Origin of the sequence: Streptomyces sp. CA-142005 (genome assembly GCF_050942335.1) — a bacterium.
Taxonomy (GTDB): domain Bacteria; phylum Actinomycetota; class Actinomycetes; order Streptomycetales; family Streptomycetaceae; genus Streptomyces.
In genome coordinates, this window is sequence record NZ_CP192078.1 from 6,952,089 (window position 1) to 7,009,759 (window position 57,671).

Below are 57,671 nucleotides of genomic sequence, written 5' to 3' on the forward strand. Positions count from 1 at the left end.
GACTACCCGGCCCTGGAACGGGCCGCCCGGCGGCACGCCACCGCCGAGCTGACACGACACGCCGTATCGGAACTCGACCGGATCGTCTCCGGCCGCCGCACCCTGCACGCGGTACGCCATCCACTGGGCTTCGTCTGCCTGCCCATCCTGCGCGACGGCGACGACGGCGTCTGCGTCCACGTCTTCGGCACACCGGAGGCGGAGCCCGACGACTCCGCGCCCCAAGTACACTGCCACAGCTGGGACTTGACCAGCACCGTGCTGTACGGCCGGCTCGACAACCGGCGGGTGCACATCGACGACGACACCGGCGACCCCACCCACCGGGTCTTCGAAGTGCTCAGCGACCCGTCCGGCGTGGACGAACTGCGGCCCACCGAGCGGCTGGTGCGCTGCCGGCCCGGCGCACGGCAGACCAGCGCGCGGGGCCAGAGCTACGCCCTCCCGGCGGGTGAATTCCACACCAGTGTGGTGCCCGACGGCCGCCCCACCGCCACCCTGGTACTGGGCCGGACCCTGCCCGGCCGGGTGGACCTCTCCCTGGGCCCGCCGTCCGCCCCGGGGCACCGCATGGTCCGCCGGACCTGCGACGCGACCCAGACCGCCCGGATCGCTCGGGCCGCCCTGAGGAGGATCCATGAGCCCGAACCCTGACCCCCGGTCCTCGCCGGTCGGTTACGACGCCGAGCGCCGTACGGCCGTGGGCGCCGCCGAGGAGGCCGGGGCGCTGCTGCGCTCCCGCTTCCCCGACGGCTTCGCCGCCCGGCCCAAGGGACGACTCGGCGACGTGGTCACGGACTTGGACGTCGCCGCCGAGCGACTGGTGGTCGGGCGGATCCGGGACCGCTTCCCGCACGACCGGATCCTCGCCGAGGAGTCCGGTGAACTGGCGGGGGACGGCGGGGGCCGCACCTGGCTGGTGGACCCGCTCGACGGCAGCAACAACGTGGTCATCGGGCTGGCCGTGTACGTCGTCGGCATCGCGCTGTGCGTCGATGACACACCGGTGCTCGGGGTCGTCCACGATCCGATGACCGGCCGTACCTGGTCCGCGCTGCGGGGTGGCGGGGCGCACGGCCCGGGCGGACCGCTCGCCGCCCCCGCCGACGGCCGCCCGCTCTCCGCCGCCGGGCCCCTGCTGGCCTGGACCCAGGGCCACGCCGTCTCCCGCGACGACCCCCTGGCCTGCTCCCTCCGGCACACCCTCGAACTCCGCTCCCGGCGCCTGCTCCAGCTCTGGGCGCCCCTGGTGGCCTGGGCGATGCTGGCCCGGGGGGACATCGACGGCTTCGTCGGATACCGCGCGGAGGCGATCGACCTCCCCGCCGGAGCGCTGCTCGCCCGCGAGGCCGGCATCGCCCTGCGGCACCTCGACGGCGCGGAGTTCGGCGGTGGCTTCGGCGGCCCCGACACCGGGCGCTCCTTCGTCGCCGGGCGCCCGGAACTCCTGCCGCACCTGCTGGACCTCGTCAGCCCTTTCTCTCCCGGCACCGAGGACACTCACACGGCGGAAACCGCCCCGACAGGTCCAACGGCGCGGCGTTCTTCGGCGGCCGGTACGTCACCCTGGGTCCCCACGTCCGGCCACCGTCCCGGGAGACCCTCAGCGTGAGGAACACCCTGACGCAGCCGTCTTCTTCGTCGTGCATTGCAGCGCCCTTTCACTATGTGTGGTGATCCCTGCACAGAGTGGTGCGGGCGCGCGGACCTTCGGAAGATGACCGAGCGTGACGACGGAGTCAGCACGAGGGGGAGTTGAAAGGTGGCCATCGAGGACAACCCGATCTCGCGGGTGCGGTACGGGGAGGAACTCAGGCGGCGGCGGGAGGCGGCGGGGCTCACGCAGGAGGAGCTGGGCCAGCGTGTCGCTATGTCCCGCACGCACATCGCCCATATCGAGGCCGGGCGCCGGCGGCCCGATGTGGAGGACGCGCGGCGGCTGGACCGGGAGCTGGGCACGGATGGGTTCTTCGAGCGGTTCCTGCCGACGCTGGACGGCAGGAAGGTGGCGGAGCACTTCGCGGAGGCGCTGGAGTTCGAGGGGCAGGCGATCGAGATCCGGGAGTACGCGCCAAAGTTGGTACCCGGCATCCTTCAGACCCCGGCGTATGCCCGGGAGGTGCTGAGTTCGGGTGCATCCCCCAAGACAGCCGAGGAACGTGACGAGCTCCTTGTCACACGGCTTGAGCGCGCTCGCATTCTGGACGACTTCCACTCACCCAAGGTGTGGATGCTGCTCGACGAGGCAGTGCTACGGCGGAAGATCGGCGGTGCGCGGGTGATGTGCGAGCAACTCCGTCACATCGCGGGTTTGGGGGAGAGCCACCGCATCCGTGTGCACGTGCTGCCCTTCTCGGTGGGATACCACGCCCTGCTGGAGGGATTCGTGTCGCTCATGTGGTTCGAGGACCTTCCGCCCATTGCATATGCGGAGGGCCTGAAGTCGGGCCGGATACTGGAACTACCGTCCGTGGTCCGCGAATGCCAGGTGGCTTACGATCACGCGCTGGGCGACGCTTTGTCGCACCGTAAGTCCCTGGCGCTCATCAGGTCGGTCGCGGAGGATTACGAACATGAAGCGCAGCGAGCAGACCTTTCCTGACACCTGGCGCAAGTCGACGTACAGCGGCGGCAGCAGCGGTGACTGCCTCGAAGTCAACGACACCGCCGCCCCCACCCACGTCCCCGTCCGCGACAGCAAGAACCCCACCGGCCCCGCCGTCGTCTTCTCGGCACCCGCCTGGTCGGCGTTCCTCGGTGCCGTGAAGACGAGCGGCTAGCGCGTCAGGGCCAGCGCCGCCACCGCCGCCCCCACCGCGCACGCGGCCAGTACCGCGCCGGTGCCCATCAACCGGGTGACGGGCACCCGTACGCCGTACGCGTGGCAGCGCTCGTACCAGAGCAGCGTGGCCAGGGACGCCCACGGCGTGATCACCGGGCCGGCGTTGGTGCCGATCAGCAGGGCGAGGAGCTGGTCGTGGTTGCCCACGGGGACGGCCGCCTCCCCGGCCAGGTACACCGGGAGGTTGTTGAGGGCGTTGGACAGGCCGCCGCCGACCGCCGCCGCGCGGAACAGGCCGAGCGGGCCGCCGTCGGTGCCGACCGCCGAGGCCAGCAGGTCGTGCAGCCCGTGCGCGTTGACCGTCTCCACCACGAGGAACATCCCGGGGACCATCACCAGCAGCCGCCAGGGGACGAGCGAGAGGCGGATCGCCGACCGGTCCCGGACCGTGAACGCGGCCACGGCGACCAGCGCCGCCGTCCCGGACGCCATCCACAGCGGTACGTCGGCCACCAGGATGGCCAGCAGAAAGCCGGCGCAGGCGAGCGCGCAGGCGCGGAACAGCACCGGGTCGGCGGGGCGGTGCACGGCGGGCGGCACATAGCGGTCGGCGGTGTCCGCCCGCACGTCCGCCGCGCGCGCCGCACCCGGCCCCGACAGCGCCATGTCCGGCATCAAGCCGGACGCGTCGACCACCGGCCCCCCACGCCTGCCCCGGCGCCAGAAGAACAGCCACAAACAAGCCATCGTCACGGCCAGCGCGGCGAGTTGCGGCGCCCACATCCGCCCCGCCAGGCCCAGCGGGGACAGCGCGACCCGGTTGCTGGCCAGCAGGTTGGTCAGGTTGGACACGGGCAGAAGGAGGCTCGCCGTGTTGGCGAGCCACACCGTCGTCATGGCCAGCGGCACCGGCGCGATGCCCACCCGCGAGGCGAGCGCCAGCATCACGGGCGTCAGCAGGACTGCCGTGGTGTCCAGATTCAGGGCGATCGTCGTGACGGAGGCGAACGCGACGCACAGCAGGAACAGCAGCGGATAGCTGCCCCGCGCGGCCCTCGCCACCCGCGCCGCCAGCACGTCGAACACCTCGGCCCTGCTGGTCAGTTCGGCCAGCACGATGACCGTGCCCAGGAAGGCCAGCAGAGGGGCGATGCGCGTCATCGCGTGGGACGCGGAATCCGTCGGCAGCAAACCCGTGGCCACGCACAGCAGTCCGGTCGCCAGCAGACCGATCGCCACCCGGTCGAGCACATGCAGACGCAGCAATAAGGCACGCACGGTTGGAAGGGTCGCACGTTTGTGCGCCGCTGTGACCAGGGCGCCGTCGAAGGCCTGGAAACGACCGGTATCAACCTCTCTTTTCACGGCATCATCAATACATGGTGGCTCGTCAGAACATCCCGGGGGACAGCACCGGGCCATTGGACTTCTTCATCAGTTACTCGCCGGCGGACGAACGCTGGGCGTCCTGGATCGCCTGGACCCTGGAGGAGGCCGGGTACCGGACGGTCCTGCAGGCCTGGGACTTCGTGCCGGGCACGAACTTCGTCGACTTCATGGACCGGGGCGTGAGCGAGTCCGCCGCCGTCATCGCCGTACTGTCCCGGAACTACGAGCGCTCGCGCTACGGGCGCATGGAGTGGCAGGCCGCGCTGCGCGCCGACCCGGACGCGCCGGAGCGGCGCCTGATCACCGTGCGGGTCGAGGACATCCCCGTGGAGGGGCTGCTGGCCACCATCACCTATGTGGACCTGGTACCGGTCGCCGACCCGGCGGCGGCCCGGGAGCTGCTGCTCGCGCGGGTCCGGCAGGCCCTGGACGGGCGGGCCCGCCCCAGCCTGCCGCCGGGTTACCCCGGTGGTGCGGGCGGCCACCCCGTGCCCGCCGCCCCGGCGGTACCGAGCCCCGGGCGGCCGCTCGGCGGTCCCGGGTGGGCGGGGCGCCGCAGACCGGCGGCGGCGCCGTCGTACCCGCGGGTGTCCGGAGCGGTCCGGGAGCGGGAGGCGGTCACCGTGCTCCAGCTGGCCGGGCCCGCCTTCGGACGGGGGCAGGACCCCACCGAGCTGCAGGCCGCGATCTGGGGCGACCTGGTCGAGCTGGCCGACGCGGGGGCGCCCTCGCCCGATCTGCTGGTCGTCACCGGGGACCTCACCGCCTCCGGCAGCCGGCGCGAGTTCGAGCAGGCCCTCGCCTTTCTCACCGGGCTGCGCGCCCTGCTCGGGCTCGAACCGCACCGGGTCGCCCTCGTCCCCGGCGGCCAGGACGTCAACCAGGCCGCCTGCCAGGCCTACTTCAGCACCTGCGAGGCCGACGAGATGCCGCCCCGGCCGCCGTACTGGCCCAAGTGGCGGCACTTCGCCCGGCTGTTCCAGGAGCTGTACCAGGGGCTCGACGTCGTCTTCGACAGCGACCAGCCGTGGACCCTCTTCCCCGTGCCCGAGCTGCACACCGTGGTCGCGGGGCTCAACTCGTCCATGGCCTACAGCCATCGGCGCGACGACCAGTACGGGCTGGTCGGGCGCGAGCAGGCCGCCTGGTTCGCGCAGGCGCTGCGCCCGCACGAGACCGAGGGGTGGCTGAGGATCGGGGCGGTGCGGCACTCGCCCGGTGCCCGCGTCGCCGCCGCCGGCGTGCGGCGCGCCGGCACGGCCGCCCTGGACGGCACCGGGCCGCTGCGCGACACCGATGTGCTGACCCGGCTGACCGCGCCCCGGCTGCATCTGCTGCTGCACGGCCCGGCCGAGCCCGGCGCGCTGCCCGACCTGGCCACCGCCTCCGGCGAGGTGCCGGTGATCGGTGCCACGCGGCCCGGCGGGCACCAGCTGGTGCGGGTCGGCCGGGAGGGGCTGGCCGTCTGGCAGGGGCCGGGGGAGCCGCGGCGGCGGGCTGTCCAGTGGCGGCGGGCCGACCGGGCCTTCGGGGCTCAGGCAGCGCCCGACGACGCCGGCGACGGCACTCCCGCGCCCGCCCCCGAGCCCGAGCCGCGCGCCGTGCAGAGCCCCGCCGAGATACTGCTCGCCAGGGTCGCCGAGGTCTGCCGCACCCGGCACGAGGGCGCCCAGATCCGCCCGGTGGAGGGGCCGCTGCCGCAACTGCTGGTCACCTGGAGCCAGTCGGGCTTCGTACGGCAGCAGCGGGTGGCCGTCCACGTCGGCACCCCGACCGCGCAGGACGTCGACCGGTTCGTGGCCCTCGTGCACGCCGCCGACGCCGAGGCGGAGGCCGAACTCGTCCACGACGGGCCGCCGCCCGCACGCGAGCTGCGGGACGCGGCCCGGCGGCGCGGCGTGCGGGTGCGCAGCTTCACCGAGTTCCAGGGACTGCTGGACCTGCGCGGCTATGTCGCCGGGCAGAGCGAGCGGCTGCGTACCGACCCGCGCTACCCCCCGGGCATGTACCTGCCGCAGCGGTACCGGGAGGTGGAGCGCCTCGACGCCGAGGACCGCGACGGGCTGGTGGACGAGATGCTGCGGCTGCTCGACTCCGACCAGGGGCGCTTCCTGCTGCTGCTCGGCGACTTCGGGCACGGCAAGACCTTCGCGCTGCGCGAGCTGGCCCGCCGGGTCCCGGCCGAACTGCCGCATCTGGTCCCGCTGTTGATCGAGCTGCACGCGCTGGACCGGGCCTATTCGTTCGAGGGTCTGGTCGCCGCGCACCTCGCCGCGCACGGCGTCGACAACATCGATCTGCGGGCCTTCAGGTACATGCTCCAGCAGGGGCGGATCGTGCTGCTCTTCGACGGCTTCGACGAACTCGTCAACCAGGTGACCTACGACCGCGCCGCCGAGCGGCTGCAGGTGCTGCTGGACTCCGCCGTGGACAGCGCCAAGATCGTGGTGTCCAGCCGTACCCAGCACTTCCGCTCCCAGGGCCAGGTGCTCACCGCGCTCGGCGAACGCGTCGGCCTGCTCCCGCACCGCCGGGTGCTGGCCGTGCAGGAGTTCAGCCCGCGGCAGATCCGCGCCTACCTGGTCAACCGCTACGACGGCGACGAACGCACCGCCGACCACCGGCTGCGGCTGCTGGACGCCATCCCCGACCTGCTCGCCCTGTGCCGCAACCCCCGGCTGCTCGGTTTCGTCGCCGACCTCGACGACGACCGGCTGCGCGCGGTCGCCGGCGCCGGGCGCGCCCTCAGCCCCGCCGGGCTGTACGAGGAGGTCCTCACCGCCTGGCTGAACTTCGAGGTCCAGCGCGGCAGCGGCAGCCCCGGCCGGGCGCCCGGACTCTCCCTGGACCAGCTGTGGGACGCGGTCACCGCGCTCGCCCTGCGGCTGTGGGAGAGCGGGCAGGACTCGCTGCGCCTCGACGAGCTGACCGATGTCGCCGAGACCCTGACCGGGCTCGCCGACGCCCGGCTGTCGGTGCCGCAGACCGCGCACGCCATCGGCTCCGGCAGCCTGCTGGTGCGCAGCGAGGACGGCGTGTTCCGGTTCATCCACGGCTCGGTGGTGGAGTGGCTGGTCGCCCGCGAGTGCGGCCACCGGCTCACCGCCGGCGACGTTAGTCTGCTCAACCGGCGCCAGCTCAGCCAGCTGGCGGTCGAGTTCCTGTGCGACCTCGCCGACCACCGGATCTGTCAGGCGTGGGCCGAGCGGGAGCTGTCCGGCTCCTCCGCGGACACCTCTCCGGACGCGGCCCGCGCCAACGCCGTGAAGATCCTCAGCCGGCTCCGCGTGCCCGCCCACACCGATCTGCGCGGCGCCGCCCTGGCCGGGGAGGACCTGTCCCACCGCGACTTCTCCGGGGTGGACCTCACCCGCGCCGACCTCACCGACGCCCGGCTGGTCGGCGCCAACCTCTCCGGTGCCGTCCTGCGCAGCGCCCGGCTGGTCGGCGCCCGGCTCGACGGTGCCGATCTGACGGGCGCCGACCTGCGCGGCGCCGACCTCGGGCGGGCCCGGCTGATCGGCACCGACCTGACCGGCGCCCGGGTGGACGGCGGCCGGTGGCGGCGGGCGGCCCTGATCGCGGCGACCACCGGCCCGCTGGACCGCAGCCCCGAGCTGGCCACCGCCGCGATCGCGCCCGGCATGGCCGTCGACTCCGGCTTCCGGCCCTCCGCGGTCGGTGTGCCGTACGGCTTCGACATGCGCACCAGCCGGCTGCCCGAACCCATCTCCTACAGCCCCGACGGCGAACTGCTCGCCGTCGGCAGCGAGGACGGCGGCGTGCTGGTCTGCGAGGCCGCCACCGGCATCCCGCTGCGCACGCTCCAGGGACACACCGGCCGGGTGTACGCGGTCAAGTTCCGCGGCCGGGTCCTGGCCACCGGCAGCTCCGACGGCACCGTGCGCCTGTGGGACCCGGTCTCCGGCCGCTGTGCGCACCGGCTGGAGATCCACCCGGACGGCGTCTGGCCGGTCACCCTCGACACCGAGGGGGCCCTGCTGGCCACCGGAGACGCCGCCGGCGTGGTCACCGTCTGGGACACCGCCTCGGGCACCGCGCTGCACCGGCTGCCCGGTCACTCCGCGCCCGTCTACACCGTGGCGTTCGCACCGGGCGACACCACCCTGGTCACCGGGGACGCCTCCGGCGCCGTACGCCTGTGGGACCTGGAGGCCGGGCGGCAGACCGGCGAACTGCCCGGGCACCGCGGCGCGGTGTACCGGGCGCGGTTCAGCCCGGACGGCGCCCTGCTGGCCACCACCGACCGCGGCGACGACCGGGACGGCGGCGCGGTACGGGTGTGGGACCTCGCGACCGGCACCCCGCGGCACGAGTTCGCCGGGCACTCCGGCCGCGTCTACACCCTGGACTTCCACCCCGGCGGCGCCCTGCTGGTCAGCGGGGACACCGAGGGGGAGGTACGGCTGTGGGACCTGGCCGGCGGGCGCTCCGCCGGGCTGCTCGGCGGCTGCCGCGGGGCCGTGTACCAGGTGCTGTTCGACCCCGACGGGACCCTGCTCGCCGCCGGGGACAGCGCCGGGGTGGTCCGGCTGTGGCGGATCGACCCGCAGGCCGACCCCGTCGCCGTACCACTGAACCGGCAGCCTGCCGAGCACCGCGGCTCGGTGTGGGTGTGCAAGTTCCGCCCGCACGGCGACACGCCCGTCCAGGCTCCCGGCGCGCTGTTGGTGACGGGCGGCAACGACGGTGTCGTACGGCTGTGGGACCCGGCCACCGGCCAGGGCCGGCGGATCCTGCGCGGGCACGGGCGGCGCGTCGGCACGCTGTCCTTCAGCTCCGACGGGTCGATGCTGGCGGCCGGCGGCAACGACGGTGTCGTCCGGGTGTGGCACTCCGCCACCGGCCGGCGGCTGCGCGAACTGACCGGCCAGAGCGACCGCCTGGTGTCGGCGGTGTTCGGCCCCGCCGGGCCCCTGCTGGCCACCGCGAGCAGCGACGGCGACCTCTACCTGTGGAACGCGGCCACCGGCGAGTACCAGCGCGAACTCGACGTCGAGACCGACCACGTGTGGGCGGAGGCGTTCAGCGCCGACGGCGAACTCCTCGCCACCGCCAACGACGACGACACGGTCCGGCTGTGGTATCGCGCCACCGGGGCGAACGTCGCCACCATCACCGAGCACTACGGCCGGGTCCGCGCCATCGCCTTCCGGTCCGACGGCTCGGTCCTGGCCACCGGTTGCGACGACCGCAAGGTGCGGATCTGGGACATGGACGGCCGTGGCGTCACCGCCGAACTCGCCGGTCACACCGACCGGGTGTACGCCGTGGCCTTCGCCCCCGACGGCTCCTGGCTCGCCAGCGCGTCCTGGGACGGTACGGCGGTGATCTGGAGGGACGGCGAGATCGACCACCGGCTCACCGGCCACACCGGCAAGCTGTGGACGGCGGCGGTGCATCCGTCGAGGCCCTTGCTGGCGACGGCGGGCGACGACCGTACGGTCCGCCTGTGGAACCCGGACACCGGCCGGGAGACGGCTGTTCTGACCGGCCACACCGGCCGGATCCTCGCCGTGGCGTTCAGCCCCGACGGCTCCCTGCTGGCCAGTGGAGGCGAGGACGGCACGGTACGGCTGTGGAACGTGCCCGCCGACGGCCCGGCCACCCTGAGGGTCACCCTGGTCGGCATGCCCGGCGGCTGGGCGGCGCTGTCCCCGTCCGGTGGCTACAAGTACGAGGGAGACGTCACAGGCGAGTTCTGGCACGCGGTCGGCATGTGCCGCTTCGAGCCGGGCGAGCTGGACGGGCATCTGCCGGGGGTGTGGCAGGTGCCGCTGGACGAACCGCTGGGGTGACGCGGGCAAGGGCGGCAAGGAGGCTGAGAAGGGGGGTGCTTTTGAACGCGTTCAAAAGTGGGCGTACGCTCATGCCATGAGCGACAGAGCCGCCCTGCTCAAGGGCATTCGCGTCTGGCTGGTCTTCTTCGTGGTGTGCCTCGTCCTCAGCGGGGCCACCGCCTTCCCCCTGGTGCACGAGCTGCGCTGGACCGAGAGCGCGTTGCGCGCGCTGTCCGTGCCGGAGCAGCTGCCCGGGCTGACGGCCTGGATCTCCCGGGTGCGGGACGGGCTCGACACCGCCGACAGCGACTACCCGTTCCTGCTCTACCGCACCGACTGGCTGGCCTTCGCCCACCTCGTCATCGCGGTCGCCTTCTACGGGCCGTACCGCGACCCCGTCCGCAACATCTGGGTCGTCGAGTTCGCGATGATCGCCTGCGCCGGCATCATCCCGCTCGCCCTGGTCTGCGGACCGATCCGGGGCATCCCCTTCTGGTGGAGCCTGATCGACATGTCCTTCGGGGTGTTCGGGGTCGTCCCGCTGTACGTCGTACGCCGGAAGATCAAGCGGCTGGAAGCGCTCACGGCCGCTTGAGCGGGTGAGTGGTGCGGGATCGGCCCCACGGGCGAGGCGGGCGGATCGCCGTCGGGCGAAAAACCCACCCCCACGCACAAGCGCGCCAACAAGCACCGCCTCACCCGCCGGGGCCTGTTCACCCTCGGCGGCGGACTCGCGGCGGCCGGAGCCCTCGGCGGTGGGATCGCCGCGTTCTCCGGCGCCGGGGCCGACGCGGCCCAGACCACGCCGGCGCGCCAGCAGGCGTTCGCCCGCCCCGGCCTGCTGCACAACGCGGGCGACCTGCACCGCGCCAAGGTCCGGGTCGCCGCGGGCCGGGAGCCCTGGCCGGCCGGCTGGCAGCGGCTCACCGCCAACCCGCACTCCCAGAGCGGCCAGCAGGCCCGCCCGCAGGCCACCGTCGTACGCGGCGCGGGTTCCGACACCCCGCCCGGGGCACTGCCGCGCCGGCCCGAGACCGGGATCACCAGCACCGGCGGCGCCCACGCCGTCATGAACCACCGCGGGGAGAGCGTGACCCTGCGCGGCACGGGCTATGTGCTGGTCCGCCGGCAGATCTCGCCCCAGTACCGGTCCGGCAGCCTGGTCATGCCCGCCTGGACCGGACTGAAGGGCCGGCTCTTCCACGTGGCCTCGGGCGGCGGCCGCCGCATGGACGACCCTCTCGGCGCCGACCCCGACGTCACCGGCATGGGCGGTCCGGCCGTCGGTCACGACGTCCTGCCGCCCGGCACCCAGCAGATGTGGCAGAACGAGTACTTCTGCCTGGACGGCAGTGTCACCCTCACCCAGAACGAACGCGGCGCCGACTACGGCCTCAGCGTGTTCCCGACCACGTGGGACGCGGTCGAGAAGGACGTCACGACCGGCCCCGCCCAGGGTGCCCGGCGCTACGGACTGGTCCGCGACACCGGCGACGACTCCGCACCCGTGCCGCAGTACCTCACCCGCGCCACCCCGGCCGACACGGCGACGGTGCCTCAGCGGTCCCGGGTGTAGCGCTCCTGGGCGGCCATGACCTCGTCCCCGTGCTCGAACGCCCAGGCACCGAAGGCGTCGATCGGGCCGAGCAACGTCCGTCCCAGCGGCGTCAGTCCGTATTCGACGCGGGGCGGCGAGCCGCCGTGGGCCCGCCGCTCCACCAAGCCGTTGAACTCCAGCCGGCGCAGCGTCTCGGTCAGCACCTTCTGGCTGATCCCGCCGATGCGCTCGCGCAGCGCGCCCGGCCGGCCGGGGCCGTCCCTGAGGGCCCACAGAATCACCGAGTTCCAAGTGTTGCCGAGCAGATCGAAGGCGAGCCGGGCCCGGCAGTCGGCGAGAAAGGCGTGGTCGTCGGTCACACACCGAATGGTGCCCGAGCGGCTTCCTACTGTCATGCGCGTATTCGACGTGCCGGAAGAAGGAGGCAGTTGTGCGGATAGGGATTCTCGGTACGGGGTCGATGGCGGACGCGCTGGGCGGGCAGTGGGAGCGGGCCGGGCACGACGTGGTCGCGGGCAGCCGGTCGCGCGGCGACGTCCGGGCGGCGGTGGCGCACGGCCGTGACGCGGTGCTGCTCGCGGTGCCGTACGCGGCGGCGGTGGACCTGGTCGCCGGTCTCGAAGTCGCCCTGCGCGGGCGGGCGTTGATCGACTGCACCAATCCGGTGGGCGGCCCGGACTTCGGACTGCTCACGGCCGGCGGCCCGGCGGCGGCCGAGCGCATCGCCGCCGCCGCGCCCGGCGCCCGCGTGGTCAAGGCGTTCAATCTGTGCCACGAGAGCGTCTGGCGGCTGACCCCGCCGGTGTTCGGGGGCCGCCCGCTCGCCGTACCGCTGTGCGGAAATGACGAGGACGCGCTCACGGTCGTACGACGGCTGGTGCGGGACCTCGGCTGTGAGCCGCTGAACGCCGGGGGACTGGACCGGGCGGGGCTGCTGGAGGCGACGGCGGCGCTGCTGATCGGGCTGTGGGTGGGGCAGGGGGCGGACGCCCAGGCCATCGCGCCCCCGCTGGAGTTCTCCGGTGCCTAACGGCCGGCGGTGCCGCCGATTCCGCCGCCGTTGCGCAGGGCGTGCAGGACGTCGACCCGGTTCGTGGTGATCGAGTCGACGCCCAGGTCCAGCAGGCGGCTCATCGAGCGGCGGGTGTCCGGGGTCCAGACGGACAGCAGGTAACCGTCGTGGTGGACGCGGGCCGCCAGCTCCCGGCTCACCAGGGAGAAGCGGTAGTTGAGCCAGCGCGGGCGGACCACGTCCAGCAGCGCGGGCCGGGGCGGGGCGAGGCTCGTCCAGGTCAGCGCGATCTCGGCGGCCGGGTCGGCGGCGCGGACGGCGAGCATCGCCTCGGCGCCCGCGCAGTAGTAGACGCGCTCCTGGGCCCCGCTCTGCCGGACCACGTCCATGACCCGGTCCACCATCCGCCGCCCGACCCGCCCGCACAGGTCCACCATCACCCGGCTGTCGCCGGTCGCGGCCAGCGTCTCCGCCAAAGTCGGCACACCGCCCGCCGTGAGCCCGCGCACCTCCTCGGCGGACAGCGCGGCGAGCGGCCGGCCGAGTTCCCACAGCCGCTCCAGCGTGTCGTCGTGGAGCAGCACGGGGACGCCGTCGCGGGTGAGCCGTACGTCGATCTCGACCGCGTCCGCGCCCCGGTCGAGCGCGGAACGCAGCGAGTCGATGGTGTTCTCACGGACACGGTAGGGGTCGCCGCGATGGGCCACGGCGGTCACGGTCTGCATGGCCCCCATTGTGGGGTGCCCCCGATGTGGGGTGTGTCAGGAGGCGAGCCAGGCGCCGGTGTAGGTGTCGATCTCCGCCGCGATCCGGGCCTTGCCGCCGGCGTCCAGGAACGACGCCTCCACGGCGTTCTTCGCGAGGTCGGCCAGGCCCCGCTCGTCCAGGTCGAGCAGCCGGGCGGCCACCGCGTACTCGTTGTTGAGGTCGGTGCCGAACATCGGCGGGTCGTCGGAGTTGATCGTGACCAGCACCCCGGCCCGGGTGAATGCCTTGATCGGGTGCTCGTCCAGGGTGCGGACCGCGCGGGTGGCGATGTTCGAGGTCGGGCAGACCTCCAGCGGGATGCGGTGCTCGGCGAGGTGGGCGAGCAGCTCGGGGTCCTGCGCGGAGCTGGTGCCGTGCCCGATGCGCTCGGCGCGCAGATGGGTCAGCGCGTCCCACACCGTCTCCGGGCCGGTCGTCTCGCCGGCGTGCGGGACCGAGTGCAGACCGGCGGCGATGGCCTGGTCGAAGTACGGCTTGAACTGCGGCCGGGGCACGCCGATCTCGGGCCCGCCGAGCCCGAACGACACCAGTCCCTCCGGCCGGATCCGGTCGTCGGTGGCCAGCCGTGCCGTCTCCTCGGCGGACTCCAGCCCGGCCTCGCCGGGGATGTCGAAGCACCAGCGCAGCATGGTCCCGAACTCGGCCTCGGCGGCCTTGCGGGCGTCCTCGATCGCCGCCATGAAGCCCAGTTCGTCGATGCCGCGCCGGGTGGAGGAGAAGGGGGTGATGGTCAGCTCGGCGTAGCGCACCTGCTGCCGGGCCAGGTCGCGGGCGACCTCGTAGGTCAGCAGCCGGACGTCCTCCGGGGTGCGGATGAGGTCGACGACCGACAGGTACACGTCGATGAAGTGCGCGAAGTCGGTGAAGGTGAAGTAGTCGGCGAGGGCCTCGGGGTCGGTGGGGACCTTCGAGTCGGGGTGGCGGGCGGCCAGTTCCGAGACGATGCGCGGGGAGGCGGAGCCGACGTGGTGGACGTGCAGTTCGGCCTTGGGCAGTCCGGCGATGAAGGTCCGTAGATCGCGGTCGGCGGTGCCGGCGGCGGGTACGGAACTGTCGGTCATGGGGTCCTCCCCGGGAAGGGCGCCCGCGTGGCGTGGCCGGTGGGGCCGGGTCGCCGGTGCGGGCGCGGTGATCGGCTGATCGGTTGCGCGGGATCATCGTAGGCCCCGGCCCCACGCCGTCACGGCCTGCCCGTAGCATGGCGGGACGTCCAGCAGAGGGGGCCTTCACCATGTCCGACGAGGTGCCACAGTCCACGCCACAGCGGCACCAGCCTGCGGGCGAGGCACCGTCGGCGCCCTGGGTGTCCCTGGACAAGCGGACACCGGAGGACCAGGCCCCCTGGCAGGCTCCGGGGCAGGGCGCGATACCCGGGTCGCGTCCGGATTCCGCACCCGGTGACGGGTCCGTCCCCTACCAGCAGACGCTGACCTCGCTGCCCTCCTCGCCCGACGAGCCCGCCGCTGCCGCGCCGCAGGCCTGGGCCCCGCCGGCCGCCGCTGCCGCGCCCCCGGCGGCGAACCCGTTCGCGCCTCCGGCGGCCACGCCGCCCGCGAACCCGTACGCCCCGCCGGTCACCCACGCGAACCCCTACGCGGCGCCGGCCGCCGCCTACGCCCCGCCCGCCGCGCAGCACGCGGGACCCGAGCCCGTGCCCCCGCCGCCCATCGCCCCCGACGGCCCCGGCCAGGTGCCGTACGGCTACCCGGGCATGCCCGCGGCGTACGGCCACCCCGGCCAGTCCCAGCCGCCGTACCCCGGCCCCTACGGCTGGCCCGGCATGCAGCCGCTGCCGAGCAACGGCATGGGCACGGCCTCTCTCGTGCTGGGCATCCTGTCGGCGGTCGGCTTCCTGCTGTGGCCGATCGCCCTGGTGCTGGGCACCCTCGCGCTGATCTTCGGCGCACTGGGCCGCGGCAAGGCCAAGCGCGGCGAGGCCACCAACCCCGGTGTGGCCCTGGCCGGTCTCGTCTGCGGCGGGTCCGGCATCGTCCTGGCCCTGGGCTTCATCGCCTTCCTGATCGCGTTCAGCAGCTGACGGGCCGGTCGGGGCGCGATCGACCCCCGCCGCACCGGCGGCCGGGACCGCGCCGCACCCTCGACGGCGTCACTCCGCTCTCAACCGGTCCCGCGCCTCCATCAGCGCGAAGCCCAGGAGGTTGAGGCCCTTCCACCGCTCGGGATCCGAAGCCGCCTCGTCATCCGCGGCCAGCCCGATCCCCCACACCCGGTCCACGGGACTCGCCTCCACCAGCACCCGGTCACCCGTGTTCAGCAGGAACTCCCGGAGCGCAGCGTCGGCCGCGAACTTGTGCACGCTCCCCTCGACCACGATCCGGAAGCGCTCCCGCTCCCATGTCGCCTCGTCGAACCCCCGGACCAGCCGACCGGCCTTCTTCGCCTGGGAGGGATGGCCGGAGGCCAGCACCCCGCGCTCCGCCTCCGCGTCCCCGAACAGCCGCGCCTTGCCGGCCATCATCCAGTGCTCGGCCGTCGCGTAGGCGACCCCGTCGACCGTGAACGGTGAGGGCCACCACTGGCTCAGACAGCTCGCGCCGATCCTGCCGTCCGGCCTCGGCCGGTGCCCCCAGAAGTGGAGGTACTTGATCCGGGACCCCGCCCGAACCTCCCTGATCAGGGCTTCCACCCCGTCGATCTTCCCCATGCAGGCGAGTCTGGCACGCACCACTGACAGTTCGTCCGCCCTTTTCGGGCCCTACTCGACACCTGGTCGACAGATTCCGTCGCGTAACCAAAAGGCAACAACGGAATCACTTGTTGGAGTCCTATAGCTCTGTCAGGATCGGCACTCAAATCGAGCTGGAGCTACGCCACCCACCCCCCGGGACGGGGCGAACGGCGGAGGAGAGCGACATGCACAACCCGGGCACCGCCACCCCGGAACGATTCCCCGCGCAGGAGCGGTTCGCCGAGGGCGCGCAGTTCATCGGCGGCCGACCGGCCAAGGGCACCTCGGGCCGTACCCACGCCGTGGTCGACCCCGCCACCGGCGCGGAGGTGTACACCTACGAGCTGGCCGGCGCCGACGACGTCGACGCGGCCGTCGCCGCCGCGCGGGAGGCCTTCCCGGGCTGGGCCTCGGCCACCCCGGGCGAGCGCTCCGACGCCCTGCACCGGTTCGCCGCCGTGCTCGCCGACCGCGCGGAGGACTTCGCCCGCGCCGAGTCCCTGCAGTGCGGCAAGCCGCTGAAGCTCACCCGCGAGTTCGACGTGCCGGGGACCATCGACAACACCGCCTTCTTCGCGGGCGCCGCCCGGCACCTGCAGGGGCAGTCCGCCGGTGAGTACTCCGGGGACCACACGTCGTACGTCCGGCGCGAGCCGATCGGTGTCGTCGGATCGATCGCGCCCTGGAACTACCCCCTCCAGATGGCCGCCTGGAAGATCCTGCCGGCGATCGCCGCGGGCAACACCATCGTGCTGAAGCCCGCCGAGCTGACCCCGCTCACCTCGCTGCTGTTCGCCCGGGCCGCCACGGACGCCGGCATTCCCGACGGTGTGATCAACATCGTGACCGGGACCGGGAGGGAGGCGGGGGAGCACCTGGTCGGGCACCCGGACGTCGCCATGACCTCCTTCACCGGGTCCACCGCCGTCGGCAAGCGCGTCGCCGAGGTGGCCACCGCCACGGTCAAGCGGCTGCATCTGGAGCTCGGCGGCAAGGCGCCGTTCGTCGTCTTCGACGACGCCGATCTGGAGGCCGCCGTCCACGGGGCCGTCGCCGGTGCGCTCATCAACACCGGCCAGGACTGCACGGCCGCCACGCGCGCGTACGTGCAACGGCCGCTGTACGAGGCCTTCGTGGAGCGGACCGCCGCCCTGATGGAGAGCGTGCGGCTCGGGGACCCGTTCGCTCCCGGCACCGACCTCGGGCCGCTCATCTCGCACGTCCAGCGGGACCGGGTGGCCGGCTTCGTGGACCGCGCGCGTGCCTACGCGCGCGTGGTGACCGGCGGCGAGGCCCCGAAGGGCGACCTGGAGCGGGGCGCCTACTACCGGCCGACCCTGATCGCCGACGCCGCCCAGGACAGCGAGATCGTCCAGTCCGAGATCTTCGGCCCGGTCCTGGTCGTCCTGCCCTTCGACGGTGACGACGAGGGCATCCGGCTGGCCAACGACACCCCGTACGGCCTCGCCGCCTCCGCGTGGAGCACGAACGTGTACCGCGCGAACCGCGCCACCCGCGAGATCAAGGCGGGCTGCGTGTGGATCAACGACCACATCCCGATCATCAGCGAGATGCCGCACGGCGGATACAAGGCGTCCGGCTTCGGCAAGGACATGTCGGCGTATTCCTTCGAGGAATACACGCAGGTCAAGCACGTAATGTTCGACAACACGGCGGTCGCAAGGAAGGACTGGCACCGCACGATCTTCGGGGACCGGTAGCAACCGGACATCAGCAGGAGCCGGCTTGCCGCCGGGTGTGACGTTCCGGCCCTCGACCAGGCCGACCACCCATCCCTCCCGAAAGGGCACCACGCGCATGGAGCAGTACGAGCCCGACCGCTTCACACCGGTCGAACTGGCCGCCATACGGCGCAGCTTCCGCAGCGGCCGGGCCGCGATGACCCGCCGGTCGCTGTTGCGCGCCTCCGCGGGCGGCGCGCTCACGGTCGGCGGACTCGGGGCGCTGAGCGCCTGCGGCATCCCCGCGGCGACCAAGACGCAAGGAGGCGTGTCCGCCGACGACCACTCGGCCAAGGAGAAGGTCGTCAACTTCTCCAACTGGCCCGAGTACATCGACGTGGACGACAAGACGAAGCGGCACCCCACGCTCGACGCGTTCGCCAAGCGGACCGGCATCCGGGTGAAGTACACCGAGGACATCAACGACAACGACGAGTTCTTCGGCAAGATCCAGCCGCAGCTCGCCGCCGGCCAGGACACCGGCCGTGACCTCGTCGTGCTCACCGACTGGCTGGCCGCCCGCATGATCCGCCTCGGGTACGTCCAGAAACTGGACCCGTCCAACCTGCCGCACGCCTTCGCCAACCTGTCGGACCAGTTCCGCGCCCCCGACTGGGACCCCGGCCGGGCGTACTCCTACCCCTGGCAGGGCATCTCGACCGTCATCGCCTACAACAAGAAGGTGCTCGACGGCGTCGAGGTGAAGTCGGTCTCCGACCTGCTCGACAACCCCAAGCTCAAGGGGCGCGTCGGCTTCCTGACCGAGATGCGCGACAGCATCGGCATGACCATGCTCGACATGGGCAAGGACCCGGCGAAGTTCACCGACGACGACTTCGACGCGGTGGTCGCCCGGCTGCAGAAGGCCGTCGACAAGGGCCAGATCCGCCGCTTCACCGGCAACGACTACACGTCCGACCTCTCCAAGGGCGACTTCGCCGCGTGCATCGCCTGGGCCGGTGACATCGTCCAGCTCCAGGCGGACAGCCCGGACGTCGGCTACATCATCCCCGACAGCGGCTACATGACGTCGACCGACAACATGCTGATCCCCAACAGGGCGCGTCACAAGACGAACACCGAGCGGCTCATCGACTTCTTCTACGAGCTCGAGCCGGCCGCCGAACTCGCGGCCTACATCAACTACGTGAGCCCGGTGGCGGGAGTGAAGCCGTACCTCGCCAAGATCGACAAGGACGCGGCGAACAACCCGCTGATCCTCCCCGACAAGGCCATGCAGGCCCGGTCCCACGCCTTCCGCTCGCTGACGCAGAAGGAAGAGACGGCCTACCAGCAGAAGTTCTCGAAGCTCACAGGGGCGTGACGACGATGACCACAGACAACAGCGGCGACGTCCGCCTCTCCGGCATCTCCAAGACCTACGGCGCCTTCACCGCCGTACACCCGCTGGACCTGACCGTGCCGCAGGGCTCCTTCTTCGCCCTGCTCGGCGCCTCCGGCTGCGGCAAGACCACCACCCTGCGCATGATCGCCGGCCTGGAGGAACCCTCCTCCGGCACCGTGCACCTCGGCGACCAGGAAGTGACCCATCTGCCGCCGTACAAACGGCCGGTGAACACGGTCTTCCAGTCCTACGCCCTCTTCCCGCACCTCGACATCTTCGAGAACGTCGCCTTCGGCCTGCGCCGACGCGGCGTCAAGAGCGTGAAGAAGCAGGTCGAGGAGATGCTGGAGCTGGTCCAGCTCGGCGAGCAGGCGCGCAAGAAGCCGCACCAGCTCTCGGGTGGCCAGCAGCAGCGCGTGGCCGTCGCCCGCGCCCTCATCAACCACCCCAAGGTGCTGCTGCTCGACGAGCCGCTCGGCGCCCTCGACCTCAAGCTGCGCCGCCAGATGCAGCTGGAGCTCAAGCGCATCCAGACCGAGGTCGGCATCACCTTCGTGCACGTCACGCACGACCAGGAGGAGGCCATGACCATGGCCGACACGGTCGCCGTGATGAACGCGGGCCGCGTCGAGCAACTCGGCTCGCCCACCGACCTGTACGAGAACCCGAACACCACCTTCGTCGCGAACTTCCTCGGCACCTCCAACCTCATCGAGGCCGAGGTCGACACCAAGAACGGCGACGACATCGTGCTCAAGGCGGGCGGCGGCAAGCTGGTGCTGCCCAAGGCGCGGTGTTCGGCCCCGGCGACGGCCGGCGGCAAGGTGCTGGTCGGCATCCGCCCCGAGAAGATCTCCCTCACGCACGCCGACGACGCGGGCGAGATACCGGAGGGCCGCAACCGGCTCACCGGCAAGATCGCGGACGCCAGTTTCATCGGCGTCTCCACCCAGTACGTGATCGACAGCCCGGTCTGCGACGAGCTCTCGGTGTACGTCCAGAACGTCGAGCGCGACGGCCGGCTCGTGCCCGGCGCCGACGTCGTCCTGCACTGGAGCCCGGCGCACACCTTCGGCCTGGACGCGGCCCAGGACATCGACGCGGGCACCGAGGAAGAGGCGGCCGCCTGATGACGACGCTGACCGAAGCCGAGGCGCCCCCGCCCCTCGCGCCCGTGACCGAGGAGAAGAAGCCCCCGCGCAAGCGCGGCCGCCTCACGCCGTACTGGCTGCTGCTGCCCGGCCTGCTGTGGCTGGTGGTCTTCTTCGCGCTGCCGATGATCTACCAGGCCTCCACCTCCGTGCAGACGGGCTCGCTGGAGGAGGGCTACAAGGTCACCTGGCACTTCGCGACCTACTGGCACGCGCTGAGCGAGTACTGGCCGCAGTTCCTGCGGTCCGTCCTCTACGCGGCCGCCGCCACGGTCCTGTGCCTGCTGCTCGGCTACCCGCTGGCCTATCTGATCGCCTTCCGCGCGGGCCGCTGGCGCAACCTGATCATGATCCTGGTGATCGCGCCGTTCTTCACCAGCTTCCTGATCCGCACCCTGGCCTGGAAGACGATCCTGGCCGACAACGGCCCGGTCGTGCACACCCTGAACTCGCTGCACGTCCTGGACCTCACCAACTGGATCGGCTGGACGGCCGGCGACCGCGTCCTCGCCACACCGCTGGCGGTGGTGTGCGGACTGACGTACAACTTCCTTCCGTTCATGATCCTGCCGCTGTACACCTCGCTGGAGCGGATCGACGGACGGCTGCACGAGGCGGCCGGCGACCTGTACGCCAAGCCCTGGACCACCTTCCGCAAGGTCACCTTCCCGCTGTCGATGCCCGGCGTGGTCTCGGGCACGCTGCTGACCTTCATCCCGGCGGCCGGCGACTACGTCAACGCCGAACTCCTCGGCTCCACCGACACCCGCATGATCGGCAACGTCATCCAGACGCAGTTCCTGCGGATCCTGGACTACCCGACGGCCGCGGCCCTCTCCTTCATCCTCATGGCCGCCATCCTGGCCATGGTCACGATCTACATCCGCCGGTCCGGGACGGAGGATCTGGTCTAAATGCCCGTCGTCAACTGGCTCAAGCGCCATCTCGTCGTCATCGCGGGAACCCTGACGCTCGCGTACCTGCTGCTGCCCAACGTCATCGTGACGGTGTTCTCCTTCAACAAGCCGAAGGGACGCTTCAACTACGAGTGGCAGGAGTTCTCCCTGGACGCCTGGAAGCAGCCGTGCGGCGTCGCCGACATGTGCGGCTCGCTGTCCATCAGCCTCCAGATCGCCGTCTGGGCGACCGTCGGCGCCACCCTGCTCGGCACGATGATCGCCTTCGCGCTGGTCCGCTACCGCTTCCGCGCCCGCGGCGCCGTCAACTCGCTGATCTTCCTGCCGATGGCGATGCCCGAGGTCGTCATGGCCGCCTCGCTGCTCACCCTGTTCCTCAACATGGGCGCTCAGCTGGGATTCTGGACGATTCTCATCGCCCACATCATGTTCTGCCTCAGCTTCGTCGTCACCGCGGTCAAGGCGCGGGTGATGTCGATGGACCCGCGCCTGGAGGAGGCCGCCCGGGACCTGTACGCCGGTCCCGTGCAGACCTTCCTGCGGGTCACCCTGCCGATCGCGGCACCGGGCATCGCCGCGGGTGCGCTGCTGTCGTTCGCGCTGTCCTTCGACGACTTCATCATCACGAACTTCAACGCCGGCTCGACCGTCACCTTCCCGATGTTCGTGTGGGGTTCGGCCCAGCGCGGCACCCCCGTCCAGATCAACGTCATCGGTACGGCCATGTTCCTCGTCGCCGTCCTCATCACGCTGTTCTCGATGGTCATCGGCAACAGCCGTAACAAGCAAAAGGCATAGGCCTTTTCAGGAATTCCCCTGTCGGAAAAGCCCCCGTCGGGAATGTCTTCTGTAGGGAGTTGAAATCATGGCCCCAAGCGCCATGAGCCGTGGCAAAGACAACTGGATCGCCTCTCTCTCCGAAGCCCAGCCGGTCCCGTACTGGCTGGAGGACCCCGGCAAGCCACCCGCCGAGCCCGCCCTCACCGGCACCGACACCTGCGACCTGCTGGTCGTCGGCGGCGGCTACAGCGGGCTGTGGACCGCGCTCAACGCCAAGGAGCGCGACCAGCGGCGCGACGTGGTCCTGCTGGAAGGCCGCGAGGCGGGCTGGGCCGCCTCCGGCCGCAACGGCGGCTTCTGCGCCGCCTCCCTCACCCACGGCCTGCCCAACGGCCTCACCCGCTGGCCCGGTGAGATCCACAAACTGGAGGAGCTGGGCCGGCGCAACCTCGACGAGATCGAGGCCGCGCTCGCCCGGCACGGCATCGACTGCGACTTCGAGCGCACCGGCGAGATCGACGTCGCCACCGAGACCTACCAGGCCCGGGAACTGAAGGACTGGCACCGGGAGCTTGCGGAGAAGGGGCTCGCGGACGGCATCGAGTTCCTGGACGCCGACGCCGTGCGCGAGCAGGTGAACTCGCCCACCTTCGAGGCCGGCCTGTGGGACCGCCGGGGCGTGGCCATGCTGCACCCGGCGAAGCTGGCCTGGGGCCTGAAGAAGGCCTGCCTGAAGCTCGGGGTGCGGGTGTACGAGCACACCCCCGCCCTGACCCTGAAGGCGTACGGCGCCGGCATGGCCGTAGGCACGCCGTACGGCGCGGTCCGCACCCGCAGGGTCGCGCTCGGCACCAACATCTTCCCCAGCCTGCTGCGCCGCGTGCGCTCCTACACCGTGCCCGTCTACGACTACGCGCTGATGACCGAGCCGCTGAACGCCGACCAGCTGGCGTCGATCGGCTGGAAGAACCGGCAGGGCCTCGGTGACAGCGCCAACCAGTTCCACTACTTCCGGCTGTCCGCCGACAACCGGATCCTGTGGGGCGGCTACGACGCGGTCCACCACTACGGCGGCCGGGTGCGCGCCGAGTACGACGACCGGCCGGAGACGTACGCCAAGCTCGCGGGCCACTTCTTCACCTGCTTCCCGCAGCTGGAGGGCGTCCGCTTCACCCACGCCTGGGGCGGTGCGATCGACACCTGCTCGCGCTTCTCGGCGTTCTTCGGCACGGCGCACCAGGGGAAGGTCGCGTACGCGGCCGGGTACACCGGCCTGGGCGTGGGCGCGACCCGCTTCGGCGCGGACGTGATGCTCGACCTGCTGGACGGGGAGCGCACCGAGCGGACCGAGCTGGAGATGGTCCGCAAGAAGCCGCTGCCGTTCCCGCCCGAGCCGTTCGCCTGGACCGGGATCGCCCTCACCAAGTGGTCCCTGGCGCGCGCGGACGCGCACGGCGGCCGCCGCAACCTGTGGCTGCGGACCATGGACCGGCTGGGGCTGGGCTTCGACAGCTAGCGCTTCCACCCCGCCCTTACGGCCGTCACTACTGCTGGGACTCGGACTACGACTGGTGACGGCCCCCGCCGGCCGGAAATGTGATCCAGGTCACCTGAAGGGGGACGCGGAACCCGCGTAATGTCCCCGGAAGGCCTCCCTCTCTCCTGCTGATACGACCGCGCCGGACGGTCGGGCGAGAGAAAGGGAGGCCTTCTCATGACTGGGGCGAAGACGGCCGTCGAATGGCTGGCATCCGTCGCACCGGACCCCGAGGCCTGCCGCTGGGAATGGGAGCGCAGCCCCCTCGGGATCGTGCTGCTGCCCGCGGGCCGGGCCTGGGACGTACTGATCCTGCCGGGCGACCTCGGTTACCCGACCCTGGACGTGCTCACCCGCGTGCTCGACCGGCCCGGCCCGGTACTCGTCGACTTCGGCGACAACCGGGTCGGGTTCTTCGTGCCGCCGGGCACCGCGGCCCGCTGGGTCGGCACCGGCGTCCGCACCGCCGGACCCGGCACCTGGATCGTCGTGCCGTATCCCGGCCGGGCGACCCGGGATGTGCGCTGGCTGGTACCGCCGGACGGCTCGGGCACACTGACCGACCCCGCGCTGCTGGAGCTGGCGATGCACGAGGCGGCGGCGCGGCTGGCCTCGAGAGGAGGCGGAGGCGGCTAGCGCCCGGACACCTTGACAACAGGATTGGTCTGGACCAAGTTGAATGCGCTCCACTCCTCCAACTCCCCCGACACCGGAGGCCCTTGTGGAACGCGCCCCACGCGCCCCACGCGCCCCGCGTGCACGACGTCCCAGATCCGTCCTCGCCCTGCTCACGGCCGCCCTGCTGGCCGTGCCCGGCATCACCGCACTCTCGTCGGCCGCGCGTGCGGCCGACGCGGACATCGCGACGAACGGCGGCTTCGAGTCCGGCCTGACCGGCTGGACCTGCACGGCCGGTACCACGGTCAACTCCCCGGTGCACAGCGGCACTTCGGCGCTGCAGGCGACCCCGGCCGGCAGCGACGACGCGCAGTGCGCGCAGACGGTGACCGTCCAGCCCAACGCCCAGTACACGCTGACCGGTTACGTCCGCGGCTCGTACGTCTATCTCGGCGCGAACGGCACCGGCACCACCGACGTCTCCACCTGGACCCAGTCCGCCCCCGACTGGCAGCAGCTGACCACCACCTTCACCACCGGCGCCACCACCACGAAGGTCACCGTCTACACGCACGGCTGGTACGGCACCGGCACGTACTACGCCGACGACATCTCCCTCGTCGGCCCCGGCGGCAGCGGCACCGGACAGCCGCCCGCCGCGCCCGCCGGCCTGCGGGCCACCGCCGTCACCTCGTCCTCCGTGACCCTGTCCTGGTCGGCGGTCACCGGCGCCATGAGCTACACCGTCTACCGCGACGGGACCAAGTCCCAGACGGTGAGCGGAACGTCCGCCACCGTGACCGGGCTGTCCGCCTCGACGGCGTACGGTTTCCAGGTCACCGCCACCAACGCCGCCGGCGAGTCCGCGAAGTCCGCCGTCGTCACCGCCACGACCGGCGCCGGCACCGGAGGCGGCTCCGTCGACCTGCCCACCCACGCCCTCGTCGGCTATCTGCACGCGAGCTTCGCCAACGGCTCCGGCTACACCCGCCTCGCCGACGTACCCGACAGCTGGGACGTCGTCGACCTCGCCTTCGGCGAGCCCACCTCACCCACCTCCGGGGACATCCGCTTCAACCGCTGCCCGGTCACCGAGTGCCCGAACGTCGAGAGCGACGCCGACTTCAAGGCCGCGATCAAGGCCAAGCAGGCGGCCGGCAAGAAGGTGCTGATCTCGATCGGCGGCCAGAACGGCCAGGTCCAGCTCACCACCACCGCGGCCCGCGACACCTTCGTCTCCTCGGTCTCGAACATCATCGACACCTACGGCCTCGACGGCCTCGACATCGACTTCGAGGGCCACTCCCTGTCCCTCGACACGAGCGACACCGACTTCAGGAACCCGACGACCCCCGCGATCGTCAACCTGATCTCCGCCCTCAAGACCCTGAAGGCGAAATACGGCCCCAAGTTCGTGCTCTCGATGGCCCCGGAGACCTTCTTCGTGCAGATGGGCTACCAGTACTACGGCACCGGCAAGTGGGGCGGCCAGGATCCACGCTGCGGGGCGTACCTCCCGGTCATCCACGCCCTGCGCGACGACCTCACGCTCCTGCACGTCCAGGACTACAACTCCGGACCGATCATGGGCCTGGACAACCAGTACCACTCCATGGGCGGCGCCGACTTCCACATCGCCATGACCGACATGCTGCTCACCGGCTTCCCGGTGGCGGGGGACCCGAACAACGTCTTCCCACCCCTGCGCCCCGACCAGGTGGCGATCGGCATGCCGGCGTCGACGAACGCGGGCAACGGCTATGTGGCCCCCTCCGAGGTCACCAAGACCCTGGACTGCCTGACGAAGAAGACGAACTGCGGCTCGTACGCGACCCACGGGACCTGGCCCGCGCTGCGCGGCCTGATGACATGGTCGGTGAACTGGGACCGCTACGCGAACTGGGAGTTCCAGAAGACCTTCGACGCGTACTTCGGCTGAGGCCCGTCACCAGGGACAGGGTGGCCAGCAGCACGGTGGACAGACACCAGCTGGCCACCACGTCCAGCGGCCAGTGCCAGCCACGGCGGACCAGACCGTACGACACCCCGAGAACCAGCAGCGCGCAGCCGGCCACCAGGAGCCGGCGGGTGACGGCCGACCGGAGCCAGGGCAGCAGGAGCAGGGTCGCGGAGCCGTAGGCGACGGCCGCCGTGGCCGTGTGTCCGGAGGGGAAGTAGCCGAGGGCCGGGGGCACCACCGGGGTCCCCGGCCGTGCGGTCCAGTCCTTGAGCGGTACGACGATCGCCGGGACCAGGGCCATCAGGACGGCCGCGGCCAGCGGCGGCAGCCACCACCGGTCCGTCCCGGCGGCCCGCCCCCGCCCCAGGACGTAGCCCACGACCGCGACGAGGACCGGTACGGCGACCTGGAAGTTGCCGAAGTCGGAGAGGAACCCGCCGAACCGGTCCGGCTCGAGGAGGACCCGGCTGAGGCGGGAGTCCAGGCGCAGCAGCGGGCCGTGGACCACGACCTGCCAGGTGATCAGGACGAAGACGACGGCCGGGACGCCGAAGAGCAGGGAGCGGCTGGTTGAGGTCGACACGGTGTCCAGCTTCGCAGGTCCACTCGGCCTGCAATGTGTCACATGGTCATACAGGCTGACAGTGTGTCGGTTTTATGCCGTCCTTACGGCGCGCCCCAGTTGTAGTCCGGCTACAGAGGTGAAGGCGACGAGCGAAGGAGAAGGAGGTCGGCCGCCCCGGAACAGGGGGGGTAGTTCCGAGGCGGCCGTCCGGATCGGAACGTCGCGCGCCCCGGGGGGTTTGGGGCGGCGACCGTCCGATCGGTGAGGAGATCCCGGAGCCGTCAGGCGCCGGTTGTGTGCGCGAGGGCACGACCAGGTCGAAGCTGGGGAGGCCCCGGCCTGAAATCGCCCACAGTCCCCTGTGGGCGGGGTGTATCTCTCATCTGGGTAGAACCTACGGCAGGCCGGGCCGCTTGGGCAGACGGAATCGGCTCCCGTCATCCACCTCGCACACCTTCTTCACACGGCCTGCCGCAGGCACCCCTCAGAGGGGCGGACCCGCCGCTCGGATGCGCGGGCTCAGATGCGCGCGAAGGCCTGCTCGATGATGTCGAGGCCCTCGCCCAGCAGGTCCTCGCCGATCACCAGCGGGGGCAGGAAGCGCAGCACGTTGCCGTAGGTGCCGCAGGTCAGGACCAGCAGGCCCTCGGCGTGGCAGGCCTTGGCGAGGGCGGCGGTGGCCTCCGGGTTCGGCTCCTTGGTGGCGCGGTCCTTGACCAGCTCGATGGCGATCATGGCGCCGCGTCCCCGCACGTCACCGATGACGTCGAACTTCTCGGCCATGGCGGTGAGGCGACCCTTCATGATCTCCTCGATGCGCTTGGCCTTGCCGTTGAGGTCGAGCTCCTTCATGGTCTCGATCGCGCCGAGCGCGCCCGCGCAGGCGACGGGGTTGCCGCCGTACGTACCACCGAGGCCACCGGCGTGCGCGGCGTCCATGATCTCGGCGCGGCCGGTCACGGCGGCGAGCGGGAGACCGCCGGCGATGCCCTTGGCGGTCGTGATCAGGTCGGGGACGATCCCCTCGTCCTCACAGGCGAACCACTGCCCGGTACGGCAGAAGCCCGACTGGATCTCGTCGGCGACGAAGACGATCCCGTTGTCGGCGGCGAACTGCCGGATGGCCGGCAGGAAGCCCTTGGCCGGCTCGATGAAGCCGCCCTCACCGAGCACCGGCTCGATGATGATCGCGGCCACGTTGTCCGGACCGACCTGCTTGGTGATCTGGTCGATGGCCTGCGCGGCGGCCTCGGGACCGGCGTTCTGCGGACCCGTCGGCCAACGGTAGGCGTACGCCACCGGCACCCGGTACACCTCGGGCGCGAACGGCCCGAAGCCGTGCTTGTACGGCATGTTCTTCGCCGTCAGCGCCATGGTCAGGTTGGTCCGCCCGTGGTAGCCGTGGTCGAACACGACGACGGCCTGGCGCTTGGTGTAGGCGCGGGCGATCTTGACGGCGTTCTCGACGGCCTCGGCGCCGGAGTTGAACAGCGCGGACTTCTTGGCGTGGTCACCCGGCGTCAGCTCGGCCAGAGCCTCCGCGACGGCGACGTACCCCTCGTACGGGGTGACCATGAAACAGGTGTGGGTGAAGTCGGCGAGCTGGGCGCTCGCCCGCCGTACGACGGCCTCGGCGGACGCGCCGACGGAGGTCACGGCGATGCCGGACCCGAAGTCGATGAGCCGGTTGCCGTCGACGTCCTCGATGATCCCGCCACCCGCGCGCGTGGTGAAGACCGGCAGCACGGAGCCCACGCCCTGCGCGACCGCGGCGGTACGGCGGGCCTGCAGCTCCTGCGACTTCGGGCCGGGGATGGCGGTGACGACGCGGCGCTCCTGCGGAAGTGCGGTCATGGGGGCTCCTGATGATCTTGCGTACCGAGCGGTCTGATCTGGCGTCCCGGACGATCCCGGGCGGTGAGTTTTCGGCCGCTTACCTATCTTTCTTCGCAGGCTAGGGCCGGGGGTGGGGGGTGGGCATGCTCCATGTGGGCGTCTTCTGGGAGGGCCGTTGTCCGGAGTGGACATAGAGGAGACAGGAGAGGGACGCCGTGGCGTGCTCGTATCTCGTCGCGCGCCCCGTCACGTAATCGCGGAACTCGCCTTGCGAGGGCACTAGATTGACTCGCTGATGGTGGACGGAGCGGCTGGTCAGGGGGCAGGGGCGATGGACAGCGACGGGACGCAGGACACGCGGGGCACTCACGCGCACCCCGTGCCGCGGCCGACGGAGCCGACGGACGGGTCCGCGGCACCGCGGAACGGGCCCGCGACGCCGTACGACACACCCGCCGTGCCGCCACGGCCGACGCGGGCGCCAGACCTGCCGCCGATGGCCGCAGAGCCGGGCTACGCCCCGCATCCGCCGCATCCCCGCTCACCCGTCGCCGACTGGCTCGACGAGCCGCGCCCGGCCGTCGAACCCGGTATCTGGCGCTTCGGCTACCGCCGGCCCGCTGCCGCACGCCAGGCACAGCGCCTGGCCCCCGTCACCATCGTCGGCTTCGTCGTCCCCCTGGCCGCGGGACTGCTTCTGTGGTCACTGTGGCGGCACGGCGGCCTCCCCTACCAGTGGACCGTCCTCAAGCTGCTCACCCCCGACGACTGGTGGTGGCCCGGCACCACATCACCGAAGGGCTACCAGGGTCTCGAGGCCAAGACGGTCGCCGACGGTGTGTTCTTCGCGATCCTTGTCTACGCCATGGCGCGCCTGGGCAGCTGGTCCGACGTCGTCCGGCACTTCGTCAGCCGGCGCGAACAACCCGCTCGCGCCCTGATCGCCGCCCTCGGCGCGCTGATCGCCCTGGCCTTCGTCTTCCCGAGCTGGTTCGGTCTCGGCTGGGACGCCCTGCCCGTCCAGGATCCGGTGTTCTCCCTGATCGTCCTGCTCAACGGCGGCGACTACGGCGTGTTCGCTTCGAAGCTGCTCACGGACGGGCTGTACACACTGATCAGTCTGCTGGTGCTGTGGCCGTTCGCCCGGACCGGCGGCTGGTGGCCCCTCGCGAAGGACGCCCTCGCGGCGCGGGCGCGGGCCAGGACGGCCGAGGCGGCCGCGCAACCGGCCGCCGACCGCCGGCCGTCGCAGTGGCCCGAACTGCGCGAGGCCGGTCAGCACCAGGCCGCGGACGTGCTGGCTGCCGAGGTCGACGCCGGCCGGATGAACGACGTGGACTGCGCCAGGGTCGGCCACATGTGGACCGTGGCGCGTGCCCGGGCCCGGCTGTCCTCCTTCACCGACACCGTCCTGCGCGAGGGCGCCGCCGCCTGGACCCACCCCTCCGGCGACCGCGACCTGACCGGCCGGGCCGCCCGGCATGACCTGCTCGTCGGGCAGGTGCGCATCGGGCGGTGGGTGGCGGGGGAACGCACCCCGCTCGCCTACGGCGGCGCCGGCGCGGCACTCGCGCCGGACACCCTGGGCACCTCGCTGCTGGCCGTCGGGCCGTCGGGCTCCGGCAAGACACGCCACCTGATCCGGCCCGTCGTCGAGTCGCTCGGCCTGCAGGCCCTCGCCGGTCAGTGCGCCGTGGTCGCCGTGTGCGCTGCCGGCACCCCGCTCGGACCCGACTCGGCCTACGACGTGGTCGTACGCCTCGGCGACCCGCAGTCCGTGCACGACCTCGACCCGTACGCGGACTCCGACGACCCCGACGAGGCGGCCGCCTTCCTGGCGGAGGGGCTGGCCGGCGACCTGGACACCGTGAGCGGTCAGCGGTCGGTCACCGCGCTCGCCCAGCTCCTCGGCCCCTATCGGGCGGCGCACGGACGCTTCCCTGCCCTGCCCGTGCTGCGGGAACTCCTGGAGGGCGATTCCGCGGCCCTGGCCGCTCTGCGTGACGCGCTCGCCGGGGAAGAGCACGCCGTGATGCGCCGCGAACTCGATGCGCGCGCCCGGCAGTCGGGCAGCGCCGGGGATCCCGGGCCGGTCCTGGCGGACCGACTCGCAGTGCTGGACCGGCCGGCGTTCGCCGAGTTCTTCGGCGGGGACGGCGGCAGCGCCCGGCCGTTCTCCCTGCGCGCCGTCGCCCACCATCCGTTGCGCGTCCGCATCGACCTGCCCGACCGGGGACACGAGGAGGCGTCGCGGATCGTCACCCGGCTGCTGCTCGCCCAGTTCGGCGCCGTGGCGACGGCAGGCGAACGGACCCACTTCGCCTGTCTCGTCCTGGACGACGCCACCGGCGCGGTGACGGCCGAGTCCGTCCGCCGTATCCAGCGCCTGCGCTCCCGCAACGCGGGCGTGGTGCTCGCCCTGCGCACGGTCGGCGATGTCCCCGAGGCGCTGCACGGACCGCTGTACGCGGCCGTCGGCTGCCATATGGCGTTCTCCGGGGTGACCACATGGGACGGCGGCAGGTTCGCGGAGGCCTGGGGCACGCAGTGGGTGGAGACCCGGGACGTGGCCCGGCACACCGTCTTCGCGGACCAGCCGATGACACGCGCCATCCATGCCCTGCGCAAGCTGGTGACCGGCAAGGCGGTGACGACCGAGGCCGTCACCGTCCGCCAGGTGGAGCGTGAGCGTTGGTCTGCGTCCGAGTTGGCTCATGGGGTGCCGGCGGGGCATGCGGTGGTGTCGTTGACGAGTGTGCGCGGGGAGCACGCGCCGCCGTTGCTGGTGGATCTGCGGGGGTGAGGGGGCGGCGGGGGATCGTACGGTGAGGCAGAATCGGTGTAGGTCGTTCATACGGTTCGGCCAAAAGATCCATCCTTTCTGCCGACCTGTCCACACGGACGCCCGGCTTCGCGTCAACTGAAGGACCGATGCCCCCTACCCTCGCCTCGCTCGTCCACCACTCCGCGCTGAAGCTGACCGTGCGCGCGGGCGAGGACCGCCTCGACGTGCCCGTCCGCTGGGCCCACGTCAGCGAGCTGGCCGACCCGGTGCCGTACATGGAGGGCGGTGAGCTGCTGCTGATCACCGCGCTCAAGCTGGACGCCGAGGACCCCGAGGTCATGCGGCGGTATGTGAAGCGGCTGGTGGGCGCGGGGGTCGTCGGGCTCGGGTTCGCCGTGGGGGTCAATTACGAGGACATCCCGGCGGCCCTCGTCGACGCCTGCCGGCAGGAGGGGCTGCCGTTGCTGGAAGTCCCCCGCCGCACCCCCTTCCTCGCCATCAGCAAGGCCGTGTCCGCCGCCATCGCCGCGGATCAGTACCGGGCCGTCACCGCAGGGTTCGCCGCCCAGCGCGAGCTGACCAAGCAGGCCCTCAACGCCGGTCCCGAGGGGCTGCTCGGCGCCCTCGCCGGGCAGGTCGACGGCTGGGCCGCGCTGTACGACGCCTCCGGCGCCGTCGTCGCCGCCGCGCCCGAGTGGGCCGGCCGGCGCGCCGCCCGGCTGACGGCGGAGGTCGAGCGCTTGCGGGAGCGGGCCGCGCCCGCCTCCTCCGTGGTCGGCGGACCCGAGCACGAGGACCGGGTCGAGCTGCACTCCCTGGGGACGGGACGGCGGCCGCGCGCCGCGCTCGCCGTCGGCACCGCCGCGGCTCTCGGCACCGCCGAACGGTACGCCGTGCACTCCGCCATCGCCCTGCTCACCCTCACCACCGAACGCTCCCGCTCGCTGCACGCCGCCGAACAGCGCGTCGGCACGGCCGTACTGCGCATGCTCCTCGCCGGCGAGCCCGACCACGCCCGCGCCGTCGCAGGCGACCTGTACGGCGGGCTGCTCGACGCGCCGTTCCGGATGATCGTCGCCGAGTCGGCGTCCGGATCCGCCGCCCGCGCGCACGCCGACGCCCACGGTTACGGGCGGGCGCCGGGCGCCGGTGGCGCCGCCGCTGCCGCCGGCGACCTGGGCGGTGATCCGCTGGGCGAGCTGGCGGACAGCATGGAGTCCGCCGCCGCGCGCTCCGGGGAGGCCGTGCTGGTCGTGCCCGACGGGGAGCGCCTGGTGGTGCTCGCCGCCGACGGGGGCGCGGCGGTGGCCGCCTGCACGCAGTACGCGGCGGCGCTGGAGGCGGCGCGGGCGGTGCCCGAGCCGGCCCGGGGTGACGAGGAGGAGCTGGTCGTCGGGCTGTCCGCGCCGGCCGGGCCGATCGCCGCCGCTGCGGCCTTCAAGCAGGCCGAGCAGGCCTTGTCGGTGGCACGGCGGCGGGGGCGGGTGCTGGTGGAGCACGAGCAGCTGGCCGCGGGGTCCGTGGTGCCGTTGCTGGCCGACGACGCGGTGAAGGCGTTCGCGGACGGGTTGCTGCGGGCGCTGCACGAACACGACGCGACGGGGCGCGGCGACCTGGTCGCCTCGCTGCGGGCGTGGCTGTCGCGGCACGGGCAGTGGGACGCGGCCGCGGCGGACCTGGGGGTGCACCGGCACACGCTGCGGTACCGGATGCGGCGGGTCGAGGAGATCCTCGGGCGGTCCCTGGACGATCCGGACGTCCGGATGGAGCTGTGGCTCGCCCTGAAGGCGACCAGCGCCGAATAGTCCGAACAGACCGGCGCCGAGTAGTCCAAACAGTAGTGCGCGGTCCGGCTACTGCTACGCCACGGACAAGCGACCCCCGGCCGCCCCCGCCCTACCGTGGAGCACGAAAGCCAAGCACACCCCCAAACGCGGAAGGGCCGGGACTCACAGATGACTTCCACCCACGCCTTCTGGCTCGCCGGCCGCCAGGTCACCGGCGAGGACACCTTCGACGTCACCTCCCCGTGGGACGGCCGGCTCGTCGGCAAGGTCAGCGTGCCGTCCGACGCCCAGGTCGAGGAGGCCGTGGCCGCCGCGTACGCCGTGCGGGACGAGTTCGCCGCCACCCCGGCGCACGTACGCGCCGCCGCCCTCGACCACGTCAGCAAGCGGCTGGTCGAGCGCACCGAGGAGATCGCCCAGCTGATCTCCGCCGAGAACGGCAAGCCCATCAAGTGGGCCCGGGGCGAGGTCGGCCGTGCCGTCTCCGTGTTCCGCTTCGCCGCCGAGGAGGCCCGGCGGTTCAACGGCGGCGAGGCCCAGCGCCTGGACACCGACGCCGGCGGCCAGGGCCGGCTGGCGCTGACCCGCCGCTTCCCGAAGGGCGTCGTGCTCGGCATCGCGCCGTTCAACTTCCCGCTGAACCTGTGCGCTCACAAGGTCGCCCCCGCGATCGCCGTCGGCGCGCCGATCATCCTCAAGCCCGCCCCGGCCACCCCGCTCTCCGGCCTGATCCTGGGCGAGCTGCTGGCCGAGACCGACCTGCCGGCCGGTTCCTGGTCGGTCCTGCCGGTCCCGAACGACCGCATGCCCGCCCTGGTCCAGGACGAGCGCCTGCCGGTGATCTCCTTCACCGGTTCCGACAAGGTCGGCTACGCCATCATGGACTCGGTCCCGCGCAAGCACTGCACGCTGGAGCTCGGCGGCAACGGAGCCGCGGTCGTCCTCGGCGACTTCGCCTCCGACGCGGACCTGGACTGGGCCGCGACCCGTATCGCGACCTTCTCCAACTACCAGGGCGGCCAGTCCTGCATCTCCGTGCAGCGCGTGATCGCCGACGCCTCCGTCTACGACCGTCTGCTGCCGCGCATCGTCGCCGCCGTCGAGGCCCAGGTCACCGGTGACCCCTCCGACGCCAAGACGGACGTCGGCCCGCTGGTCAGCGAGGACGCCGCCAAGCGCGTGGAGTCCTGGGTGAAGGAGGCCGTCGAGGCCGGCGCCACGCTGCTCACCGGTGGCGACCGCGACGGCGCCTCCTACGCGCCGACCGTCCTCACCGACGTACCGGCGGACGTCACCCTCGCCTGCGAGGAGGTCTTCGGACCCGTCCTCACCGTGCAGAAGGTGGACGGCGAGGCCGAGGCCTTCGCCGCGGTCAACGACTCCAAGTACGGCCTCCAGGCGGGCGTGTTCACCCACGACCTGCAGGTCGCCTTCCGCGCCCACCGCGCCCTCGAGGTCGGCGGCGTGGTGGTCGGCGACGTCCCGTCCTACCGCGCCGACCAGATGCCGTACGGCGGCGCCAAGCAGTCCGGTGTGGGCCGCGAAGGCGTGCGGTTCGCGATGGAGGACTACACCTACGAGCGCGTGCTGGTCCTGACCGGCCTCGCGCTCTGACCTGCCACGGACAGGTCGGAAACAGAACGGCCGCAGCCCACTGTGCGGGGGCTGCGGCCGTTCGTGTTCACAAAAGCTCCGGCCGGGTAAAGGATTCGACATCGGCGGGTCAATAATCTTGTTCTGTGCATGACTCAATCGACGGTCTGCGTGTCTCCTAAGTCGACCGATCACGTCCGACTCCGGACCACTCAGGGGAACACATGCACATAGCCCGTACCGGGCGCGGCCTCGCGGCCTCCGCCGCCACCGCCGCACTCGTCGCCGCAGGACTGGCGACCGTTTCTTCGGCCGGCGCCACCACCGCCGCGCCCGCCGGCGTACCGCACACCTTCGCGCAGCCGGCCATCACGGGGCACGCCCTGGTCCACGGCGTGGCCAGCCCCCTCCCCATCGCGCAGTGCCAGTCCAAGTGGCACATCGCCTGCTACAACCCGCTGCAGTACCGCACCGCGTACAACCTGAACCCGCTGTACAAGAAGGGCATCACGGGCAAGGGGCGGACGATCGTCATCGTCGACTCCTTCGGCTCCCCGACCGTCCAGCACGATCTGGACGTCTACAGCAAGCAGTTCGGGCTGCCCAGCACCAAGGTCCAGGTCGTCAAGTGGGGTCACGTCCCGAAGTTCGACCCCAAGAACTCCGACATGACCGGCTGGGCCGGCGAGACCACGCTGGACGTCGAGATGGCCCACGCCGTCGCGCCCGGCGCGAAGATCGTCCTGGTGGAGACGGCCGTCGCCGAGACCGAGGGCACCACCGGTCTGCCGGAGATGATGTCCGCCGAGAAGAGCCTGATCGACCACGGCGTCGGCGACGTCATCAGCCAGAGCTTCGGCGCCACCGAGAACACCTTCCCAGGCTTCGCCAAGGGCGACTTCTCCAGCATCAAGAAGCTCCGGTACGCCTTCGAGGCCGCGCAGCGCAAGCACGTGACCGTGCTCGCCTCCTCCGGTGACGGCGGCGCCACCGACCTGAAGGCGGACGGCAAGACGTACTACAACAAGCGCGTCAACTCCTGGCCGTCGTCCGACCCGTTGGTCACCTCCATCGGCGGCACCCAGCTGCACCTGAACGACAAGGGCGAGCGCGTCAAGCCGGACAGCGTCTACAACGACTACGGCGCGGGCGGTGGCGGCCAGTCCCACGTGTTCACCCGCCCCGCCTTCCAGGACGGTGTGAAGAGCGTCGTCGGCACCCGCCGCGGCACCCCGGACATCTCGATGGCCGCCGCGGTCAACGGCGGCGCCTGGATCTACTCCAGCTACGACCCGACCGCCACCGGCTGGGACGTCTCCGGAGGCACCAGCGAGGCCAGCCCGCTGTTCTCGGGCATCGTCGCCCTCGCCGACCAGGCGGCCGGCCACCGCGTGGGCAACATCAACGCGGCGCTCTACACCCTTCTGAAGCAGAAGAACCCGGGCGTCGTCGACGTCAACGACGGCACCGACAACACCTACGAGGGCGTCAAGGGCTACAAGGCCGTGGGCGGCTACGACATGGCCACCGGCGTGGGCACGCTGGACGCCCTGCGGCTGGTCCAGGCCCTCGCCAAGAACCACTGACGAGAACCGTCCTCGCTCAGCCCGAGCGTGGCGCTGCCTGCCATGCGGAAGGGGCCCGGCACCGCTGCCTTCCGGTGCCGGGCCCCTTCCCGTCGCCGGTCTCCTGCGGACCCTCAACCGCAGAAGCCGACGTGCGCGAGCCGCAGCGGGCCGCGCAGCCCGAGGCGGACGTCGTGCACGCCGTCGGCGACGAGTCCGGCGGCCAGGGTGGTGTAGGCGTAGACGTCGGCGGCGGGGGCGTCCGGCGCCAGCGCGGTCGGCACTAGGCCGCCGTCCAGGGACACCTCCAGCACACCCTCGCCCGCCACCTGCGCCGTCACCTCGCTCACCCCGTACCGAAGTCGCAGCCGCGGTAGACCAGTTCGGCCGCCGCGTCGCGCGCCGGCGTCACCTCATCGCCCGCCGTCCGGGTCCGGTCCACGATCGCGATGCCGGACTGCTCGTCGGCAGCCCTGTGCACGTCCCGGAACTCCAGGGCGGCCGACGGGACTTCGAAGGAGACACGGGCCGTCTCGCCGGGGGCGAGGGTGAGCCGGCGGTGGGGGAGGACTGGGCGAGGGAGACCTTGGGCCGCGTGACGGCGGGCTCGTTCACTGCATGCACGGGAAGGTGCGGTCAGGAGGCGGCCGGTGCCGGTCCCGAGCTCGCCCGTACCGTCAGCTCGGGCGCGATCAGCACGACCTCGTCGCCGCCCCGTCCGTCCAGCTTGGCCACCAGGTGCTCGACCGCGTACCGGCCCATCTCCTGCGCCGGTACGGCGACCGAGGTCAGCCGTACCGACGCCTGGACGGCGACCTGGTCGGGGCAGATCGCGACCACGGACACGTCCTCCGGCACGGCCCGGCCCCGCTGGCGCAGCAGCGCGAGCAGCGGCTCCACCGCCGACTCGTTCTGCACCACGAACCCGGTCGTCGCCGGGCGCTCGTCGAGGATCCGGGCCAGAGTCGCGGCCATCGCGTCGTAGCCGCCGTCGCACGGCCGGTGCAGCACCCGTACGCCCGTCTCGCGGGCCCGGGCGCGCAGTCCGTCGAGGGTGCGCTCGGCGAAACCGGTGTGCCGCTCGTAGACGGCCGGGGCCTCGCCGATGACAGCGATGTCACGGTGACCGAGCTCCGCAAGATGCGCCACGCACAGCGCGCCCGTCGCGCTCCAGTCCAGGTCCACGCAGGTCAGACCGATCGTGTCGGCGGGCAGGCCGATCAGCACGGAGGGCTGGTCGGTCCCGCGCAGCAGCGGCAGCCGCTCGTCCGACAGCTCGACGTCCATCAGGATCATCGCGTCGGCGAGACCGCTGCCGGTCACCCGGCGCACCGCGTCGGGCCCCTCCTCTCCGGTGAGCAGCAGGACGTCGTAGCCGTGGTTGCGGGCCGTGGTGGCCACCGCGATGGCGATCTCCATCATCACCGGCACATACATGTCGGTGCGCAGCGGGACCATCAGCGCGATGATGTTCGACCGCTTGCCGGCCAGGGCGCGGGCGCCGGCGTTCGGGTGGTAGCCCAGTTCCCGGATGCTCTGCTCGACCCGGAGCCGGGTGGTCGCCGAGATGGACCGCTTGCCGCTGAGGACATAGCTCACCGTGCTCGCCGAGACTCCGGCGTGCTGGGCGACCTCGGCAAGGGTGACCATCCGTGCTCCAAACTGTGTGAAGCGCTTCGACAGCGCGCGTCGCTGATGGGGATGAGTGAGGGTGAGATGGACACTAGCCTCAGCCGAGGCGGGGTGTCCAGAGTCTGTCGAAGCGCTTCGACAGCCTATCGCCGGCCGATATTCCGAACGAGTCGCCGAGCAGCAGTACACATCTGCGAGCCGGACTCCGGCAGGCCTTTCGGCCGTTCGGACGCGCGAGGGGTGGTGGGGTCGGCCCGTTTCGGGTACCAACGATCCAGTAGCACTGGTCGGTAACGATCAGTCCAATTCGTCCCTCTTCGCGGCGAGGTGAGCCTCAATGTCCGCCCCTACCAAGTCACGCACCACCGTCACCGAGCGCGAGGCGCGCCAGGTGGCGGAGGCCGCCCGGCAGCAGGACTGGCACAAGCCCAGCTTCGCCAAGGAACTCTTCCTCGGGCGCTTCCGGCTCGACCTCATCCACCCCCACCCGCTCCCGGACCCCGAGAGCGTCCAGCGCGGCGAGGAGTTCCTCGCCAAGCTGCGCACGTTCTGCGAGTCCACGATCGACTCCGCCCGCATCGAGCGCGAGGCCCGCATCCCCGACGAGGTCGTGACCGGCCTGAAGGAGCTCGGCGCCCTCGGCATGAAGATCGACCCCAAGTACGGCGGCCTCGGCCTCACCCAGCTCTACTACAACAAGGCCCTCGCCCTGGTCGGCTCCGCGAGCCCCGCCGTCGGCGCCCTGCTCTCCGCCCACCAGTCGATCGGCGTACCCCAGCCGCTGAAGATCTTCGGCACCCAGGAGCAGAAGGACGCCTTCCTGCCCCGCTGCGCCGGCACCGACATCTCCGCCTTCCTGCTCACCGAGCCGGACGTCGGCTCCGACCCGGCCCGCCTCGCCACCACGGCCGTACCCGACGGGGACGACTACGTACTCGACGGGGTGAAACTGTGGACCACCAACGGGGTGGTCGCCGACCTGCTCGTCGTCATGGCACGCGTGCCGAAGTCGGAGGGGCACAAGGGCGGCATCACCGCGTTCGTGGTGGAGGCCACCTCGGAGGGCATCACCGTCGAGAACCGCAACGCCTTCATGGGCCTGCGCGGCATCGAGAACGGCGTGACCCGCTTCCACCAGGTGCGGGTCCCGGCCGCGAACCGGATCGGTCCGGAGGGCGCGGGCCTGAAGATCGCGCTCACCACGCTCAACACCGGCCGGCTCTCGCTGCCGGCGATGTGCGCGGGCGCCGGCAAGTGGTGCCTGAAGATCGCCCGCGAGTGGTCGGCGGAGCGCGAGCAGTGGGGCAAGCCGGTGGCGCTGCACGAGGCCGTCGGCTCCAAGATCAGCTTCATCGCGGCCACCACCTTCGCCCTGGAGGCCGTCCTCGACCTGTCCTCGCAGATGGCCGACGAGGACCGCAACGACATCCGCATCGAGGCCGCCCTCGCCAAGCTCTACGGCTCCGAGATGGCCTGGAAGATGGCCGACGAACTGGTCCAGATCCGCGGCGGCCGCGGCTACGAGACCGCCGAGTCGCTGAAGGCGCGCGGCGAGCGCGGGGTCCCGGCCGAGCAGATCCTGCGCGACCTGCGCATCAACCGCATCTTCGAGGGCTCGACGGAGATCATGCACCTGCTGATCGCCCGCGAGGCCGTCGACGCCCACCTCTCGGTCGCCGGCGACCTCATCGACCCCGACAAGTCCCTGTCCGACAAGGCGAGGGCCGGCAAGAACGCGGGTGTGTTCTATGCCAAGTGGCTGCCGAAGCTCGTCGCCGGGCCCGGTCAACTGCCCACGTCCTACGGCCGGTTCAAGTACGGCGTCGATCTCTCCGGGCATCTGCGCTACGTCGAGCGCACCGCCCGCAAGCTGGCCCGCTCCACCTTCTACGCCATGTCCCGCTGGCAGGGCCGCATGGAGACCAAGCAGGGCTTCCTCGGGCGGATCGTGGACATCGGCGCCGAGCTGTTCGCGATGAGCGCGGTCTGCGTCCGGGCCGAACTGCTGCGCAGCCGCGACGAACACGGCCGCGAGGCCTACCAGCTGGCGGACGCCTTCTGCCGGCAGGCCCGCATCCGGGTCGACGAACTCTTCGACCGGCTGTGGACCAACACCGACGCCCTCGACCGCAAGGTGGTCAAGGGCGTGCTCGGCGGGGCCTACACCTGGCTGGAGGAAGGCGTCGTCGACCCGTCCGGGGACGGACCGTGGATCGCCGACGCGACCCCCGGAGCGTCGAAACGGGAGAGCGAGCGCCGCCCCTTCGGGGACTGAGCCGCCCTCCCGCCTGCCGACCGGGTGCCTGGGGTTGGTCAGTTGCCCCAGGTGCCCTGGTCCACGGCGCAGGTCCAGCCCGAGCCGTGCAGGGTGAACTTCACCTTGTAGCTGTGGGTGTTGAGCAGATGCGTCTGCACCTTCACCCCGAGGCTCGCCTTCTTGTTCAGCGTCCCCGTGTACACGGTCACCGTCTTCGACGTCTTGTGGGTGACCTTGCCACCCGTGGCCTTGGCCGAGCCGAAGCGGATGTTCTTGACGTCGGTGACGGTGAAGCTGACCTTCTTGAAGCTCTTCGTCGTGCTCTTGTTCTTGATGCCGAAGTACAGACCCCCGTTGGTCACCCAGCCGTGCGAGTCGATGTAGAAGCTGGTCGGGTAGACCAGGTTGATCGGGCAGCCGGAGCTCGTCGGCGCCTGGGTGGCGGCGAACGCGCCCCCGGCCAGACCGAGCTGAGCGGCGGTCAGGACACCGGCCGTCCCCAGGACGGCGGCGGTCGTACGCATACGGTTCATGGTGGAATTCCTCCCCCTTTGGCCCTTCTTGACGGGCGTCAACGGAAGGATGCCATCACCGGTGAGCGAAAGCGCGCGTTTTCGGGATCGCCCCGCCGATGGTGTTAGTGATCGACACCGACACGTGATCTTTACCGGAGCTTCACAGCGGGAGAATCGCTCCATACGGCGCGAACCACCCCGACGCACCCGCCCGGGGGACGCCCTGTCCTGCCGGTCACCGGTTGGGGCAACAATGGGGGGATGACCGACAGCCCCGCCCATCCGGCACCCCTCGCCGATCCGCACCTCGTCTACGACCCCCTCACGGGCGACAGCCCCAAGGACGTGGTGATCCTCGGCTCCACCGGATCCATCGGCACCCAGGCCATCGACCTCGTGCTGCGCCACCCCGACCGCTTCCGGGTCACCGCCCTGTCCGCGAACGGCGGCCGTGTGGCCCTCCTCGCCGAGCAGGCCCGCCGGCTGCGGGTGCGGACCGTCGCGGTCGCCCGCGAGGACGTCGTACCCGCCCTGCGCGAGGCGCTCGCCGCCGAGTACGGCCCCGGCGAGCCGCTGCCCGAGATCCTCGCCGGACCGGACGCGGCCACCCAGGCCGCCGCCTCCGAGTGCCACACCGTGCTGAACGGCATCACCGGCTCCATCGGCCTCGCGCCCACCCTCGCCGCCCTGGAGGCCGGCCACACCCTGGCGCTCGCCAACAAGGAGTCCCTGATCGTCGGCGGACCGCTGGTCAAGGCGCTCGCCAAGCCGGGGCAGATCATCCCGGTCGACTCCGAGCACGCCGCCCTCTTCCAGGCCCTGGCCTGCGGCACGAGGACCGATGTACGCAAGCTGGTCGTCACGGCGTCCGGGGGGCCCTTCCGGGGCCGTACGAAGGCCGACCTCGCCCGGGTGACCGTCGAGGACGCCCTCGCCCACCCCACCTGGGCCATGGGCCCGGTGATCACGATCAACTCCGCGACCCTCGTCAACAAGGGCCTGGAGGTCATCGAGGCACACCTCCTCTACGACATTCCCTTCGACCGCATTGAGGTGGTCGTGCATCCCCAGTCGTATGTCCACTCGATGGTCGAGTTCACCGACGGATCCACGATCGCCCAGGCGACGCCCCCCGACATGCGCGGGCCCATCGCCATCGGTCTGGGCTGGCCCGAACGCGTCCCGGACGCGGCACCCGCCTTCGACTGGAGCAAGGCCTCCACCTGGGAGTTCTTCCCCCTGGACAACGAGGCCTTCCCCTCGGTGAACCTCGCCCGGCACGTGGGAGAGCTCGCGGGGACCGCGCCGGCGGTGTTCAATGCGGCCAACGAGGAGTGCGTCGAGGCCTTCCGCAGCGGCGCGCTGCCCTTCAACGGCATCATGGAGACGGTCACCCGGGTGGTCGAGGAGCACGGCACCCCGGTTTCGGGAACTTCACTCACCGTGTCGGACGTCCTCGAAGCGGAGACCTGGGCAAGGGCCCGGGCCCGCGAACTCACAGCCACGACGGCGACCGCGGAGGCGCGTGCATGACGACCTTGATGTTCATCCTCGGCATACTGGTCTTCGTGGTCGGCCTGCTCGTCTCGATCGCGTGGCACGAGCTGGGGCACCTCTCCACGGCCAAGCTCTTCGGGATCCGCGTCCCGCAGTACATGGTCGGCTTCGGCCCGACCATCTGGTCGCGGAAGAAGGGCGAGACCGAGTACGGCATCAAGGCCGTCCCGCTCGGCGGCTACATCCGCATGATCGGCATGTTCCCGCCCGACGACCAGGGCCGCGTCTCCGCCCGCTCCACCTCCCCGTGGCGCGGCATGATCGAGGACGCCCGCTCGGCGGCCTTCGAGGAGCTCCAGCCCGGCGACGAGACCCGCATGTTCTACACGCGCAAGCCGTGGAAGCGCGTCATCGTCATGTTCGCCGGCCCGTTCATGAACCTGATCCTCGCGATCGGCCTGTTCTTCACCGTGCTCATGGGCTTCGGCATCCCGCAGCAGACCACCACCGTCGCCTCCGTCTCGCCCTGCTCCATCAAACAGAGCGAGCACCGCGACAGCTGCAAGAAGTCCGACCCGGTCTCCCCGGCGGCGCAGGCCGGCATGAAGGCGGGCGACAAGATCCTCTCCTTCGACGGCAAGCCCACCAAGGACTGGAACACCCTCTCGGACCTCATCCGCGACAGCGCCGGCAAGAACGTCGCCATCGTCGTCGACCGCAAGGGCCACCAGATGACCCTGCACACGACGATCACCACCAACCTGGTCGCCAAGAAGGACGCCGACGGCAACTACGTCAAGGGCTACGTCAAGGCCGGCTTCCTCGGCTTCAGCGCCGCGAACGGAGTCGTCAAACAGGACTTCGGCGGGTCGGTGAGCTGGATGACCGACCAGGTCGGCAACGCCGTCGACTCCCTCGCCGCCCTGCCCGCCAAGATCCCGGCACTGTGGGACTCGGCCTTCGGCAACGCCCCGCGCCAGCCGGACTCCCCGATCGGCATCGTCGGCGCGGCCCGCATCACCGGCGAGATCGCCACGCTGGACATCCCCGCCTCCCAGCAGCTCGCGAACTTCGTGATGCTCCTGGCCGGCTTCAACCTCTCCCTGTTCCTGTTCAACATGCTCCCGCTGCTCCCGCTCGACGGCGGGCACATCGCGGGCGCGCTGTGGGAGTCCCTGCGGCGCAACGTGGCCCGCGTGCTGCGCCGCCCGGACCCGGGGCCGTTCGACGTGGCGAAGCTGATGCCGGTGGCGTATGTGGTGGCGGGGATCTTCGTCTGCTTCACCGTGCTCGTCTTGATCGCGGATGTGGTTAACCCGGTCAAGATCAGCTAGGCGTTAACCCGGTGCACATCTCGTAGCCGTACGACGTTCTCGGCGGCCCGGAGGAGGATCTTCCGGGCCGCGTTCCACCGAGTGGGTTTACCGGGTGGGATGTGCTGGCGCCTAGGGCCGTACCGTAATCTCGAAGCCTGGAGCCCGCCCGTAGACGGGACCGGACCTTGATCCACGACTTGGGGTTGCACAGCAGATGACTGCGATTTCTCTCGGCATGCCGTCCGTTCCGACCAAGCTCGCCGAGCGCCGGAAGAGCCGGCAGATCCAGGTCGGAAGCGTGGCGGTCGGCGGAGACGCGCCCGTCTCGGTCCAGTCGATGACCACGACCCGTACGTCGGACATCGGCGCCACCCTCCAGCAGATCGCCGAGCTGACGGCGTCCGGCTGCCAGATCGTCCGCGTCGCCTGCCCCACCCAGGACGACGCGGACGCCCTCGCGACCATCGCGCGCAAGTCGCAGATCCCGGTGATCGCGGACATCCACTTCCAGCCGAAGTACGTCTTCGCGGCGATCGAGGCGGGTTGCGCGGCGGTCCGGGTGAACCCCGGCAACATCAAGCAGTTCGACGACAAGGTCAAGGAGATCGCCAAGGCCGCCAAGGACCACGGCACCCCGATCCGCATCGGCGTGAACGCCGGCTCCCTGGACAAGCGCCTGCTCCAGAAGTACGGCAAGGCGACGCCGGAAGCCCTGGTCGAGTCGGCCCTGTGGGAAGCGTCCCTCTTCGAGGAGCACGACTTCCGCGACATCAAGATCTCCGTCAAGCACAACGACCCGGTCGTCATGATCGAGGCCTACCGCCAGCTCGCCGAGCAGTGCGAATACCCGCTTCACCTCGGTGTGACGGAGGCGGGCCCGGCGTTCCAGGGCACGATCAAGTCGGCGGTCGCCTTCGGCGCGCTCCTCTCCCAGGGCATCGGCGACACCATCCGCGTGTCCCTGTCCGCACCCCCCGTCGAGGAGGTCAAGGTCGGCCTCCAGATCCTGCAGTCCCTGGGCCTGCGCCAGCGCGGCCTGGAGATCGTCTCCTGCCCGTCCTGCGGTCGGGCCCAGGTGGACGTCTACAAGCTCGCGGAGGAGGTCACGGCCGGTCTGACCGGTATGGAGGTCCCGCTGCGGGTGGCCGTCATGGGCTGCGTGGTCAACGGCCCCGGCGAGGCCCGCGAGGCCGACCTCGGTGTCGCCTCCGGCAACGGCAAGGGCCAGATCTTCGTCAAGGGCGAGGTCATCAAGACCGTCCCCGAGTCCAAGATCGTCGAGACTCTCATCGAGGAGGCCATGAAGCTGGCCGAGCAGATGGAGAAGGACGGCGTGGCCTCCGGCGAGCCGTCGGTGTCCGTGGCCGGCTGATCTTTTCGGCTTTCGCGAGTCCCGTCACCGCTGGGTGGCGGGACTCAGCCATACCTCCGCCCAGACGGATTTGCCGGGCTGTAGCGGCGTGACGCCCCACTTGTCGGCGAGCGCCTCGACCAGCAGCAGCCCCCGCCCGGACTCGCCGGCCGGGACCCGCAGCTCGGGCAGCCGCTCGGTACGGGTGTCGGAGACCTCCAGACGCAGGGTGCCGGACGACTCGGTGAGCCGGAGCCGGAAGTCCCGCCCGGGTACGTGCCCGTGCCGGACCGCATTCGCCACGAGTTCGGCGGCGATCAGTGTGACGGCTTCGTTCAGGGGGCCGTCGTAGGCGTGCCCCCACTCGTGCAGCCGGAGCGAGACAAGCCTCCGGGCGAGGCGGGCGCCACGTGGGGTGGAGGTGAAGCGCATGGCGAACTCGTGGGTGGAGATTTCTGACTTCATGTCGCTTACGCTCGCGCACGCTCAGTAACGTTGAACAGCGGTCGCACTTGGACCAACACGCGTTGTACGAGCGTGGGGTGCCGCTGTACACGGGCGCGCCGTGACCGACGGTGGCTTGGGGGTATTGGGGTGCACGTGAGCGAGGAAGTGCAGGGAGATCAGGAAGTAACGGAGCCGGATTCGGTTGTCCCGCTCATCTTCGGGCGGCTGTTGAAGCGGCTACGGACACAAGCGGGGGTGGAACGCGCCGAACTCGGCTCCCGTACCGGCTACTCGGCGGCAACCATCGCATCGTTCGAGCAGGGCAGGCGCATTCCGTCGGCCAGGTTCATCATGCAGGCCGACGAGGTGCTGAACGCGCAAGGGGTACTGGCCGACTTCATCGAGGAGATGGAGAAGGCGCAGTATCCGGCGTTCTTTCAGGATGCGGCGGCGCTGGAGAAGAAGGCCGTTGCGCTGCACGTGTTCGCTACGAAGGCGATCCCGGGCCTGCTCCAGACGGAGGACTACGCGCTTGCGGTGTTCAGGATGTGGCGTCCACTCCTTGACGAGGAGATCGTTCAAAAGCGGGTCGAAGCCCGTATGGCACGGCAGGACATCTTCGCCCAGTCCGTGTTCCCAACCATCAGCTTCGTGATCGAGGAGCATCTTCTGCGTCGACCACTGGGCGGACAGGCGGCGATGCGGGGCCAGTTGGAGCAGATCCTGCTGCACGGGCAGCGCCGTAACGTCGAAATCCAGGTGATGCCGACGGCTCGCGAGGTGCACGCTGCACTTGAAGGTCCGTTCACCTTGATCGAAACGAAGGAAGGGCGCAGGATCGCCTACGTGGAGACGTACAAGTACAGCCGTCTCCACACCGACCGTCAGACGGTCAGGGAACTGGAGGAGCAGTACGGCATCCTGCGCGCCCAGGCCCTGACACCGAGCGAATCACTGGCCCTCGTAGAGAAGTTGCTGGGAGAGACATGAAGGTCGAAGAACCGTCCAAGCTGACGTGGTTCAAGTCCAGCTACAGCACCGGCCAGGGCGGCGAATGCGTAGAGGTCGCCACCAGCCCCACCACCATCCACGTGCGGGATTCCAAGCAGAACCCCACCACGGCACCCACCCTCGCCCTGCCCCCCGCGGCCTGGCGGGCATTCCTCGATCTTGTCCAATCTTGATCGGAGCTTTACCGCCCCTTTGGTGCCGCTCCCGATTGCGAACTCGTCGTTAGAACTAGTGTTTTCGGGCTGGTGTGCAGACTGACGGGGAGGGGCGCGGCACCATGGGCGACCAGGGCGGCAGCGGTGGCGACGGCAAGATACTCGACATCAAGATCGCCGATCTGAAGCAGACGGCTCCGCATTTCCAGACGCACAGCTCGGATCTCACCAAGGCGCTCACCAAGCTCAAGACGGCGCTCGCGGCGGCCGGTTCGCCATGGGGCGACGACAAGCAGGGCAAGGAGTTCCACAACGCCTACGGCCCGAACGTCACGAAGATCGAGCACGCGGCGGACATCCTCGCCCAGGGTCTGGCCAGCATCCATGAGGCGATGAGCGACATGGCGGACGGCCACATCGACAACGAGCAGCTGGTCCGCTCGATGTTCAGCCGGATCCATGTGCAGGGCCACGGGCAGGGTGGGGACCAGGCCAAGTGAGCGCGGCGGACAAGGCGAAGGAGATCGTCCAGGATCTCACCGGCATGTGGTGGCCGGCGGCCGACGAGGGCGGACTGCGGGACGCGGCCAAGGCCTGGCGGGCCTTCGCCGACGACGTCGAGGACGTGCTGTCCGCGGCGAACAAGTCGGCCCGGCACATCATCGAGGACAACAAGGGTGAGGCGATCTCCGCCTTCGACGACCCGTTCTGGCGCCGCTACTACCACGACGGCCATGGCTGGCTGAAGGACATGGCCGACGCCGCGCGGGACATGGCGAAGGCGCTCGACAAGTACGCCGACGCCGTGCACAAGGCGGTCACGCACCTGGAGCACGAGCTGGAGATCGTCGGCGCGACCATCGTCGCGGGCACGGCGCTGGCGATCTTCACGGCCGGTATCTCCGAGGGCGCGGCGGCCGCGGCCACCGCGAGCATCGTGGAACTCGCCGGGACCCTGGGCGTCGAGGTCTCCACGGAGATCGCCACGATCGCGGGCACCACGCTGAGTACGGCCGCGATCGGCGGCGTGGAGTCGGTCACCGTGGACCTGGCGGTCAGCCAGCCGGTCGCCATCGCCACCGGCGAGAGCAAGGGCTTCAGCCTGGACGAGGCGAGCGACGCGGCGACGTCCGGGATGGTGTTCGGCGGCATGTTCGGCGGCGCCGGCGCCATGGCCAAGGTCGCAGGCGAGGCGGGCGGCTTCGGTGCCCTGTTCGACGGCATCTCGATTCCCGGCGCCCGTGCGCTGCCCAGTGAGCTGGACGGGCTGGGTGACGTGGCGGCCGGCGACGCGCGGAGCACGGCCCGCCAGGCCGCGGGCGAGGACCCGGAGGGCGTGGCGGAGAACCCGGGCAACAAGGTCCAGGACGACAACACCGACCCGGTCGACCTGGTCACCGGCAAGATGTACCTGCCGCAGACCGATGTCGTACTCCCCGGCACGCTCCCTCTGGTCTTCACCCGCCGTGTGGAGTCCGGCTATCGCCTGGGCCACTGGTTCGGCCCGTCCTGGTCATCGACGATCGACCAGCACCTGGTGATCGACGCAGAGGGCGTCATCTTCGTCACCGAGGACGGCCTCCTCCTCACCTACCCCCACCCGCAGCCCGGCGCCCCGACCCTGCCCACCCATGGCAGCAACCGCTGGCCCCTGGCCCGCATCGACGGCGGCTACACGATCACCGACCCCCGCTCGGGCCGGGTGTGGCACTTCGCCGACCAGGGCGAGGACAAGGCGGTCCTGGAACAGATAGACGACCGCAACGGCAACTGGCTCACCTTCGAGTACGACGCCGAAGGCACCCCGCTGGCGATCGCCTCCTCCGGCGGCTACCGCCTGAAGATCATGACAGCCGACGACCGGGTCACGGCCCTGTACCTGGCGGGCGCGGCGCCTGACGGCACGGACCAGGAGATCAAGCGCTACGCCTACTCACCCGAGGGCCACCTGACGGAGGTCATCAACTCCTCGGGCCTGCCCCTGCGCTTCGGCTACGACGACCGTGGCCGGGTGGTGTCCTGGACGGACACGAACGACCGCAGCTACACCTACGAGTACGACGACCGGGACCGCTGCATCGCCGAGAGCGGCTCCCACGGCCACATGGCGCTGCGCCTGTCGTACGACGAGACGGACCCGGCGACCGGCCACCGCGTCACCACCACGGTGACGGGGGAGGGGCACACCCGCCGCTACCTGATCAATGCCAACAGCCAGGTGGTCACGGAGATAGACCCGCTGGGCGCGGCGACCCACTTCACTCGCGACCGCTACAACCGCCTCCTGTCGCACACCGACCCCCTGGGCCACACAACAACGTTCGGCTACGACGACGAGGGCAACCTGATCTCGGTCATCCGCCCGGACGGCCGCGAGGCGAGGGCGGAGTACAACGACCTGGGCCTGCCGGTGAAGGTGACGGGCACCGACGGCAACACCCACCGCCGTACCTACGACGAGCGGGGCAACCGAACGTCGGTGACGGACCCGGCGTCCCAGGCGACCCGGATTGCGTACAACGCGGCGGGCCACCTGACGTCGGTCACGGACCCGCTGGGCCACACCATGAGGGTGCTCTGCACCCACGCGGGCCTGCCGATCGAGGTCACCGACCCACTCGGCGCGGTCACCCACTACACAAGGGATGCCTTCGGACGCCCGGTCGCGATCACGGACCCGACGGGCGCGACGACCCACCTGGAATGGACCTGGTGGACGTACGACGGCGAGGGCAACTGCACCAGCCACACCGACCCTCTGGGCGGCGTCACCCACTTCGAATACACCCACTTCGACCTGCTGTCGGCCCGCACAGGACCGGACGGCGTCCGCTACGAATTCGCCCACGACGCGGAACTGCGTCTGACGAAGGTCACGAACCCCCAGGGCCTGACCTGGGAGTACGCCTACGACCCGGCCGGCCGCCTGCTGTCGGAGACGGACTTCGACGACCGCACGCTGACGTACGCCTACGACCCGGCGGGCCGCCTGACCTCACGCCGGAACGCCCTCGGCGAGGTGACGGTCTTCGAACGCGACGCCCTGGGTCGCATCACCACGAAGAACGCCGCAGGCGCCGTCACCACCTACGCGTACGACTTCACCGACAATCTCGCCCAGGCCACGGGCCCGGACGGCACCACACTGAGCCTGCTGCGCGACCGCTACGGCCGCCGGCACTCCGAGACGGTCAACGGCCGCACGGTGACGTACACGTACGACTCCTTGGGGCGCCACACGGGCCGCACGACACCGACCGGTGCCGTGTCCACTTGGTCGTACGACGCGGCGGGCAATCGCACCCGCCTGACCACCAACGGCCGCACGATCGATTTCGGCTACGACGAGGCAGGCCGTGAACTGACCCGCCACATAGCCGAAACGATCACCCTGCAGCACACCTTCGACCCCCTGGGCCGCCTGACCACCCAGTCGGTGACCGGTACGGAGGGCCGCCTGCTGCAAAGCAGGGCGTACACCTACCGAGCCGACGGCAACCTGACCGCCATAGACGACCACCTCTCAGGCACCCGCCGCTTCGACCTGGACGCGACGGGCAGGGTCACAGCGGTCCACGCGGCGAACTGGACGGAGCGCTACGCCTACGACGAGGCGGGCAACCAGACGGAAGCCTCCTGGCCGACGAACCACCCGGGCACGGAGGCAACGGGCCCCCGCTCCTACACGGGCACCCGCATCACCCAAGCCGGCCACGTCCGCTACGAACACGACGCCCTCGGCCGCATCACCCTCCGCCAGAAAACGCGCCTGTCGAGGAAGCCGGACACCTGGCGCTACGAATGGGACACCGAAGATCGCCTGACCTCGGTGATCACCCCCGACGGCACCCGCTGGCGCTACACCTACGACCCCCTGGGCCGCCGCACGGCAAAGCTCCGCCTTGCTGCGGACGGCGAGACGGTCATGGAGCGGGTGGACTTCACCTGGGACGGCACCACCCTCTGCGAACAGACCACAACCTCCCCGGACCTCCCCAACCCGGTCACCCTCACCTGGGACCACCAGGGCCTCCGCCCCCTCGCCCAGACGGAACGCATCACGGCGGCGGACGCCCCACAGGAGGAGATCGACTCCCGCTTCTTCGCCATAGTCACCGACCTGGTCGGCACCCCGAGCGAACTCATAGACGAACAGGGCGACATCGCCTGGCGCACCCGCACCACCCTCTGGGGATCCACGGCGTGGGCAGCGAACAGCACCACCTACACCCCCCTACGCTTCCCAGGTCAGTACTACGACCCCGAAACCGGCCTGCACTACAACTACTTCCGCACGTACGACCCCGAAACCGCCCGCTATCTGTCACTCGATCCGCTCGGTCTCGAACCCGCGCCCAACCCAGCTACCTATGTCCATAATCCTCACCTATGGATCGACCCTAACGGCCTCAGCCCGTATGACATCCATACCTCGGTGGCCTACCAGGACTGGGGGACCAAGGGTGCGCACATACATATCAGAAACATGGAGGTCCGAATATTCCCCAACGACGAGGGTGGCATCAGCGCTGAGGGCATCAGGCTAAAGCAGGGCACAGCCAGTGGACGCGACGTTCAGAAAGTGCTCGACGAAATCCATTCGAATGCCGAGCTGAGGAATGACATCATCGACAAAGCTACAGCAGTGCGAGATGCAATGAATAAGGGTACATATGGCATGACCCAGAACCGGGCGGCGGAAATGCACTTCCTGATCAAGGCTCTTGAAAAAATGAACAAGTCATAGGGGAGTAATGTCGGAACTCGAATTCTACGCCAAAGCGGCACTCCGCGGAGAGGTTTTGGGTGTAGAGCTTGGAGCCGGCCCTGAAGCCTGGGAAGAAAGGGTCGGCAGTGACTTTCTGGATGATGTGAAGAAGTCGCTGATGCGCCGGGACTATGGCCTTGTCGAGGTCACGTTCGCCAAGACCGAAGGTTCCTGGGTGTCCGTGGCAGTTTCATTGCAGATCCACAGGTTGTCGTACGGGTTGAACGAAATGGTCCCACCCCCCATTGAATTCGCTCACGGCGCCTTCTCCACTCATGTTCGAATTCACGAATTTCGAAGAGAGCTTGAAATGCAGGGAGGGACCCTATGCGAGATTGCCGACGCGTCTCGTCCAAATTTCGTTCACTATCAAGAACCGAACATCGGGTCTTCTGTCTACGTCGTCGACCAGCTCGCGCATACTTCACTGAAAGCAGGTGACATTTGGTCGATCGCCTTTTCCGTCGGTACTGAGGTGGCCGCCAACAAGATCAAATGAGGCGACGTTTGCTGACGCACACGCCTCGCTTCGATATCACCACCCCCGCGGTCACCGTTGCCGAGTACAGAGCCGGGAGCTGGTCGGCGTCTGCTTCCCCGGGCCCTCGCTATTCGCCGCTGCGCGGATACGCAATCCACCTCTCTGGCTGTGCGGGACGAGCAACGTGGTCTGCTGGCCGTGGCGGGCAGACGCGAGTATGACGTCCCGGCTCGGGGTACCGGATTGACGTTACGTAATCATCAGGTGCTTGACGTGACCACGACCTCGTCGGTACCCCAACGAACTCACAGACGAATAGGGCGAGATCGCCTGGCGCACTCGAGGCACCTTGTGGGGAACCACAGCGTGGGCAACGGGCAGCGCTGCCTGCACGCCCCTACGCTTCCCGGGCCAGTACTACGACCCCGAAACCAGGTGATTCGATCCAGTATCCCGGATCCCGTATTCACATTACAGGCGGACATCATCGGACGGCTGAAATTGTGCGCCGTATAGGAACAGGCGAGATTGATCCGGACACCCTGACAGAATTCGCTCTGCGGAGGTGAGCGATATGGATCGGCTTTGTTTGGGTGGGCCGTATGGTCTGATTGCAGAAATCATCCAAGGTGATAACGAGGAGCCTGATCGTATCTGGGTCTGTGTGCGCCATCCAGCCTCACCTGATGGTGCCTGGCTGGGATGCTGGTCCAAGTCGTCTACGGTCCGGGATGATCAAGCGGTTGGTGAGATACTGCAGAGCCTCACGCGCATCGCCGAGGTCGGCACCTCAATGGGCCCGCGCGGCCCTGTGTTCGGAGAGCACTACTTCTTCACGGGCTGGCAAACCTGGGGGCCGGGAGCACCTGCACCTCGGATGGAGCTCGAGTGATTCCACAGCAGGTAAGGCGATACCGGTACATAGGGCCTGCGGAAATCAAGATGGCCGCACTCGAAGCATCCGTGGGTGCGCCGATTCGCACCCTCGGCAAGCTGGAGTCGTGGATGGCTTCCGTTACGCAATCCGAGCAGAGGAGCCTTTCACGTACATGGTCGATATCGATGGAGTTCTCCGGATTGCACCTCGCCGTAGCGAACATGTTGCGTGCGCCGGGGGAAAAGCGGTTCTCGCCGCAGGAGAATATCGTTCACCCTTGAAAAGGGTTCGAATGGAAGTGTCCGGAGTGAGTAATCACTCAACCGGATACTGTCGTGATTCGGCGTCTTGGGGAGCGGTCCCTGATGCTGCGAAAAAATTGCCAGTCGATAAGGAATCGGAATGACTGGCGAAACGAACCGGAACCCGCTGAAGGCAGCCGGGTGGTGGGCATCAGGCGAAGCCGACACCGACGACGTGCTCGCGGACGCCCTGGAACAACGCGGGATCCTCATGCGCGCCCTGGACGACGCCGTAACGAACTGAGCGGGGAAACCCGAGCTGCCGGGACAGGAGGAGATCACCTTCGGTGTCGTACTGCTGTGCCCGCCCGAGGCGCGCAAAGAGGTCCAGGAAGAGCCGTGCCGAGAGCTTCCTCGCAGGTAGGTCCCCCTTTCCTCACCCCGAGGCGCCGCACAATCGCACGAGGTACAGTGCCGGGACCAGCAGAACCCCCAGGGTGAGGCCCCGCACGTGTTGACCCAGACCACCTCACGGGTGCTCGAACCGAGCGACCTTGACGCCGCGCTCGCCGTCCTCGACCGCGATCCGGTCGCGAACGCCTTCGTGACCTCGCGGGTCCAGGTCGCGGGCCTCGACCCGTGGCGGCTCGGCGGCGAGATGTGGGGCTGGTACGAGGACGGCATGCTCACGTCCCTGTGCTACGCGGGCGCCAACCTGGTCCCGGTCTGCGCCACCCCGCGCGCCGTCCGGGCCTTCGCGGACCGGGCGCGGAGGGCCGGCCGCCGCTGCTCCTCGATCGTCGGCCCCGCCGAACCCACGGCCGCGCTGTGGCGCCTGCTGGAACCCCACTGGGGTCCCGCCCGCGAGGTCCGCGCCCACCAGCCCCTGATGGTCACCGACCGCATGCCCGGCGACATCGCCCCGGACCCCTATGTCCGCCGCGTCCGCAAGGACGAGATGGAGACGATCATGCCGGCCTGCGTGGCGATGTTCACCGAGGAGGTCGGCGTATCGCCGCTGGCCGGCGACGGCGGCCTGCTCTACCAGGCCCGCGTCGCCGAACTCGTCGGCTCCGGCCGCTCCTTCGCCCGCCTCGACGAGCACGGCAAGGTCGTCTTCAAGGCGGAGATCGGCGCGGCGACCCGCCAGGCCTGCCAGATCCAGGGCGTCTGGGTGGCCCCCGAGTACCGGGGCAGGGGCCTGGCCGCCCCCGGCATGGCGGCGGTGCTGCGCTATGCCCTCGCCGACGTGGCCCCGGTCGTCAGCCTGTACGTGAACGACTTCAACACGACGGCGAGAAGGACGTACCGGCGCGTGGGCTTCCAGGAGGTCGGCGCCTTCATGAGCGTCCTGTTCTGAACCCGCTGTACGCTCCCGGCATGGACCTCGTGATCGGCCCCCTGGACCTCGCTGCCCGTGTCGACGAGGCCCTCGCCGTCCAGGCCGTGGCCTTCGGGCTGGGGCCCGACGAGGTCGCCGTACGGCGGCAGATCGTCCAGCGTCACATGCAGTTCCCGGGTGCGCGGGCCCTCGGCGCGAGCGTCGGCGGACGCCTCGTCGGCTTCGTCTACGGCATGCCCAACTCCCGCACCCACTGGTGGTCCACCGTCGTGGAGCCGTACCTCCGCGCGAGCGGCAACGACTTCTGGCTGGACGACTCCTTCGTGATCACGGAGCTGCACGTCCACCCCGCCCACCAGAACCGGGGCATCGGCCGCCGCCTGATCACCACGATCACCGACACCGCCGACGAACCCCGCTCGATCCTCTCCGCGATCGACACCGACAGCCCCGCCCGCGGCCTGTACTTCTCGCTCGGCTACGTCGATCTCGCCCGCCGGGTCCACTTCCCGAGCGCTCCGAAGCCGTACGCGGTGATGGGCGCCCACCTGCCCCTGCGCCGCGGACAAAGCGGGGGCGTATCCGATTTCCACCGGCATGGCCCGCCCGGCTAACCTCCTATGCCATAACCCTTACCCGGCAGGAGTACGAGAACCATGGCGAACGCACCGGTCCAGCGCATGTCCCAGTTGATGGCGAAGACGCTGCGCGACGACCCGGCGGACGCCGAGGTCCTCAGCCACAAGCTCCTCGTCCGCGCCGGCTACGTCCGCCGCACGGCCGCCGGCATCTGGAGCTGGCTGCCCCTCGGTATGAAGGTCCTCTCCAACGTCGAGCGGATCGTCCGCGAGGAGATGGACGCCATCGGCGCCCAGGAGGTCTCCCTCCCCGCCCTGCTGCCCCGCGAGCCCTACGAGGCGACCGGCCGCTGGGACGAGTACGGCCAGGAACTGTTCCGCCTCAAGGACCGCAAGGGCGGCGACTACCTCCTCGGTCCCACCCACGAGGAGATCTTCACCCTCCTGGTCAAGGACCAGTGCACGTCCTACAAGGACCTGCCGGTGATCCTGTACCAGATCCAGACCAAGTTCCGTGACGAGGCCCGCCCCCGCGCCGGCATCCTGCGCGGCCGCGAGTTCCTGATGAAGGACTCGTACTCCTTCGACCTGGAGGACGAGGGGCTCGCGAAGTCGTACGCCCTGCACCGCGAGGCCTACCAGCGCGTCTTCCAGCGCCTCGGCCTCGACTACCGCATCTGCGCCGCCACCGCCGGCGCCATGGGCGGCTCGAAGTCGGAGGAGTTTTTGGCCCCGGCCGAGGCCGGCGAGGACACCTTCGCCGACTGCCCGAACTGCGACTTCGCCGCCAACACGGAGGCGATCACCTACGCGCTCAAGCCGGTCGACGCCTCGGACGTGCCCGCGCTGGAGGACATCCCCACCCCGGACACCCCGACCATCGAGACCCTGGCCGCGTCCCTCGGCGTGCCCGCCTCCGCCACGCTGAAGAACCTGCTGGTGAAGGTGGACGGCGAGATCGTCGCCGTCGGCGTCCCCGGCGACCGCGAGGTGGACCTGGACAAGGTCGAGGCGCACTTCGCCCCGGCCGTCGTCGAGATGGTCACCGAGGCCGACTTCGCCGGCCGTCCCGACCTGGTCCGTGGCTACGTCGGTCCGCAGGGCCTGGGCGAGAAGGTCACCTACATCGCCGACCCGCGGGTGGCCCCCGGCACCTCCTGGATCACCGGCGCCAACAAGGACCAGACCCACGCGAAGAACGTCGTCGCCGGCCGTGACTTCGAGGTCGACGCGTACGTGGACGTCGTCGTGGTGCGGGACGGCGACCCCTGCCCGAAGTGCGGCACCGGCCTGAAGCTGGACCGCGCCATCGAGATCGGCCACATCTTCCAGCTGGGCCGCAAGTACACCGACGCCCTCAAGCTCGACGTCCTCGGCCAGAACGGCAAGCCGGTCCGCGTGACCATGGGCTCCTACGGCATCGGCGTCTCCCGCGCGGTCGCGGCCATCGCCGAGCAGAGCGCCGACGACAAGGGCCTGGTGTGGTCCAAGGAGGTCGCCCCGGCGGACGTGCACGTGGTCGCCGCCGGCAAGGCCCTGCAGACCGAGCTGGCCCTCGACGTCGCCGAGAAGCTGGCCGCCGCGGGCGTCCGCGTCCTGGTCGACGACCGGGCCGGCGTCTCCCCGGGCGTGAAGTTCACCGACGCCGAACTGATCGGCGTCCCGCAGATCCTGGTCGCCGGCCGCCGCTCCGGCGAGGGCGTGCTGGAGCTGAAGGACCGCAAGACCGGTGAGCGCGAGGAGCTGACGGTCGAGGACGCGATCGCCCGCCTCACGGCCTGACGACGGTGAGGGGCGGCGCTCACGCGCGTGAGCGCCGCCCCTCCTGCCGGGAGAGCGTCCTCTGCTCCCGGCTTTGAAGGTGACGCGGAGGACGGTGCCGTAGCGGGCACGTGCGCTCGGCGACGGTGGTCCCGCGGGGCTCCGGACCGCACCGCCACGCCGGTCGAGCTCCGGCCCGGGCAGGCGCAGTCGGACTCGCCGGTTGCGAACGACACGGCGCAGGGCGCCGGCCATGGCGGTGGCTGGGCTGCTGGTGGCGGGCTGCTCCGCGGCGGGGCCGGACGCCGGCGAACGCCACCGTCCGGCGATGTCGGCGGCGGTGCGGCGCCGACGGGCTGGGACCGGACGGGCCATTCATGAGCGGGTGACGCCCTGCGCCGCGCGTCGCTCACCGGAGCCCGTGCCGCCGCGACGGGCCCCACCACTCATGTGCGTGAGGGCGCCGCGCACGCCTACAGCCAGCTCGCGAACTCCAGCAGCAGTTCCGCGTCCTTCTCACGGCCGACGCGCCGTGCCCTCACCCCCGACTCCACCGCCCGGAACAGCGTCCAGCCCCGCAGCCGCTCCTGGTCCACCTCCAGCGACTCCGCGAGCCGTTTGATCCGGCGGCGGGTCGTCGCCGGGCCGGACGGAGTGGCGATCAGGTCCTCCACCCGGTCCCGCACCAGCCGCGCCAGATCGAACGCGCACTCACCCACCACCGGGTCGGGACCCACCGCGAGCCACGGCATGCGCTCCCCGGCCAGCACCTTGCTCTGCCGGAACGTACCGTGCAGCAACCGGTGTTCAGGCGGGGCCGCCAGCAGTTGCTCGCGGACCGCGAGCGCCGCGTCGACCAGCGGCGCCACCTCGGGGTCGGCCTCCGCGCCCGCCCGCATCGCCGCCGCCTGGCGCCCCGTGCGCTCGGCGACGGTCTCGAAAACATGGCCGGCCGGCGGCTCGACCCACAGCCGCCGCAGCGTGCCGGCGGCCTCCAGCAGCGCCTTCGCCTCCGGCAGCGACCGCACGGACACGTCCGGGTGCAGCCGCTCCAGCAGCAGCACACCGTCCTCCGCGCCGGCTTCCAGCAGCTGTACGGCGCCCCGCCCGCCCCAGTGCGCCAGCGCCGTCCGCTCGCTCTCCGGGCGGGCCCGGGGCGGGGCCAGCTTCAGCACGGCCGGGGTGCCGTCGGCCCGCCGCACCAGCACCACCAGACTGCTGCGCCCGCCCGGCACCTGAACCCGCTCCACGGTCAACTCGC

Annotated in this window: 46 protein-coding genes and 2 pseudogenes (2 of these 48 cut by a window edge); 35 read left to right on the forward strand and 13 right to left on the reverse strand. The window is 70.7% G+C overall.

The annotated features are described in order from the left end of the window. The 4 genes from ACQPXS_RS32535 to ACQPXS_RS32550 all read left to right on the forward strand — a co-directional run. Nucleotides 1-654, forward strand: partial view of a hypothetical protein gene (locus tag ACQPXS_RS32535; protein ID WP_433452900.1) — the 3' portion only. Its footprint begins 3 nt before the window's first position; 654 of the gene's 657 nt are visible here — the last part of the coding sequence; its start codon lies off the left edge, out of view; it ends in the stop codon at nt 652-654. After that, nucleotides 638-1,612: an inositol monophosphatase family protein gene (locus tag ACQPXS_RS32540; protein WP_433452901.1), complete on the forward strand. Its 975-nt coding sequence runs from the start codon at nt 638-640 to the stop codon at nt 1,610-1,612. The genes ACQPXS_RS32535 and ACQPXS_RS32540 overlap by 17 nt, the downstream gene beginning before the upstream one ends. Nucleotides 1,613-1,762: 150 nt before the next feature. After that, entirely contained in the window at nt 1,763-2,602 is an 840-nt protein-coding gene (locus ACQPXS_RS32545; protein ID WP_399183304.1) for a helix-turn-helix domain-containing protein, read from the forward strand. Further along, complete coding sequence (locus ACQPXS_RS32550) at nt 2,574-2,780, forward strand: DUF397 domain-containing protein (protein WP_433452902.1); 207 nt, start codon at nt 2,574-2,576, stop codon at nt 2,778-2,780. The genes ACQPXS_RS32545 and ACQPXS_RS32550 overlap by 29 nt, the downstream gene beginning before the upstream one ends. Here the strand turns inward: ACQPXS_RS32550 and ACQPXS_RS32555 are convergent. Continuing rightward, entirely contained in the window at nt 2,777-4,060 is a 1,284-nt protein-coding gene (locus ACQPXS_RS32555) for an SLC13 family permease (RefSeq protein ID WP_433452904.1), read from the reverse strand. The two genes, ACQPXS_RS32550 and ACQPXS_RS32555, sit on opposite strands and share 4 nt — an antisense overlap. Before the next feature lie 101 nt (nt 4,061-4,161). On the opposite strand from ACQPXS_RS32555, the gene ACQPXS_RS32560 reads away from it, so the two are divergent. The 3 genes from ACQPXS_RS32560 to ACQPXS_RS32570 all read left to right on the forward strand — a co-directional run bounded on the left by ACQPXS_RS32560 (nt 4,162) and on the right by ACQPXS_RS32570 (nt 11,548). Continuing rightward, on the forward strand, nt 4,162-9,990 hold the full coding sequence (locus ACQPXS_RS32560; RefSeq protein WP_433452906.1) for a TIR domain-containing protein: 5,829 nt from the start codon (nt 4,162-4,164) through the stop codon (nt 9,988-9,990). A gap of 76 nt (nt 9,991-10,066) precedes the next feature. Beyond that, nucleotides 10,067-10,567: a hypothetical protein gene (locus ACQPXS_RS32565; protein ID WP_433452908.1), complete on the forward strand. Its 501-nt coding sequence runs from the start codon at nt 10,067-10,069 to the stop codon at nt 10,565-10,567. A gap of 474 nt (nt 10,568-11,041) precedes the next feature. Beyond that, complete coding sequence (locus tag ACQPXS_RS32570) at nt 11,042-11,548, forward strand: hypothetical protein (RefSeq protein ID WP_433452910.1); 507 nt, start codon at nt 11,042-11,044, stop codon at nt 11,546-11,548. Here ACQPXS_RS32570 and ACQPXS_RS32575 read toward each other — a convergent pair. Continuing rightward, nucleotides 11,530-11,889, reverse strand: coding sequence for a winged helix-turn-helix transcriptional regulator (locus ACQPXS_RS32575; protein WP_433452911.1), 360 nt, complete (start codon nt 11,887-11,889; stop codon nt 11,530-11,532). The genes ACQPXS_RS32570 and ACQPXS_RS32575 overlap by 19 nt on opposite strands. Before the next feature lie 71 nt (nt 11,890-11,960). On the opposite strand from ACQPXS_RS32575, the gene ACQPXS_RS32580 reads away from it, so the two are divergent. Continuing rightward, the gene (locus tag ACQPXS_RS32580) at nt 11,961-12,560 is read left to right on the forward strand and encodes an NADPH-dependent F420 reductase (RefSeq protein ID WP_433452912.1); all 600 of its coding nucleotides are present in this window, start codon (nt 11,961-11,963) and stop codon (nt 12,558-12,560) included. On the opposite strand, the gene ACQPXS_RS32585 is transcribed toward ACQPXS_RS32580, so the two are convergent. After that, on the reverse strand, nt 12,557-13,267 hold the full coding sequence (locus ACQPXS_RS32585) for a glycerophosphodiester phosphodiesterase (protein WP_356305989.1): 711 nt from the start codon (nt 13,265-13,267) through the stop codon (nt 12,557-12,559). The genes ACQPXS_RS32580 and ACQPXS_RS32585 overlap by 4 nt on opposite strands. A 36-nt stretch (nt 13,268-13,303) precedes the next feature. Continuing rightward, nucleotides 13,304-14,475 (reverse strand): annotated as a pseudogene (locus ACQPXS_RS32590) (adenosine deaminase); the annotation flags it as partial. Between the two features lie 66 nt (nt 14,476-14,541). Between ACQPXS_RS32590 and ACQPXS_RS32595 the strand changes: the two are divergent. Next, nucleotides 14,542-15,348 carry a DUF4190 domain-containing protein gene (locus ACQPXS_RS32595; protein ID WP_433452913.1) on the forward strand — a complete coding sequence of 269 codons (807 nt, stop codon included), beginning with the start codon at nt 14,542-14,544 and terminating at the stop codon, nt 15,346-15,348. A 69-nt stretch (nt 15,349-15,417) separates the two neighbouring features. On the opposite strand, the gene ACQPXS_RS32600 is transcribed toward ACQPXS_RS32595, so the two are convergent. Then, the gene (locus ACQPXS_RS32600; RefSeq protein ID WP_433452914.1) at nt 15,418-15,975 is read right to left on the reverse strand and encodes an NADAR family protein; all 558 of its coding nucleotides are present in this window, start codon (nt 15,973-15,975) and stop codon (nt 15,418-15,420) included. 209 nt (nt 15,976-16,184) lie between these two features. Between ACQPXS_RS32600 and ACQPXS_RS32605 the strand changes: the two genes are divergently transcribed. The 8 genes from ACQPXS_RS32605 (at nt 16,185) to ACQPXS_RS32640 (ending at nt 26,028) form a co-directional block, all read left to right on the forward strand. Beyond that, nucleotides 16,185-17,720, forward strand: a complete 1,536-nt coding sequence (locus ACQPXS_RS32605; RefSeq protein WP_433452916.1) for a gamma-aminobutyraldehyde dehydrogenase — start codon at nt 16,185-16,187, stop codon at nt 17,718-17,720. 97 nt (nt 17,721-17,817) lie between these two features. Next, nucleotides 17,818-19,065: an ABC transporter substrate-binding protein gene (locus ACQPXS_RS32610; RefSeq protein WP_433452917.1), complete on the forward strand. Its 1,248-nt coding sequence runs from the start codon at nt 17,818-17,820 to the stop codon at nt 19,063-19,065. Beyond that, on the forward strand, nt 19,062-20,216 hold the full coding sequence (locus ACQPXS_RS32615; protein WP_351807132.1) for an ABC transporter ATP-binding protein: 1,155 nt from the start codon (nt 19,062-19,064) through the stop codon (nt 20,214-20,216). The genes ACQPXS_RS32610 and ACQPXS_RS32615 overlap by 4 nt, the downstream gene beginning before the upstream one ends. Further along, nucleotides 20,216-21,151, forward strand: coding sequence for an ABC transporter permease (locus ACQPXS_RS32620; RefSeq protein ID WP_433452919.1), 936 nt, complete (start codon nt 20,216-20,218; stop codon nt 21,149-21,151). The genes ACQPXS_RS32615 and ACQPXS_RS32620 overlap by 1 nt, the downstream gene beginning before the upstream one ends. After that, nucleotides 21,152-21,952, forward strand: a complete 801-nt coding sequence (locus ACQPXS_RS32625; RefSeq protein ID WP_433452921.1) for an ABC transporter permease — start codon at nt 21,152-21,154, stop codon at nt 21,950-21,952. Between the two features lie 67 nt (nt 21,953-22,019). Beyond that, entirely contained in the window at nt 22,020-23,450 is a 1,431-nt protein-coding gene (locus ACQPXS_RS32630) for an NAD(P)/FAD-dependent oxidoreductase (RefSeq protein ID WP_433452922.1), read from the forward strand. A 198-nt stretch (nt 23,451-23,648) separates the two neighbouring features. Then, nucleotides 23,649-24,107, forward strand: a complete 459-nt coding sequence (locus tag ACQPXS_RS32635) for a hypothetical protein (RefSeq protein WP_433452923.1) — start codon at nt 23,649-23,651, stop codon at nt 24,105-24,107. Nucleotides 24,108-24,192: 85 nt separating this feature from the next. Continuing rightward, nucleotides 24,193-26,028, forward strand: coding sequence for a chitinase (locus tag ACQPXS_RS32640; RefSeq protein ID WP_433452925.1), 1,836 nt, complete (start codon nt 24,193-24,195; stop codon nt 26,026-26,028). Nucleotides 26,029-26,101: 73 nt separating this feature from the next. Here ACQPXS_RS32640 and ACQPXS_RS32645 read toward each other — a convergent pair. Then, nucleotides 26,102-26,350: pseudogene (locus ACQPXS_RS32645) on the reverse strand (phosphatase PAP2 family protein); the annotation flags it as partial. Nucleotides 26,351-27,133: 783 nt separating this feature from the next. Then, the gene (gene gabT / locus ACQPXS_RS32650; RefSeq protein WP_351807126.1) at nt 27,134-28,468 is read right to left on the reverse strand and encodes a 4-aminobutyrate--2-oxoglutarate transaminase; all 1,335 of its coding nucleotides are present in this window, start codon (nt 28,466-28,468) and stop codon (nt 27,134-27,136) included. Between the two features lie 313 nt (nt 28,469-28,781). Between gabT and ACQPXS_RS32655 the strand changes: the two genes are divergently transcribed. The 4 genes from ACQPXS_RS32655 (at nt 28,782) to ACQPXS_RS32670 (ending at nt 36,201) form a co-directional block, all read left to right on the forward strand. Beyond that, nucleotides 28,782-31,253 carry an ATP/GTP-binding protein gene (locus ACQPXS_RS32655; protein ID WP_433452926.1) on the forward strand — a complete coding sequence of 824 codons (2,472 nt, stop codon included), beginning with the start codon at nt 28,782-28,784 and terminating at the stop codon, nt 31,251-31,253. A gap of 128 nt (nt 31,254-31,381) precedes the next feature. Next, the gene (locus tag ACQPXS_RS32660; protein ID WP_433452927.1) at nt 31,382-33,040 is read left to right on the forward strand and encodes a PucR family transcriptional regulator; all 1,659 of its coding nucleotides are present in this window, start codon (nt 31,382-31,384) and stop codon (nt 33,038-33,040) included. A 150-nt stretch (nt 33,041-33,190) separates the two neighbouring features. Further along, entirely contained in the window at nt 33,191-34,636 is a 1,446-nt protein-coding gene (locus ACQPXS_RS32665) for an aldehyde dehydrogenase family protein (RefSeq protein ID WP_351807123.1), read from the forward strand. A 203-nt stretch (nt 34,637-34,839) separates the two neighbouring features. Continuing rightward, nucleotides 34,840-36,201 (forward strand): S53 family peptidase, encoded by a 1,362-nt coding sequence (locus ACQPXS_RS32670; protein ID WP_433452929.1) that lies wholly within the window; start codon nt 34,840-34,842, stop codon nt 36,199-36,201. A gap of 113 nt (nt 36,202-36,314) precedes the next feature. Here ACQPXS_RS32670 and ACQPXS_RS32675 read toward each other — a convergent pair whose 3' ends face one another. From ACQPXS_RS32675 to ACQPXS_RS32685, 3 genes are all read right to left on the reverse strand, one after another. After that, nucleotides 36,315-36,521: a hypothetical protein gene (locus tag ACQPXS_RS32675; protein ID WP_433452931.1), complete on the reverse strand. Its 207-nt coding sequence runs from the start codon at nt 36,519-36,521 to the stop codon at nt 36,315-36,317. 5 nt (nt 36,522-36,526) lie between these two features. Further along, nucleotides 36,527-36,661, reverse strand: a complete 135-nt coding sequence (locus tag ACQPXS_RS32680; RefSeq protein WP_433452932.1) for a hypothetical protein — start codon at nt 36,659-36,661, stop codon at nt 36,527-36,529. 155 nt (nt 36,662-36,816) lie between these two features. After that, entirely contained in the window at nt 36,817-37,830 is a 1,014-nt protein-coding gene (locus ACQPXS_RS32685) for a LacI family DNA-binding transcriptional regulator (RefSeq protein WP_433452934.1), read from the reverse strand. A 319-nt stretch (nt 37,831-38,149) separates the two neighbouring features. On the opposite strand from ACQPXS_RS32685, the gene ACQPXS_RS32690 reads away from it, so the two are divergent. Further along, nucleotides 38,150-40,087: an acyl-CoA dehydrogenase family protein gene (locus tag ACQPXS_RS32690; RefSeq protein ID WP_433452935.1), complete on the forward strand. Its 1,938-nt coding sequence runs from the start codon at nt 38,150-38,152 to the stop codon at nt 40,085-40,087. A 38-nt stretch (nt 40,088-40,125) separates the two neighbouring features. Here ACQPXS_RS32690 and ACQPXS_RS32695 read toward each other — a convergent pair whose 3' ends face one another. Then, nucleotides 40,126-40,602, reverse strand: a complete 477-nt coding sequence (locus ACQPXS_RS32695) for a hypothetical protein (RefSeq protein ID WP_351807117.1) — start codon at nt 40,600-40,602, stop codon at nt 40,126-40,128. A gap of 243 nt (nt 40,603-40,845) precedes the next feature. On the opposite strand from ACQPXS_RS32695, the gene dxr reads away from it, so the two are divergent. The 3 genes from dxr to ispG all read left to right on the forward strand — a co-directional run bounded on the left by dxr (nt 40,846) and on the right by ispG (nt 44,769). Then, a complete protein-coding gene (dxr, locus tag ACQPXS_RS32700) occupies nt 40,846-42,117 on the forward strand; it encodes a 1-deoxy-D-xylulose-5-phosphate reductoisomerase (RefSeq protein WP_433452937.1) in 1,272 nt (423 codons plus the stop codon). Beyond that, nucleotides 42,114-43,415: a M50 family metallopeptidase gene (locus tag ACQPXS_RS32705; protein WP_351807115.1), complete on the forward strand. Its 1,302-nt coding sequence runs from the start codon at nt 42,114-42,116 to the stop codon at nt 43,413-43,415. Before dxr ends, ACQPXS_RS32705 begins: the two co-directional genes overlap by 4 nt. A gap of 196 nt (nt 43,416-43,611) precedes the next feature. Next, on the forward strand, nt 43,612-44,769 hold the full coding sequence (ispG, locus tag ACQPXS_RS32710) for a flavodoxin-dependent (E)-4-hydroxy-3-methylbut-2-enyl-diphosphate synthase (RefSeq protein ID WP_433452939.1): 1,158 nt from the start codon (nt 43,612-43,614) through the stop codon (nt 44,767-44,769). Nucleotides 44,770-44,793: 24 nt separating this feature from the next. Here the strand turns inward: ispG and ACQPXS_RS32715 are convergent, their stop codons facing one another. Beyond that, nucleotides 44,794-45,213 (reverse strand): ATP-binding protein, encoded by a 420-nt coding sequence (locus ACQPXS_RS32715; protein ID WP_433452941.1) that lies wholly within the window; start codon nt 45,211-45,213, stop codon nt 44,794-44,796. 135 nt (nt 45,214-45,348) lie between these two features. Here ACQPXS_RS32715 and ACQPXS_RS32720 point away from each other — a divergent pair, with 135 nt between their 5' ends. The 10 genes from ACQPXS_RS32720 to ACQPXS_RS32765 all read left to right on the forward strand — a co-directional run bounded on the left by ACQPXS_RS32720 (nt 45,349) and on the right by ACQPXS_RS32765 (nt 56,431). Beyond that, complete coding sequence (locus ACQPXS_RS32720) at nt 45,349-46,185, forward strand: helix-turn-helix domain-containing protein (RefSeq protein WP_433452943.1); 837 nt, start codon at nt 45,349-45,351, stop codon at nt 46,183-46,185. Then, nucleotides 46,182-46,379 carry a DUF397 domain-containing protein gene (locus ACQPXS_RS32725; protein WP_433452944.1) on the forward strand — a complete coding sequence of 66 codons (198 nt, stop codon included), beginning with the start codon at nt 46,182-46,184 and terminating at the stop codon, nt 46,377-46,379. Before ACQPXS_RS32720 ends, ACQPXS_RS32725 begins: the two co-directional genes overlap by 4 nt. A gap of 74 nt (nt 46,380-46,453) precedes the next feature. Beyond that, nucleotides 46,454-46,861 carry a WXG100 family type VII secretion target gene (locus tag ACQPXS_RS32730; protein WP_433452945.1) on the forward strand — a complete coding sequence of 136 codons (408 nt, stop codon included), beginning with the start codon at nt 46,454-46,456 and terminating at the stop codon, nt 46,859-46,861. After that, complete coding sequence (locus ACQPXS_RS32735; RefSeq protein WP_433452947.1) at nt 46,858-51,108, forward strand: DUF6531 domain-containing protein; 4,251 nt, start codon at nt 46,858-46,860, stop codon at nt 51,106-51,108. Before ACQPXS_RS32730 ends, ACQPXS_RS32735 begins: the two co-directional genes overlap by 4 nt. A gap of 7 nt (nt 51,109-51,115) precedes the next feature. Further along, a complete protein-coding gene (locus tag ACQPXS_RS32740; protein WP_433452948.1) occupies nt 51,116-51,628 on the forward strand; it encodes a hypothetical protein in 513 nt (170 codons plus the stop codon). Between the two features lie 924 nt (nt 51,629-52,552). After that, on the forward strand, nt 52,553-52,768 hold the full coding sequence (locus ACQPXS_RS32745) for a hypothetical protein (protein ID WP_433452949.1): 216 nt from the start codon (nt 52,553-52,555) through the stop codon (nt 52,766-52,768). Between the two features lie 121 nt (nt 52,769-52,889). Beyond that, nucleotides 52,890-53,033, forward strand: coding sequence for a hypothetical protein (locus tag ACQPXS_RS32750; RefSeq protein WP_433452951.1), 144 nt, complete (start codon nt 52,890-52,892; stop codon nt 53,031-53,033). A 207-nt stretch (nt 53,034-53,240) separates the two neighbouring features. Next, nucleotides 53,241-54,089 (forward strand): GNAT family N-acetyltransferase, encoded by an 849-nt coding sequence (locus ACQPXS_RS32755; protein ID WP_365329861.1) that lies wholly within the window; start codon nt 53,241-53,243, stop codon nt 54,087-54,089. Nucleotides 54,090-54,109: 20 nt separating this feature from the next. Beyond that, nucleotides 54,110-54,685 carry a GNAT family N-acetyltransferase gene (locus ACQPXS_RS32760; RefSeq protein ID WP_433452953.1) on the forward strand — a complete coding sequence of 192 codons (576 nt, stop codon included), beginning with the start codon at nt 54,110-54,112 and terminating at the stop codon, nt 54,683-54,685. A gap of 42 nt (nt 54,686-54,727) precedes the next feature. Beyond that, complete coding sequence (locus ACQPXS_RS32765; protein ID WP_356306036.1) at nt 54,728-56,431, forward strand: proline--tRNA ligase; 1,704 nt, start codon at nt 54,728-54,730, stop codon at nt 56,429-56,431. A 452-nt stretch (nt 56,432-56,883) separates the two neighbouring features. On the opposite strand, the gene ACQPXS_RS32770 is transcribed toward ACQPXS_RS32765, so the two are convergent. Further along, on the reverse strand, nt 56,884-57,671 hold the 3' portion of the coding sequence (locus ACQPXS_RS32770) for an aminoglycoside phosphotransferase family protein (protein WP_433452954.1). Its footprint extends 112 nt past the window's final position; only the last 788 of its 900 coding nucleotides appear in the window; its start codon lies off the right edge, out of view — the gene reads right to left on this strand; its stop codon occupies nt 56,884-56,886.

Excerpts from the sequence above, each read along its gene's own strand:
- ACQPXS_RS32540 (WP_433452901.1), top strand. The coding sequence starts at position 638 with ATGAGCCCGAACCCTGACCCCCGGTCCTCGCCGGTCGGTTACGACGCC.
- ACQPXS_RS32550 (WP_433452902.1), top strand. The coding sequence starts at position 2,574 with ATGAAGCGCAGCGAGCAGACCTTTCCTGACACCTGGCGCAAGTCGACG.
- ACQPXS_RS32560 (WP_433452906.1), top strand. The coding sequence starts at position 4,162 with ATGGTGGCTCGTCAGAACATCCCGGGGGACAGCACCGGGCCATTGGAC.
- ACQPXS_RS32565 (WP_433452908.1), top strand. The coding sequence starts at position 10,067 with ATGAGCGACAGAGCCGCCCTGCTCAAGGGCATTCGCGTCTGGCTGGTC.
- ACQPXS_RS32570 (WP_433452910.1), top strand. The coding sequence starts at position 11,042 with ATGAACCACCGCGGGGAGAGCGTGACCCTGCGCGGCACGGGCTATGTG.
- ACQPXS_RS32585 (WP_356305989.1), bottom strand. The coding sequence starts at position 13,267 with ATGCAGACCGTGACCGCCGTGGCCCATCGCGGCGACCCCTACCGTGTC.
- ACQPXS_RS32595 (WP_433452913.1), top strand. The coding sequence starts at position 14,542 with ATGTCCGACGAGGTGCCACAGTCCACGCCACAGCGGCACCAGCCTGCG.
- ACQPXS_RS32600 (WP_433452914.1), bottom strand. The coding sequence starts at position 15,975 with ATGGGGAAGATCGACGGGGTGGAAGCCCTGATCAGGGAGGTTCGGGCG.
- ACQPXS_RS32605 (WP_433452916.1), top strand. The coding sequence starts at position 16,185 with ATGCACAACCCGGGCACCGCCACCCCGGAACGATTCCCCGCGCAGGAG.
- ACQPXS_RS32610 (WP_433452917.1), top strand. The coding sequence starts at position 17,818 with ATGGAGCAGTACGAGCCCGACCGCTTCACACCGGTCGAACTGGCCGCC.
- ACQPXS_RS32620 (WP_433452919.1), top strand. The coding sequence starts at position 20,216 with ATGACGACGCTGACCGAAGCCGAGGCGCCCCCGCCCCTCGCGCCCGTG.
- ACQPXS_RS32625 (WP_433452921.1), top strand. The coding sequence starts at position 21,152 with ATGCCCGTCGTCAACTGGCTCAAGCGCCATCTCGTCGTCATCGCGGGA.
- ACQPXS_RS32630 (WP_433452922.1), top strand. The coding sequence starts at position 22,020 with ATGGCCCCAAGCGCCATGAGCCGTGGCAAAGACAACTGGATCGCCTCT.
- ACQPXS_RS32635 (WP_433452923.1), top strand. The coding sequence starts at position 23,649 with ATGACTGGGGCGAAGACGGCCGTCGAATGGCTGGCATCCGTCGCACCG.
- gabT (WP_351807126.1), bottom strand. The coding sequence starts at position 28,468 with ATGACCGCACTTCCGCAGGAGCGCCGCGTCGTCACCGCCATCCCCGGC.
- ACQPXS_RS32655 (WP_433452926.1), top strand. The coding sequence starts at position 28,782 with ATGGACAGCGACGGGACGCAGGACACGCGGGGCACTCACGCGCACCCC.
- ACQPXS_RS32660 (WP_433452927.1), top strand. The coding sequence starts at position 31,382 with ATGCCCCCTACCCTCGCCTCGCTCGTCCACCACTCCGCGCTGAAGCTG.
- ACQPXS_RS32665 (WP_351807123.1), top strand. The coding sequence starts at position 33,191 with ATGACTTCCACCCACGCCTTCTGGCTCGCCGGCCGCCAGGTCACCGGC.
- ACQPXS_RS32670 (WP_433452929.1), top strand. The coding sequence starts at position 34,840 with ATGCACATAGCCCGTACCGGGCGCGGCCTCGCGGCCTCCGCCGCCACC.
- ACQPXS_RS32685 (WP_433452934.1), bottom strand. The coding sequence starts at position 37,830 with ATGGTCACCCTTGCCGAGGTCGCCCAGCACGCCGGAGTCTCGGCGAGC.
- ACQPXS_RS32690 (WP_433452935.1), top strand. The coding sequence starts at position 38,150 with ATGTCCGCCCCTACCAAGTCACGCACCACCGTCACCGAGCGCGAGGCG.
- ACQPXS_RS32695 (WP_351807117.1), bottom strand. The coding sequence starts at position 40,602 with ATGAACCGTATGCGTACGACCGCCGCCGTCCTGGGGACGGCCGGTGTC.
- dxr (WP_433452937.1), top strand. The coding sequence starts at position 40,846 with ATGACCGACAGCCCCGCCCATCCGGCACCCCTCGCCGATCCGCACCTC.
- ACQPXS_RS32705 (WP_351807115.1), top strand. The coding sequence starts at position 42,114 with ATGACGACCTTGATGTTCATCCTCGGCATACTGGTCTTCGTGGTCGGC.
- ispG (WP_433452939.1), top strand. The coding sequence starts at position 43,612 with ATGACTGCGATTTCTCTCGGCATGCCGTCCGTTCCGACCAAGCTCGCC.
- ACQPXS_RS32715 (WP_433452941.1), bottom strand. The coding sequence starts at position 45,213 with ATGAAGTCAGAAATCTCCACCCACGAGTTCGCCATGCGCTTCACCTCC.
- ACQPXS_RS32725 (WP_433452944.1), top strand. The coding sequence starts at position 46,182 with ATGAAGGTCGAAGAACCGTCCAAGCTGACGTGGTTCAAGTCCAGCTAC.
- ACQPXS_RS32740 (WP_433452948.1), top strand. The coding sequence starts at position 51,116 with ATGTCGGAACTCGAATTCTACGCCAAAGCGGCACTCCGCGGAGAGGTT.
- ACQPXS_RS32745 (WP_433452949.1), top strand. The coding sequence starts at position 52,553 with ATGGCCGCACTCGAAGCATCCGTGGGTGCGCCGATTCGCACCCTCGGC.
- ACQPXS_RS32750 (WP_433452951.1), top strand. The coding sequence starts at position 52,890 with ATGACTGGCGAAACGAACCGGAACCCGCTGAAGGCAGCCGGGTGGTGG.
- ACQPXS_RS32760 (WP_433452953.1), top strand. The coding sequence starts at position 54,110 with ATGGACCTCGTGATCGGCCCCCTGGACCTCGCTGCCCGTGTCGACGAG.
- ACQPXS_RS32765 (WP_356306036.1), top strand. The coding sequence starts at position 54,728 with ATGGCGAACGCACCGGTCCAGCGCATGTCCCAGTTGATGGCGAAGACG.